General features: G+C 67.2%; 51 protein-coding genes (1 of these 51 only partly in view). 27 read left to right on the top strand and 24 right to left on the bottom strand.

The annotated features are described in order from the left end of the window. The first annotated feature begins 385 nt into the window (after positions 1-385). The 5 genes from Aple_RS34940 to Aple_RS34920 all read left to right on the top strand — a co-directional run bounded on the left by Aple_RS34940 (position 386) and on the right by Aple_RS34920 (position 2886). Positions 386-679 (top strand): hypothetical protein, encoded by a 294-nt coding sequence (locus tag Aple_RS34940; protein ID WP_155349016.1) that lies wholly within the window; start codon positions 386-388, stop codon positions 677-679. Continuing rightward, positions 676-1110 carry a MerR family transcriptional regulator gene (locus Aple_RS34935; RefSeq protein ID WP_155349015.1) on the top strand — a complete coding sequence of 145 codons (435 nt, stop codon included), beginning with the start codon at positions 676-678 and terminating at the stop codon, positions 1108-1110. The genes Aple_RS34940 and Aple_RS34935 overlap by 4 nt, the downstream gene beginning before the upstream one ends. 44 nt (positions 1111-1154) lie before the next feature. Beyond that, positions 1155-1394 carry a mercuric ion transporter MerT gene (gene merT, locus Aple_RS34930; RefSeq protein WP_155349014.1) on the top strand — a complete coding sequence of 80 codons (240 nt, stop codon included), beginning with the start codon at positions 1155-1157 and terminating at the stop codon, positions 1392-1394. Between the two features lie 23 nt (positions 1395-1417). After that, on the top strand, positions 1418-1750 hold the full coding sequence (locus tag Aple_RS34925) for a YnfA family protein (protein ID WP_155349013.1): 333 nt from the start codon (positions 1418-1420) through the stop codon (positions 1748-1750). Between the two features lie 86 nt (positions 1751-1836). Continuing rightward, positions 1837-2886: an acyltransferase family protein gene (locus Aple_RS34920; RefSeq protein ID WP_155349012.1), complete on the top strand. Its 1050-nt coding sequence runs from the start codon at positions 1837-1839 to the stop codon at positions 2884-2886. 4 nt (positions 2887-2890) lie between these two features. On the opposite strand, the gene Aple_RS34915 is transcribed toward Aple_RS34920, so the two are convergent. After that, a complete protein-coding gene (locus Aple_RS34915; RefSeq protein WP_170321804.1) occupies positions 2891-4912 on the bottom strand; it encodes a CHAT domain-containing protein in 2022 nt (673 codons plus the stop codon). Positions 4913-4924: 12 nt separating this feature from the next. Here Aple_RS34915 and Aple_RS52380 point away from each other — a divergent pair, with 12 nt between their 5' ends. After that, on the top strand, positions 4925-5869 hold the full coding sequence (locus tag Aple_RS52380; protein WP_170321803.1) for a hypothetical protein: 945 nt from the start codon (positions 4925-4927) through the stop codon (positions 5867-5869). A gap of 4 nt (positions 5870-5873) precedes the next feature. Here Aple_RS52380 and Aple_RS34910 read toward each other — a convergent pair whose 3' ends face one another. The 7 genes from Aple_RS34910 to dnaK form a co-directional block, all read right to left on the bottom strand. Continuing rightward, positions 5874-6866 (bottom strand): DUF418 domain-containing protein, encoded by a 993-nt coding sequence (locus tag Aple_RS34910; RefSeq protein ID WP_155349010.1) that lies wholly within the window; start codon positions 6864-6866, stop codon positions 5874-5876. A 279-nt stretch (positions 6867-7145) separates the two neighbouring features. Further along, positions 7146-7562 carry a thioredoxin gene (gene trxA, locus Aple_RS34905; protein WP_155349009.1) on the bottom strand — a complete coding sequence of 139 codons (417 nt, stop codon included), beginning with the start codon at positions 7560-7562 and terminating at the stop codon, positions 7146-7148. A 29-nt stretch (positions 7563-7591) separates the two neighbouring features. Further along, a complete protein-coding gene (clpB, locus tag Aple_RS34900; protein WP_155349008.1) occupies positions 7592-10150 on the bottom strand; it encodes an ATP-dependent chaperone ClpB in 2559 nt (852 codons plus the stop codon). After that, complete coding sequence (locus Aple_RS34895; protein WP_155349007.1) at positions 10140-10421, bottom strand: chaperone modulator CbpM; 282 nt, start codon at positions 10419-10421, stop codon at positions 10140-10142. The genes clpB and Aple_RS34895 overlap by 11 nt, the downstream gene beginning before the upstream one ends. Then, on the bottom strand, positions 10418-11206 hold the full coding sequence (locus tag Aple_RS34890; protein WP_155349006.1) for a DnaJ C-terminal domain-containing protein: 789 nt from the start codon (positions 11204-11206) through the stop codon (positions 10418-10420). Before Aple_RS34890 ends, Aple_RS34895 begins: the two co-directional genes overlap by 4 nt. Continuing rightward, entirely contained in the window at positions 11206-11634 is a 429-nt protein-coding gene (locus Aple_RS34885; protein WP_218038653.1) for a nucleotide exchange factor GrpE, read from the bottom strand. The genes Aple_RS34890 and Aple_RS34885 overlap by 1 nt, the downstream gene beginning before the upstream one ends. A gap of 242 nt (positions 11635-11876) precedes the next feature. Further along, positions 11877-13742, bottom strand: a complete 1866-nt coding sequence (gene dnaK, locus Aple_RS34880; protein ID WP_155349004.1) for a molecular chaperone DnaK — start codon at positions 13740-13742, stop codon at positions 11877-11879. A 148-nt stretch (positions 13743-13890) separates the two neighbouring features. Between dnaK and Aple_RS34875 the strand changes: the two genes are divergently transcribed. The 4 genes from Aple_RS34875 (at position 13891) to Aple_RS34860 (ending at position 20300) form a co-directional block, all read left to right on the top strand. Continuing rightward, positions 13891-15843 carry an AAA family ATPase gene (locus tag Aple_RS34875; protein ID WP_155349003.1) on the top strand — a complete coding sequence of 651 codons (1953 nt, stop codon included), beginning with the start codon at positions 13891-13893 and terminating at the stop codon, positions 15841-15843. 447 nt (positions 15844-16290) lie between these two features. Continuing rightward, a complete protein-coding gene (locus Aple_RS34870) occupies positions 16291-17166 on the top strand; it encodes a hypothetical protein (RefSeq protein WP_155349002.1) in 876 nt (291 codons plus the stop codon). Further along, positions 17163-18044 (top strand): P-loop NTPase family protein, encoded by an 882-nt coding sequence (locus tag Aple_RS34865; protein ID WP_155349001.1) that lies wholly within the window; start codon positions 17163-17165, stop codon positions 18042-18044. Before Aple_RS34870 ends, Aple_RS34865 begins: the two co-directional genes overlap by 4 nt. 222 nt (positions 18045-18266) lie before the next feature. Further along, complete coding sequence (locus Aple_RS34860; protein ID WP_155349000.1) at positions 18267-20300, top strand: P-loop NTPase fold protein; 2034 nt, start codon at positions 18267-18269, stop codon at positions 20298-20300. A gap of 67 nt (positions 20301-20367) precedes the next feature. Here the strand turns inward: Aple_RS34860 and Aple_RS34855 are convergent, their stop codons facing one another. Further along, positions 20368-21354, bottom strand: a complete 987-nt coding sequence (locus tag Aple_RS34855) for a hypothetical protein (RefSeq protein ID WP_155348999.1) — start codon at positions 21352-21354, stop codon at positions 20368-20370. Positions 21355-21368: 14 nt separating this feature from the next. After that, positions 21369-25214, bottom strand: a complete 3846-nt coding sequence (gene fxsT, locus Aple_RS34850) for an FxSxx-COOH system tetratricopeptide repeat protein (protein ID WP_155348998.1) — start codon at positions 25212-25214, stop codon at positions 21369-21371. A gap of 337 nt (positions 25215-25551) precedes the next feature. On the opposite strand from fxsT, the gene Aple_RS34845 reads away from it, so the two are divergent. Continuing rightward, positions 25552-26718: an FxsB family cyclophane-forming radical SAM/SPASM peptide maturase gene (locus Aple_RS34845; protein WP_155348997.1), complete on the top strand. Its 1167-nt coding sequence runs from the start codon at positions 25552-25554 to the stop codon at positions 26716-26718. A 49-nt stretch (positions 26719-26767) separates the two neighbouring features. Here Aple_RS34845 and Aple_RS34840 read toward each other — a convergent pair whose 3' ends face one another. Further along, on the bottom strand, positions 26768-27082 hold the full coding sequence (locus Aple_RS34840; RefSeq protein ID WP_155348996.1) for a hypothetical protein: 315 nt from the start codon (positions 27080-27082) through the stop codon (positions 26768-26770). Positions 27083-27336: 254 nt separating this feature from the next. Here Aple_RS34840 and Aple_RS34835 point away from each other — a divergent pair, with 254 nt between their 5' ends. Together Aple_RS34835 and Aple_RS34830 are read left to right on the top strand one after the other, a co-directional pair. Further along, the gene (locus tag Aple_RS34835) at positions 27337-27858 is read left to right on the top strand and encodes a MarR family winged helix-turn-helix transcriptional regulator (protein WP_155348995.1); all 522 of its coding nucleotides are present in this window, start codon (positions 27337-27339) and stop codon (positions 27856-27858) included. Between the two features lie 64 nt (positions 27859-27922). After that, on the top strand, positions 27923-28588 hold the full coding sequence (locus Aple_RS34830) for an SDR family NAD(P)-dependent oxidoreductase (protein WP_155348994.1): 666 nt from the start codon (positions 27923-27925) through the stop codon (positions 28586-28588). Between the two features lie 144 nt (positions 28589-28732). Here the strand turns inward: Aple_RS34830 and Aple_RS34825 are convergent, their stop codons facing one another. Next, entirely contained in the window at positions 28733-29605 is an 873-nt protein-coding gene (locus Aple_RS34825) for an alpha/beta fold hydrolase (protein ID WP_155348993.1), read from the bottom strand. A gap of 176 nt (positions 29606-29781) precedes the next feature. Here Aple_RS34825 and Aple_RS34820 point away from each other — a divergent pair, with 176 nt between their 5' ends. Genes Aple_RS34820 through Aple_RS34800 form a run of 5 tightly spaced genes read left to right on the top strand, consistent with a single transcriptional unit; the run spans position 29782 to position 32005 of the window. After that, positions 29782-30192: a VOC family protein gene (locus Aple_RS34820; protein WP_170321802.1), complete on the top strand. Its 411-nt coding sequence runs from the start codon at positions 29782-29784 to the stop codon at positions 30190-30192. 32 nt (positions 30193-30224) lie between these two features. Beyond that, a complete protein-coding gene (locus Aple_RS34815; protein WP_155348991.1) occupies positions 30225-30806 on the top strand; it encodes a putative glycolipid-binding domain-containing protein in 582 nt (193 codons plus the stop codon). 52 nt (positions 30807-30858) lie between these two features. After that, on the top strand, positions 30859-31197 hold the full coding sequence (locus Aple_RS34810; protein ID WP_155348990.1) for an ArsR/SmtB family transcription factor: 339 nt from the start codon (positions 30859-30861) through the stop codon (positions 31195-31197). Continuing rightward, entirely contained in the window at positions 31194-31652 is a 459-nt protein-coding gene (locus Aple_RS34805; RefSeq protein WP_155348989.1) for an SRPBCC family protein, read from the top strand. Before Aple_RS34810 ends, Aple_RS34805 begins: the two co-directional genes overlap by 4 nt. Further along, positions 31649-32005, top strand: coding sequence for a nuclear transport factor 2 family protein (locus tag Aple_RS34800; protein WP_155348988.1), 357 nt, complete (start codon positions 31649-31651; stop codon positions 32003-32005). Before Aple_RS34805 ends, Aple_RS34800 begins: the two co-directional genes overlap by 4 nt. Before the next feature lie 71 nt (positions 32006-32076). Here Aple_RS34800 and Aple_RS53740 read toward each other — a convergent pair whose 3' ends face one another. Continuing rightward, positions 32077-32298: a hypothetical protein gene (locus tag Aple_RS53740; RefSeq protein WP_218038651.1), complete on the bottom strand. Its 222-nt coding sequence runs from the start codon at positions 32296-32298 to the stop codon at positions 32077-32079. Between the two features lie 29 nt (positions 32299-32327). Further along, positions 32328-32654 (bottom strand): hypothetical protein, encoded by a 327-nt coding sequence (locus tag Aple_RS34795; protein WP_155348987.1) that lies wholly within the window; start codon positions 32652-32654, stop codon positions 32328-32330. Between the two features lie 282 nt (positions 32655-32936). Between Aple_RS34795 and Aple_RS34790 the strand changes: the two genes are divergently transcribed. After that, positions 32937-33314 (top strand): VOC family protein, encoded by a 378-nt coding sequence (locus tag Aple_RS34790; RefSeq protein WP_155348986.1) that lies wholly within the window; start codon positions 32937-32939, stop codon positions 33312-33314. Further along, a complete protein-coding gene (locus Aple_RS34785; RefSeq protein WP_155348985.1) occupies positions 33311-33688 on the top strand; it encodes a NucA/NucB deoxyribonuclease domain-containing protein in 378 nt (125 codons plus the stop codon). The genes Aple_RS34790 and Aple_RS34785 overlap by 4 nt, the downstream gene beginning before the upstream one ends. A 56-nt stretch (positions 33689-33744) precedes the next feature. Here Aple_RS34785 and Aple_RS34780 read toward each other — a convergent pair whose 3' ends face one another. From Aple_RS34780 to Aple_RS34770, 3 genes are all read right to left on the bottom strand, one after another. Continuing rightward, positions 33745-34584, bottom strand: a complete 840-nt coding sequence (locus Aple_RS34780; protein ID WP_155348984.1) for a hypothetical protein — start codon at positions 34582-34584, stop codon at positions 33745-33747. A 70-nt stretch (positions 34585-34654) separates the two neighbouring features. Continuing rightward, the gene (locus Aple_RS34775) at positions 34655-37285 is read right to left on the bottom strand and encodes a glycoside hydrolase family 3 protein (RefSeq protein WP_155348983.1); all 2631 of its coding nucleotides are present in this window, start codon (positions 37283-37285) and stop codon (positions 34655-34657) included. Positions 37286-37493: 208 nt separating this feature from the next. Further along, a complete protein-coding gene (locus Aple_RS34770; RefSeq protein WP_155348982.1) occupies positions 37494-37946 on the bottom strand; it encodes a hypothetical protein in 453 nt (150 codons plus the stop codon). A 45-nt stretch (positions 37947-37991) separates the two neighbouring features. Between Aple_RS34770 and Aple_RS34765 the strand changes: the two genes are divergently transcribed. Continuing rightward, complete coding sequence (locus Aple_RS34765) at positions 37992-38963, top strand: helix-turn-helix transcriptional regulator (RefSeq protein WP_155348981.1); 972 nt, start codon at positions 37992-37994, stop codon at positions 38961-38963. 9 nt (positions 38964-38972) lie between these two features. On the opposite strand, the gene Aple_RS34760 is transcribed toward Aple_RS34765, so the two are convergent. Together Aple_RS34760 and Aple_RS34755 are read right to left on the bottom strand one after the other, a co-directional pair. Continuing rightward, positions 38973-39986 (bottom strand): LacI family DNA-binding transcriptional regulator, encoded by a 1014-nt coding sequence (locus Aple_RS34760; RefSeq protein WP_155348980.1) that lies wholly within the window; start codon positions 39984-39986, stop codon positions 38973-38975. Continuing rightward, entirely contained in the window at positions 39973-42471 is a 2499-nt protein-coding gene (locus Aple_RS34755; protein WP_155348979.1) for a glycoside hydrolase family 3 N-terminal domain-containing protein, read from the bottom strand. Before Aple_RS34755 ends, Aple_RS34760 begins: the two co-directional genes overlap by 14 nt. A 289-nt stretch (positions 42472-42760) precedes the next feature. On the opposite strand from Aple_RS34755, the gene Aple_RS34750 reads away from it, so the two are divergent. From Aple_RS34750 to Aple_RS34730, 5 genes are all read left to right on the top strand, one after another. Further along, entirely contained in the window at positions 42761-44110 is a 1350-nt protein-coding gene (locus Aple_RS34750) for an extracellular solute-binding protein (RefSeq protein WP_246264983.1), read from the top strand. Beyond that, the gene (locus Aple_RS34745) at positions 44107-45003 is read left to right on the top strand and encodes a carbohydrate ABC transporter permease (protein ID WP_155348978.1); all 897 of its coding nucleotides are present in this window, start codon (positions 44107-44109) and stop codon (positions 45001-45003) included. Before Aple_RS34750 ends, Aple_RS34745 begins: the two co-directional genes overlap by 4 nt. A gap of 1 nt (position 45004) precedes the next feature. Then, entirely contained in the window at positions 45005-45898 is an 894-nt protein-coding gene (locus Aple_RS34740) for a carbohydrate ABC transporter permease (protein WP_155348977.1), read from the top strand. Between the two features lie 86 nt (positions 45899-45984). After that, a complete protein-coding gene (asnB, locus tag Aple_RS34735) occupies positions 45985-47832 on the top strand; it encodes an asparagine synthase (glutamine-hydrolyzing) (RefSeq protein ID WP_155348976.1) in 1848 nt (615 codons plus the stop codon). Between the two features lie 41 nt (positions 47833-47873). Further along, positions 47874-48572 carry a YqjF family protein gene (locus tag Aple_RS34730; RefSeq protein WP_155348975.1) on the top strand — a complete coding sequence of 233 codons (699 nt, stop codon included), beginning with the start codon at positions 47874-47876 and terminating at the stop codon, positions 48570-48572. On the opposite strand, the gene Aple_RS34725 is transcribed toward Aple_RS34730, so the two are convergent. The 3 genes from Aple_RS34725 to Aple_RS34715 form a co-directional block, all read right to left on the bottom strand. After that, positions 48569-49813, bottom strand: coding sequence for an RNA polymerase sigma factor (locus tag Aple_RS34725; RefSeq protein ID WP_155348974.1), 1245 nt, complete (start codon positions 49811-49813; stop codon positions 48569-48571). The two genes, Aple_RS34730 and Aple_RS34725, sit on opposite strands and share 4 nt — an antisense overlap. Beyond that, positions 49810-50133, bottom strand: a complete 324-nt coding sequence (locus Aple_RS34720; protein ID WP_155348973.1) for a YciI family protein — start codon at positions 50131-50133, stop codon at positions 49810-49812. Before Aple_RS34720 ends, Aple_RS34725 begins: the two co-directional genes overlap by 4 nt. A gap of 177 nt (positions 50134-50310) precedes the next feature. Next, positions 50311-52377 (bottom strand): heavy metal translocating P-type ATPase, encoded by a 2067-nt coding sequence (locus tag Aple_RS34715; protein ID WP_155348972.1) that lies wholly within the window; start codon positions 52375-52377, stop codon positions 50311-50313. 543 nt (positions 52378-52920) lie between these two features. On the opposite strand from Aple_RS34715, the gene Aple_RS34710 reads away from it, so the two are divergent. Next, positions 52921-53784 carry a class II glutamine amidotransferase gene (locus tag Aple_RS34710; protein WP_155348971.1) on the top strand — a complete coding sequence of 288 codons (864 nt, stop codon included), beginning with the start codon at positions 52921-52923 and terminating at the stop codon, positions 53782-53784. Positions 53785-53792: 8 nt separating this feature from the next. Here Aple_RS34710 and Aple_RS34705 read toward each other — a convergent pair whose 3' ends face one another. Beyond that, a complete protein-coding gene (locus Aple_RS34705; RefSeq protein WP_218038649.1) occupies positions 53793-57062 on the bottom strand; it encodes an aminotransferase family protein in 3270 nt (1089 codons plus the stop codon). A 474-nt stretch (positions 57063-57536) separates the two neighbouring features. Continuing rightward, on the bottom strand, positions 57537-57671 hold the 3' portion of the coding sequence (locus Aple_RS34700) for a P1 family peptidase (RefSeq protein WP_155348969.1). It continues 855 nt past the right edge of the window; 135 of the gene's 990 nt are visible here — the last part of the coding sequence; its start codon lies off the right edge, out of view — the gene reads right to left on this strand; it ends in the stop codon at positions 57537-57539.

Raw genomic sequence — 57671 nt, 5'->3', positions numbered from 1 at the left:
CGACACCGGTGGTGCGGAGAAGTTTGATAGCGGCAAGATCCAGGCGGGGCAGAGCGGAGTTGGCGTGCTTGTCCGGATCGACGTGCGGGCATGGGCGGTGGGCGCATCGGGTGTGATGCAGGTCACATTGGTTGGGCTTGAATTCGGTACCTAGGTACAGGCTTACGGTCGAAGTACGACGGACCACGAAGACTGGAGCCAACGGATGGCGAATCTGATGCAGGACGGCGGTTGCGCCTGCTGCTCACCGGTAGAGCCGCTGTCGATTAGTGACCGGTTTGCCGCTGCGGCGCGACAGCTTGGTCTCGGTGCCGAGTTGGTCGGCGGTGGGGATCCTACGTCGACGAAAGCGCCGGCTCCCGCTTTGGAAGGTGAGCCGGCCATCGTGTGCACCCTGGGAGGCGGTGCCGAGGCCATGCGGGAGCGGCTCAGTGAATGGCAGCAGGTGATCGCTGGGGCCACCGGGCGGGAAGCCGCTGACGGCGGGGTCACCTTGACCTTCGTGCGGGACGGGCGGACGGTGGTGGAGTTGGCGCGGCTGGCCGTGGTCGAGTTCGAATGCTGCTCGTTCTTCACCTTCACCCTGAGTGTCGGCCCGGCCGGGGTGCGTTTCACGGTGACCGCCCCGGATGAGGCGCGCGACGTGGTCACCGCCTTGTTCGGCACAGCGACCTCATGACGTACGAGATCGAACGGCGGCTGCGCACCGGGCAGGTCGCTGAGCGGGCCGGAGTCAATGTCCAGACCCTGCGCTACTACGAGCGCCGCGGGCTGATCGCGAAACCGCAGCGCAGCCCGGGCGGGCACCGGACCTATCCGCCCGACACGGTCACGCTGCTCGTGGTGATCAAAGCCGCGCAGCGGCTCGGGTTCACGCTCGATGAGGTGGCCGAGCTGCTGGAGGCCGGCCGCCGCGGGCATCCCAGCGCCGACCTGCGCGAGCGCGCCAAAGCCAAGCTGGCCGAGATCGAACGCAGGATCGCCGACCTGGCGACCATTCGCGACACGCTCAACCAGGTGGTGGCCGCCCGCTGCGACAGCCTCATCCACTGCACGTGCGCCGACTGCCCCTTGCCGTACGCCGAACTCGCCGAGGAACAGACCCGATGACGCCACATCATGATCGATCAGCCAAACCGGCGTGCCATGGGCGGGTGCCTGATGCTCCCCCGAGAAGCAGCAAGATCACCGCCAGTTTGGCCGCGCTGGCCTGCGCGGCGTGCTGCGCGCTTCCCATCCTGATCGCCGCCGGGGTTCTCACCGGCGCGGGCGCGGCGATCGCGGAACAAGGGCTGCTGGCAGCCGCCGCTCTCCTGCTGACCACCGCTGGCGCGCTGTGGTGGTTGCGACGCCGCCGGGCAGCCCAGGCGAGCGGGTGCGGCTGCGGCTGCTGACCCCGCGCCGGGAACATAGCCCCATGACGATTATTCGCTCGCTGGTCCTGTTCGCCCTCGCCGCGGTGTTTGAGATCGGTGGTGCCTGGCTGGTGTGGCAGGGCTGGCGCGAGAACCGCGGCCTGGCCTGGATCGTGGCCGGAATCCTGGCGCTGGGCGCGTACGGATTTGTGGCCACATTTCAGCCCGACGCCCACTTCGGACGCATTCTGGCCGCCTACGGCGGGGTCTTCGTGGCGGGTTCGCTGGTGTGGGGCATCGTGATGGACGGCTTCCGCCCCGACCGCTGGGACATGATCGGCGCGGCGATCTGCCTGGTCGGCGTGGCCGTCATCATGTACGCCCCACGCGGCTAAATGCGTACTTATCCACACTGAGGATTCCGCCATCCTCATTGTCTCCGTACCAGCACAAAGTTGCCCTACTCACCGAGAAGGGCGTGATGGAGATGGAGAACCCCCGGGCGGTATGGGCGGATGTCGCGAAGGGCGTCTGCATCCTGTTGGTCGTGCTCTGGCACACGGTCAACAAGCACTACCTGCGGGTGGACTGGCAGGCCGGCGGGGCGATCCCGGCCATGTGGGGATTCTTCGGCGACCAGCTGATGACCCTGCGGATGCCGCTGTTCTTCACCATCTCCGGCATGTTCGCCGTCAGCGCCTACCACCGCCCCTGGCGGGTGGTCGTACGCTCCCGCGTCGCCAAGTTCTTCTACCTCTACCTGATCTGGATGCTCATCCACACCGCGATCCTGTGGTTCGCCCCCAGCTTCGACACCCTCAGCGCCCGCAGCCTCGGCCAGTTCGTCGAACAGCTCACGATCACCCCGCCCAACCTGTGGTACCTCTACGCACTCGCGCTCTACTTCGTCGCCGCCAAGGCCCTCCACCGGGTACCGGTGCCGATCCTGCTCGGCGCCGCCGCCCTGCTGGCGGTCGTGGCCGCCGCCGACCTGATCGCCACCCCCGGCAACCGCGGCTCACTCCTCCAGAACTTCGTGTTCTTCCTACTCGGCCTGCACCTGCGCCCGCACATCGAACGCCTGACCCAGACCACCACCTGGCGCCGAGCCGGCGTGACAGGCGCGGTGTACGCGATCGCACTGCTGGCGATGGCCGCCACCGCCACCCAGCAAACCCCCACAATCTGGACCGCAGTCTCCCTGATCGCAACCGTCTTCGGCCTCAGCGCCGCCCCCCTGGTAGCCCGCTGGACCCACATCGGCGCCGCACTGTCCTGGCTCGGCCGCCGCACACTCCCGATCTACGTCATCCACATGCCGATCCTGGCCCTGCTGCACATGGCCGTGGCCGCCCCGCTCTCCCACGCGAGCCCAGCCGCCCAGACCGTACTCGCCGCCACATACCCGCTCATCGTGACAGCACTGCTCGTGGCGACCTGCCTGCTCATCGAGTACGGCCTGAAGGCCGCCCGGGCAACGTGGCTGTTCGACCTGCCCGCCCGCCGCGTCCCCGTCGACTCCCGCAGGTAACCGGTCACGCGCCGGAGTACACGTGGGCGGCCCATTGGGAAGGGTCGTCAGGGGCGTACTCCCGGGCGGCGCGGACAGCGTGGTGGAGAGCGTGCGAAGGTGCGCCTCCCTCGGTCAGGGTGGCATAGAACATATCGGCGATGTCGAATGCGGCCCGGTCGTTGACTTTCCACAGGGTGCCGACCACATGGGGATATCCGGCGAGCTGGAAGGCGGAGGCCAGATGGATGGCTTCGTCGACGAGTTCGGTGTTGCTGGTCAGGGCGGTCTCGCAAGCCGACAGGTACGCCAGCCGCGGCGACCGCAGCCGCACCGGCCCGAGCGAGGCGACGGTGAAGGGATCGCTCGCGTGATCGTGCAGGAGCAGCTTGCTCCGGGAGGGATTCGTGGCATCGCTGGTGCCATGGCAGGCGAAGTGCGCGATCGAGCAGGTCGGCAGCTCATCGAGGACGTTGGCCTTGGTCGGCAGCTTGTCCGACTCGTTCTTCCGCCAGGGGCGGGCCGGCTGAGGTTCGCTGAGCACCACCGCGCCCGGGAGGCGCCTGCGGAGCATCTCGCGTTCCGCGGGCACCTGCCACAATCGTCCGGGCTTGCCCGGAGTGGTGGGCATCGCGACGACCAGCGCCCGCGTCCCCGCGGATCGTCGCGCCTGCTCGCGGGCATAGCGCAGGCCTCGTACGGTCGGCGTGTACGACGAAACGACCCGATCCAGAACGGAGTCGCCCTGGCGGCCCGCGGCATGTAACGGCAGCAGGCCGAGCAGCCCACCCGGCGCCCACCACAGCCGAGGCCAGGCACCGGAATCCCGACGCAGTCCGAGCACGGACAGGACAGGCCCGGCCACCACCTCCCAAAGCCACGCCAGCACCTGAAGCTGCCGTTCCTGGTTGCCGCGCAGGGCACCGTGAAAGTCGTTGATCTGGCGGACCAGGATCTCGGGCGTGAGACCGGGAAGTTCCCGCGCCACGACACCGCCGGTGGTGACGATCAAGGCGTCACTGCGATATGTGCTGACATTCACCACCACCACCGGCCCGTACGCGGCCTCGGCGAGGATCTCATCCGTGGACGGCGGGCTCATGAAACCCGCGAATCCGTCCAGCCGCCGGATCCTGGCGATGAGCGCGCTGAATTCCGCGGCCAGAGCGTGGCGGTCCCGCGTCGTGGAGCCGGGTGGCACGCTGGACGAGATGGTGATGGCGGTCGCGGGCGTCCGGTCCAGCAGGTCACGGAGTTCGGCGAACCGGGTGGCCAGGTCAGGGTGGCTGTCCCGGAGATCGCTGAGGTCGCTGCGGGTGTCCATCGCCTGGCTCAGCAGGATCGTCCGGCCCTGTTCCAGAAGGTGCAGGGCACGGCTCGCGCGTTCGGAGTTCCCGGTGTCAGCCAGGGTGAGCGCGGCGGCGTCGGCGGCCAGTCCGGCGAAGCCGCCGAGCGCGTACTGCTGATCTTCTCGATCGAGTTGGCGTGGCGCCACCTCGGGAAGCAGGTGGACGGCGGTCTCCATGAGCTCCGCCGCCCGTGGTCCGATCCTGGCCGCGGATCGGGCCGCCTCGATCCGTACCGACGGGGCGGCGGAGGCGGTGCGCACGGCCTCCGCGTAGACGGAGAACACCGCGTCGCGGGGGTGTTCTGGCTGGCTCTGCAAGGCCCGGCCCAGGTTGATGAGCCGGGCCGCGCGTTCGGGATGGTCGGCGGGTGTGGCGTCGACCGCCTGGCTGAGCATGTCGACAGCGGCGGCCAGGTCGGACCGGATGAGCAGGGCGTTTCCCAGACCGGCGAGAATGGCCGCGCGATCCTCGTGGTCAGCGGGGCAGGCCTGGACGGCCTCGGCGAACCGGTCGATCGCGGTGTCGAGGTCCGCCTCCGCGCCGGGACGGCTGGAGCGGGCGAGCAACACGTTCCCCAGGTTGAACAACATCGCCGCGCGCAGATCTGGTTCGTTTCTGGCCGTGGATTCCAGCAGCGCGCGCATGATGTCGTTCAGATCCGCCGGCAGGTCCGGCGGCGCAGCCTGATCGAGGGCCAACGCCCGATCGAGATGACGGACCGCCTCGTCGAGATCACCTCCGGAACGGCCGAATCGGGCCAGAAGCGCATTCCCCAGGTTATTGAGATATATCGGCAATTCGATGTCGTCAGGGATGTTCGTGGCTTCCGTGAGCAGCTGGATCGCACTGTTGAGATCCGCGATTTCACCAATGCGTTCGAAACGGCTCTGAAACGCATTGGCGAGATCATTGAGATACTCGCCCCTGTCCTCGGCCAGGCTGGCGTGCAATGCTTCCCGTCCAGCCTCGATCGCGGCATTCAGATCCCCGAGTACGCCGGTGCGCTGAAACCGCGTCCGCAACGCCACCCCGAGTTCGGACAACCACATCGCCCGCCATGCAAGGTCATCCGGCGTGACACGCAGAATACGCTGATAAAGCCGGATGCTATGGGAGATGTCACGCCCAGGATCGTCAAGCGCCTGAGCGCGCCAGTTCATGGCAGTGAGATAGGCCCGCTCGGCCACATCGGGCAGCAGGGGCGTAGGCAACGTCTCGTCACCAGCGACAAAACAGCGAATCAGCATCTCAACCGCCGCGTAACGATCCCGCTCATCGCCGCCCACCTGATAGCGGTACCAATGCAGCCAGCCAAGCAGCCGCCGCGCCTCCAGATTGCCTTCATCCTCGCGCGCCAAATCGCCGAGCCGCACAGCCAGCTCCTCCAGCGACAGATCCCCCGCGGACTCCCCCACCAGCGCCGCAACCGCAGCAAACCATTCCGGATCCACGATTCCTATCATCGGCCGACATGTCTCTGCTGGGACAAGAATCCCGGTCAACCTGGGGTCGGACTTCACCGGTCCAGAGATGGCCCGCTCGTTCCTCGTCCACGAACCAGCGATCATCGCGGCCGCCCTTACGTGATGGCCGTCCACCTCGTCCAGAAATTGAGGCGGATCCCGCTCAGTTACCCGTCAGACATTCGAATCTGACAGTTCAGGGCGCATGACGCAGCGGTTGGCGGTGGGCCCAGGTGGCCCAGCGCCAGAGCCATTCGATCGGGCCCTGGCGGTATCGGCGTAGCCAGAGGGTGGACCATAGCCACTGGATGGTGAGGATGGCACCGGCGATGAGGACGATCGTCGTTGAAGGCCAGGTGTTGGGCAGGCCGCCGATGATGGGGCTGATCGCTAGAACGAGGATTGTGGCGGTTAGGTAGTTGGTCAGGGCCATTTTTCCCAGTGGTGCGAAAATCGCCTGGAGTAGCGATCGGAGCGGGGTTCTGAGCAGGACTAGCAGTCCGCATATGTACGTCCCTGCGAGCAGCAATCCGGCCGCGGGCAAGATGAACCTGAAGGACGGGTCGTCGAACGATAACCCGGACTGCACCCACACGAGAGGCACTGCCGCCGCCGCGAGAAGCAGGCCCAGCATGGCCGGGATCCGGGTTGAGTTCTCCATCCGGCCGATCACCCCGTACCGGGTGAGTGCCGAACCCAGCAGGAACAGCCCGACCACCAGGAGGGGGCCGCCTCCCATGATCAATGACGTCGCGATGAGCACAGCGGCGAGTGCGGCCACGGTCCACCGGGGCAGCCAGGTCGAGGGCAGCAGCACCAGCAGTCCGATGATGGCGTAGGCGGTCAGAATCTCGCCTTGCCACAGCAGGAACAGGTGCGCCAGTCCGATCACGAGCAGTGCCAGCAGCCGGCGCAACAGAATCAGCCGCGGGCTGGTGACGCGTTCCGCCGCGGATTCCAGCAGCAGCGAGAACCCGACACCGAACAGCAGCGAGAAGATCGGCACGAAACGCTGCGCGACGAACAGCCCCAGCCACGAGCCATCGGAACCGCCCATCGAAGGCGCTACGACGAGGTCGCCGGCGTTGGCTATCGGCTGGACATTGGCCAGCAGGATCCCGCACAGCGCGAACCCCCGCACCACATCAAGCGCGGCGATACGCGGCCGCCCGGGAGAGGCCACTGTCATTTCGGCACGAGCGGCCGGGTGCCCGGGAGAGGTCATCCCCCAACCTCCCCAGCGGTCATTTCGGCACGAAAAGCTGGGCATCCGGGAAAGGTCATCGCCGAACCTCTCCGGCAGTTGGCGGCTAGGCGGCCGGTGTCGATTCGGGGGGCTACGGGGAGATCATCAGATGGCATGGGCCCAATTTTGTGGACCCTGATCTGGTGCCCGTATCAGCCCAAAGGAGGGTTCGCGCCGCTGGCGACGTACTTTCGGCCGGTGCCGTACGAGATGGAGGCGCCCCTACACCAGGGCATCATCGATCCAGCCGGCCAGGACGTAGGCGGGGGAGGCTCCGGTCTGTTCCGCGATTATTTTGCCGTCTCGCATCACCATCAGCATGGGGATGCTCTCGACCGCGAATCGTTCGGCTGTTTTGACCGCCTCGTCCACGTTGACCTTGACCAGTTTGAGCTTCCCGGCCCGTTCCTGCGCCAACTGTTCCAGCGCAGGGCCGACCGTGCGGCAGGGGCCGCACCAGGGTGCCCAGAAGTCGACCACGACGGGGATCTGCGCGTCCTCCACGACCTCGGCGAAGGTGTCGTCGCCGGCCTCGGCAAGCCAGGGCAACGGCTGGTGACATACGCCGCAATGGGGTGTGCCGTCCGCGACGGCGGGCACCCGGTTCTTCTTCCCGCACTGGGCACATTGCACGACCATGTCAACCTCCGATCGTCAACCTCCGATCGTCAACCTCCGAACTCGATGACGAGCTCGCCCTCGCTCGCGTCCACGCGGATGATCGTCCCGGGTGGCACGTCCCCGGCGAGGAGCGCTCTGCCGATCCTGGTCTCCACCTCGCGGGCGATGAACCGGCGCAGCGGCCGCGCTCCGTACACAGGATCGAACCCCTGGCGGGCGATGTCGCGGCGGGCCGCTTCGGTGACCTCCAGGGTCAGGTCGCGATCGGCGAGGCGTACCCGGACGTCGTCGAACATCAGGTCCACGATCTGCTCGATCTCGGGTTCCGTCAGCGGCTTGAACAGCACGATGTCGTCGACCCGGTTGAGGAACTCCGGCCGGAAGTGGGAGCGCAGTTCGGCCAGCACCCGGTCGCGCCCTTCCGGCTTGAGCTCGCCGCCGGGCGTGACCCCGTCCAGCAGGTACTGCGACCCGATGTTGGACGTCATGATGATCACCGTGTTGCGGAAGTCGACCGTGCGCCCCTGCGCGTCGGTCAGCCGCCCGTCGTCCAGGACCTGCAGGAGCGTGTTGAACACATCCGCGTGCGCCTTCTCGACTTCGTCGAAAAGCACCACACTGTACGGCTTGCGCCGCACCGCCTCGGTGAGCTGACCCCCCTCCTCGTACCCGATATATCCAGGCGGCGCCCCCACCAGCCGGCTGACCGTGTGCCGCTCCTGATATTCGCTCATATCGATCCTGACCATGTTCTCCTCGGTGTCGAAGAGCGCCGCGGCCAGCGCCTTGGCCAGCTCGGTCTTGCCCACCCCGGTCGGCCCGAGGAAGATGAACGACCCGATCGGCCGGCGCGGATCCTTGATTCCGGATCTGGCTCGGATCACCGCGTCGGCGACCAGCCGTACCGCCTCGTCCTGGCCGATCACCCGCTCGTGCAGGATCTCGTCCAGCCGCAGCAGCTTCTCCCGCTCGCCCTCCCGCAACCGGCTCACCGGGATTCCGGTCCACCGGGACACGATCGCCGAGATCTCGTCCTCGGTCACCACCTCGCGCAGCAGGCGATGTCCGGCCTGCTTGGCGGCCAGCCGCTCCTCCTCCGCCGCCAGCCGCCGCTGGAGCTCCGGCAGCCTGCCGTGGCGGAGTTCGGCCGCGCCGGTGAGGTCGTAGTCGCGCTCGGCCTGCTCGGCCTGGCGGCGTACGTTCTCCATCTCCTGCCGCAGTTCCTGCACCTTGCGCAGCGTCTGCCGCTCGGCCTCCCACTGGGCGCGCATGGCGTCGGCCGCGGTCTTCAGATCGGCCAGCTCCCGGCGCAGCTCGGCCAGCGAGGCGTCATCCTTCTCCTTGGCCAGCGCCGCCTCCTCGATCTCCAACCGCATCACCCGGCGGGTGAGCTGGTCCAGCTCGGCGGGCATGGAGTCGATCTCCGTACGGATCATCGCGCACGCCTCGTCGACCAGGTCGATGGCCTTGTCCGGCAGGAACCGGTCGGAGATGTAGCGGTGGCTGAGCACCACGGCCGACACCAGCGCGCTGTCCTGGATCTTGACGCCGTGGAAGACCTCCAGTCGCTCGCGCAGGCCGCGCAGGATCGACACGGCGTCCTCGACCGACGGCTCGTCCACCATGACGGGCTGGAAGCGGCGTTCCAGCGCGGCGTCCTTCTCCACGTGCTTGCGGTATTCCACGATCGTGGTGGCGCCGATCATGTGCAGTTCGCCCCTGGCCAGCATCGGCTTGAGCATGTTGCCCGCGTCCATGGACCCTTCGGCCGCGCCCGCGCCGACCACCGTGTGCATCTCGTCGACGAACAGCAGGATCCGCCCCTCGGCCGCCTTGACCTCGTTGAGCACGGCCTTCAGGCGTTCCTCGAACTCGCCGCGATACTTGGCGCCCGCGACCAGGGAACCCATGTCGAGGTTGAAGACGGTCTTGTCGCGGAGGCTCTCCGGCACGTCGCCGCGGTGGATGCGCTGGGCCAGGCCCTCCACGATGGCGGTCTTGCCGGCCCCGGGGTCGCCGATCAGGACGGGGTTGTTCTTGGTCTTGCGGGACAGGATCTGGATGACGCGCCGGATCTCGGCGTCCCGGCCGATGACGGGGTCGAGGCGGCCCGCGGCGGCGTCGGCGACCAGGTCGCGGCCGTACTTCTCGAGGGCTTCGTAGGCCACTTCCGGCATCGCCGAGGTGACGCGCTGGTTGCCTCGGATCGAGGTGAGCGCTTTGAGGAAGTCGTCCCGGGTTAGCCCCACCTCGTCCAGCAGGGCGATCAGCAGGTGCTCCACCGAGACGTACTCGTCCTTGAGCCGCTTGGCCTCCTGTTCGGCGGTGTCGAACAGGCGGGACAGGCGCTGGGAGACGAACACCTGGCCGGGCGCGGCGCCTGGTCCGCTGACCCGGGGTCGCCGGGCCAGTTTGGCCTCCAGATCGGTCCGCAGGCGAGGCACGTCCGCGCCCGCCTGGGTGAGCAGCCGCTCCCCCAGTTCCTGGTCAAGCAGGGCCAGCAGCAGATGCTCGGCGTCGACCTCCGTATGCCCGAAGCGCAGGGCTTTGGTCTGAGCGTCGTGCAGGGCCTCCTGGGATTTCTGGGTGAGCCGGTCAGCGTCCACGAGTAGCCTCCTCCAGTTCGGCGATCCGATCGAGCAGGTCCATGACCAGGGCGACGCCCGCGTAGTTGAGGGCGAAGCCCGCGCGCAGCCGCTGGATGCGGCCCACCCTGGCGACCTGGTCGGCGGGCAGCCAGACGGTGCCGGTCACGTCGATCCAGGCGTCCAGCAGGTCCAGGGCGACCAGCCGCCGTACGACATCCGGATGCAGGCACACCACGCGGGCGAACGTGTCGAGGTCCAGCCGCCGGGGCCGGGCCAGAGCCAGCGTCATCGTCGCCTCCTGGGGTCGAAGTCGGAGGTGGCCGCGAGGCGTTCGAACAGCCGGCGCTCCTCGCCGGACAGGGTGGGCGGGACCATGATCCGGGCCTCGGCGTACAGGTCGCCGCCGGACAGGCCGCGGCCGCGCAGGCGCAGCTTCCGGCCGGACGACGTGCCCGGGGGCACCTGGACCTTCGCCTCGCCGCCGGGGGTGTCGAGGGCCACGCTCGCGCCGAGCGCCGCTTCCCAGGGCGTGAGCGGGAGCCGTACGTACAGGTCGCGGCCCTTCACCTGGTAGCGCGGATGCGGGACGATCCGAACCACCAGGAACAGATCGCCGGGCTTCGCGCCGCCGCCGGCCCGGCCGCCCTGACCGGCCAGCCTGATCCGCCGGCCGTCGGCCACGCCCGGCGGGATGGTCACCTCCACCGACCTCCCGTCGATCTTCAAGGGACGGCGGCCGCCGCGATACGCCTCCTCAACCGTGAGCGGAAGCTCGACCTCCTGGTCGGCGCCCGGCATCGGGCCCCAGCGGCGGCCGAAGACGCCGCCGAACAGGTCGTCGAGATCGACGTCCGACGCCCATTCGGGTTGCCGGGCCGCCGGGGTGTCGTACTCGCGGCGCCGCTCGGGATCCGACAGCACCTGGTAGGCCTCGGAGATCTGCTTGAACCGATCCTCGGCCACGGGATCCTTGTTGATGTCCGGGTGGTAGGTGCGGGCCAGCTTGCGGTAGGCGCGCTGGATCTCCTCCGGGGACGCGTCCCTGGACACCCCCAGAATCTCGTAGAAATCCATCACTCGCCCTTCGTGGCCACCACCACCGAGGCAGGCCTGAGCCGTCGGTCGCGCTCGCCGTAACCAGGCCTGACGACCTCGGCGACTGTGCCCGGCCTGGTCGTGGTGGCGGGCACGGTCCCGACCGCGTCGTGGCGCTCCGGGTCGAAGGGCGCGCCCTCGTCGTCCTGGCGCGGGTAGCCGAGGCGGTTCATCACCGCGAGAGCCTGCTCGTGTACGGCCCGGAGCCCGTCAAGCACAGCCTCCGGATCGGCTTTGGCGTGTTTCAGGGCGAGTTCCAGGTTGTCGAGCACGGGCAGCCATTCGGCGGTGGCCCTGGCGCGCTCCCGCTCGACCTCCTTGGCCATACGTTTGCGCAGGTTGTCCATATCGGCCGCCGCCCGAAGCAGCCGATCCTCCAGTTCGGCGACCTTCGGGTCAGGCTCCATCTCGGCCCCCGAGGCACCCCCAGTGCCGGTCCCTGTGTCGGCCCCTTTATTGGCCTTTGCGCTAGCCCCTGAGTCGACCTTCCTGTCGGCCCCCGTGTCGGCCGGACGGTCGTCCCCAGGGCTCGGGGGCTTATTCGGGGGCGGTGAATTCGGCGTCGATGACGTCATCGCCATCCTCCCCCTGTTTCGGACTTTGGATCGGCCCCTGTGTCGGCCAGATGGTCGTCCCCAGGGCTTGGGGCCTATTCCGGGGTGGTGAATTCGGCGTCGATGACGTCATCGCCATCCTCCCCCTGTCCCGGCGCCCGCTGCTGCCCGGCCATGCTGCCCAGGCTGTGGTAGACCTGCTGCAACTCGCCGGTCAGCGAGCGAAGCCGATCCAGCGGCGCCTCCTCCTTGACGGCCTGCCGGGCGTCGCTGACGAGCATGTCCGCCCGCGCCTTCTCATGGGTCGGGACCGCTCCGCCCAGCTCGTTGAGCCTGCGCTCGACCTGGTAGGCGGCCGAGTCGAGCTCGTTGCGCGCGTCGATCTGCTCGCGCAACCGGGCATCCTCGCCGCGATGCTGCTCGGCGTCCTGCACCATGCGCTCGACCTCGGCCGGCTCCAGGTTGGAGCTCTCGCTGATCGTGATGCGCTGCTCGGCCCCGGTGTCCTTGTCCCGCGCGGAGACGCTCAGGATCCCGTTGGCGTCGATGTCGAAGGTGACCTCGATCTGCGGCACGCCCCGGGGCGCCGGGCGGATGGTCTCCAGCCGGAACCGGCCGAGCACCCGGTTGTCGGCGGCCCGCTCGCGCTCCCCCTGAAGCACGACCACGTCCACCGCGCTCTGATTGTCCTCGGCCGTACTGAATACCTCGGTTCGCCGGGCCGGGATGGTGGTGTTGCGCTCGATCACCTTCGTCATCACGCCGCCGAGCGTCTCCAGGCCGAGCGACAGCGGGGTGACGTCGAGCAGCAGCACGTCGCTGACCTCGCCCTTGATGATCGACGCCTGGAGCGCGGCCCCGACCGCCACGACCTCGTCGGGGTTGACGGTCATGTTGGGGTCCATGCCTCCGGTCAGCCGTTTCACCAGGTTCTGCACGGCCGGGATCCGGGTCGAGCCGCCGACCAGGATGACCTCGTCGATGTCGTCGGCGGTGAGTTTGGCGTCGGCGATGGCCTGCCGTACCGGATCGATGCAGCGTTCGACCAGGTCGGAGGTGAGGTCGTCGAACGTGGAGCGCATCAGGGTGGTGTTCAGGTGTTTGGGGCCGTTGGCGTCGGCGGTGACGAACGGCAGGCTGACCGACGTCTGGGTGACCGAGGAGAGCTCGACCTTGGCCTTCTCGGCGGCCTCGAACAGGCGCTGCAGCGCCTGCGGGTCGTTGCGGAGGTCGATGCCCTCCTGGCGCTGGAACTCCACCGCCAGGTGGTCGACGACCCTGCGGTCGAAGTCGTCGCCGCCGAGGTGGCCGTCGCCTGAGGTGGCCCGTACCTCGACGACGCCTTCGCCGATGGCCAGGATGCTCACGTCGAAGGTGCCGCCGCCGAGGTCGAAGACGAGCACGGTCTCGTTGGCCTTCTTGTCGACGCCGTAGGCGAGCGCGGCCGCCGTGGGCTCGTTGATGATCCTCAGCACCTCCAGACCGGCGATCTTGCCGGCGTCCTTGGTGGCCTGGCGCTGGGCGTCGTTGAAGTAGGCGGGCACCGTGATGACCGCCTCGGTGACCCGCTCGCCGAGGAACTTGCCCGCGTCGTCGGCGAGCTTGCGCAGCACCTGCGCGGAGATCTCCTCCGGCGCGTACAACTTGCCGCGCACCTCGAACCGCACGGCCCCGTTCGGCCCTTCCACGACGTCGAAGGAGACCGCGTGCATCTCGGTGGTGACCTCGTCGTACTTGCGGCCGATGAAACGTTTGGAGGAATAGATGGTGCCCTTGGGGTTGAGGATGGCCTGGCGGCGGGCCAGCTGGCCGACCAGACGTTCTCCGTGTTCGGTGAACGCCACCACCGACGGCGTGGTCCGCGCCCCCTCGGAGTTGGGGATCACCGTCGGCTGCCCGCCCTCCGTCGCGGCGATCACCGAATTCGTGGTGCCCAGATCAATGCCTACCGCCTTGGCCATCGCTGCCCCCTCATCCATGGATCGCTTTCCAGCGTGTCCGGCGGCGCAGCGGTCCCACATCCTTAACCTGGGTAGCCACCCGCCCGTCCACTTGGGGGATATACCGCGCTGACCTGGGTATTTGCCGGATTGGAGGGGGGATCGGACCATGCGGGGCCGCCAACGCGAATGGTCCGCCGTCGTCACGCTGCTGGAGACCGCCGACGGCGGAGCCACGCTGCTCCTGGAGGGCCAGGCGGGCATGGGCAAGACCCGGCTCCTCGCCGAAGCGGGGTCCGCCGCCCGGGCACGCGGGCTTTTCGTGGCCGCGAGCGCCGTCGAAGAGCTCGGCCAGCTGATCCCGATGGCCCCGCTGTTCACGGCGATCGCCGAATCTCCCGATCTCACCGAGGGACCCGATCTTCACACCCGGCTGCTCGAACAACTCCGGTCCGCCATGGCGGCCAGAACACCCCTGCTCGTCACCCTCGACGACCTGCAATGGGCCGACACGACGACGCTGATGGCCCTGCGCACCCTCCACGGGCAGCTCTCCGCGCTGCCCGTCACCTGGCTCCTGGCCCGTACGGTAACCGAAGGCCACCACGACATCGACTCCCTGTTCGACATCCTCGAACGACACGGCGCCCGCCGGATAACCCTCCCCCCGCTCCCGCCCGCCGCCACCGCCGAACTGGCCGCCGACGTGCTGGCCGCGGACCCCGACCCCGACCTGCTGGCCCTGGCGGCCACCACGAACGGCAACCCCGCGCTCCTCGTCGAACTCCTGCGCGGCCTCCGCGACGAGAACTGCCTGGACATCACCGCCGGCACCGCCCGCCTCCTGACCGCAGGCGTCCCCGAGCGCCTCCAAGCCTCGGTACGGCAACTCCTGTCCCTGCTGACCCCCGAGGCCAAGCACCTGGTGGAGACGGCGGCCGTGCTCGGCAGGTCCTTCCAGCTCGACGAGGTGGCCGAACTCCTGGGCTCGGCTCCGGCTCTCCTGCTGCCCCCGCTGGAGGAGGCGATCACCGCAGGGGTGCTCGTCTCGGACGCCGAGACCCTGACCTTCCAATACGAAGTGCTCTGGCGAGCCGTCGTCTCCGGCCTGCCTCCGGCTGTACGGCAGTCCCTGCACCGGAACCCATCCCACGACTCCGACGTACTGACCGCGCTCCGCCGGGGCGACCTGGCGGGCGCGGCGGCGCGGGCGGAAGCCGCCTACGCGGCCCTGCCGCATGACACCGCTACAGCCCTCCCGCATGACACCACCGCGGCCTTGCCGCATGACACCACCGCAGCCCTGCCGCATGACACCGCCACGGCTCTGCCGCATAGCACCACCACGGCCCAGCCGCATGACACCACCACGGCCCAGCCTCATGGCGCCACCGAGGCCCGGATCCGCTCCGAGTTCCTGATGGCCCAGGTCGTCGAGGCTCGTGACGGTGCCGGACCCGCGATGGCGCTGGTGCGGCACATCTACGCGGACCCGGCCTCCGCCCGGCGCCTACTCGCTGCGGAGCCGGTCGCCGCCGTCTGGCTGGTCCGGCTGGCCCTCGCCGTCGGGCAGCGCTCGTTCGCCGAACGTGTCGCCGAACTGGCCGCCGAACTCGGTGCCGCGAACCCTGAATCACCCGCTGCGGCGCACGCCCGAGGGCTGCTCTCCTCCGATTCCACGGCGTTGGCTCACGCCGCGCGGAACGCCACCGACCCCTGGTACCGCGCGTCGGCGGCCGAGGACCTGGGCGTGCTCCTGTCCAGAACAGGCGAAAGATCGGACGCCCTCCGCAGCCTCGACGAGGCCCTCGCCGGCTACGGCGACTGCGGCGCGACCCGCGACGAGGCCCGGGTTCGTCGCCGGATGCGCCGCATGGGCGTACGCCACCGGCACTGGACCAACGGGGCACATCCGCCTTCTGGCTGGGACAGCCTCACGGCCACCGAACTCCGGGTGTCCCTCCTGGTCGCGCAGGGCTGGACAAATCGCCAGGTGGCCGAGCAGATGTTCATCAGCGTGCACACGGTCGCTTTCCACCTCCGGCAGGTCTTCCGCAAACTGGAGATCGGCTCCCGGGTCGCCCTCGCCCGGCTCGCGGCCGAACTCGAATCCGACGACTAGCGGCGCGCTGACCGTGGGGTTTGGGAAATGACAGCGGTGTAGCGCTTCAGAACCGCTGGGAACAGGTTTTCCAAAAACAGCAACCCCGCCGAAATTGCTCCGGGGGCAGGTCCATAAACCGGACGCAATCTCGCGGATATACCGGACCCAAGCAATCGGGGAAAGGTTGAGGGCTGTCATGCGCTCATGTCAAGCGGCACTCTGCTCGAATGAACGGCCAGTGCACAGGGGCAGCGGACCACTCCAGGTATGAGTGAACCAACCCTCGGAACGAACATGAATAGTCTTCACGTATAGCCGATATAGAGGGCTAATGCAACAGATCTCGCTGGTTGCTATCCCTTCCAGCCTCCGATCACCCCGATCGTCCAACGTTTCCGAATTACTATCGTCAGCCATCTAAATAGCGTTACTGTCTAGGGATAGAGTTGTATGAAGGGGGCTTGTATGAGATGGGCAGCGGGCGTGGGTGGCCCCGCGCTGGCCATTCTCGTTGTGGCCGCCCTTCTCTTCCCAGGCCCGGCGGCGGCGCGGACGCCCATACCCGACGACACTCTTGTGATCTTTTGCCTGGATCCCGGCAATGCCGAAGATGTGGCGCACGCGGCCGTCACGCTGGGGCTGGTCGCGAAAGCCGACGCGGACGATCAGGTGAGCACCAGCCGCGACCCGAAGTCGCCGACCGGTCGGAATCTGACCATTGAAAAGTGGCGCGCCGCTGATCAGGCCAATTTCCTGAGAGCGTGCCGGGCGGTAGCGGGAGTGAGAGAACTTTCCTCGCAGCCGCCGACAAAAGAGGCAAGCGACGTATGGTCGGTCGTGTGGGGGTTCGTCCAGCCCGTGCTGCTCGCGTTCCTTGGCGCGCTGCTCGCCTGGATCTTCACCGAGCTTCGCATGCGGGGAGACGCGGGAAGCAGAATCGCTTTGGCCACCAACACCGCCGCCCGGGCGTATCACCGCGCGACCACCGCTTACGTGAACGCGTGGTCCGCCGACCCCTTCCTCGGAAAGCCCGAGGCCGTCACCATGGGTGACCGGCTGAACGAACTGGATGTGGAACTCGGGCGCTGCAAGCTCGCCCGTTCTCGCTGGAAGGTCCCCGAGCTGCTCAGAGATGAACTGAATGCCCTGGATTCCGCCATCAACGCCGCCGCGTGGAACATACCCGACCGGCGAGAAACCGAGGCGATCCCCCTACGCCAGCGGCTCGATGACTATCTGAAAAACGTCGTTGTAATGACAAACGATCTTGAGCGCCCATGGCAGCTCCACCGCAGAATGCGGGCGGACCAGCTCCCGCACCCGATGGGGGCGGCGCCATGAACCCTTTCCTTGTCAACGGAGAAGAAGACGCCCCGATCGAGTGCAAGCACGAGCAGATGTGCACGTGTCACGCCGACATCGACAGCGCTCATCACATGTTCCGCAAATTCCAGCACAGCCTGAGCGCACCTCGCGAATTACAGGCTAGAGGCCTGTTCATCGCGCTGGGCGGACCAACCGGAACCGGAAAGACATCCCTGGCCAACCGATGTGCGCATGCGGCGATCCTCGCTCTGCGAGAGGTGGGAATCACCGGGCATCTCATCGATGTCCGACACGCCGCGAGGCAGTTTCTGGCGACCGTGCGAGAGCGGGTCGAGCTCGTTGGTCCAGAAATAAAGTCCGAGGCGTTGCGCAGCGGCGCAATCGACAGGAGCCTGGCGAGCGAGATCAGCGAAAACGATCTGGCCATGACCCTCTCCAAGATCAGCCAAGTCCTCTCCACCAAAGATTCGATTGTCGTCCTGATGCCGAAATCAGAGAAGCTGGAGGAGCTTCAATGGTATTGGACATCAACTCGTCGCAATATGATCATCATCGCGGAATCGATCTACGCCGACGTCAGCGGCGCGCATCAGTCAATGGAAGCGAACGGCGTGGCACGCGCCATATGCCTGGAAACCGGTCTTTTTCGCGACGGTGACGGCGAAAAGCTGAGGATGGCCCGTGTCGACACGATCGACGCGGGAATCAAGTTTCCGCACCTTGCCCCCGGCGCGATCGATGAGCTGACGAACTTCTTTGGCCCCAATAATGCTCGTTTTTATCAACGACTTCTGGCCGGACTCTACGAAGAACGCCTGAGCGAGTCCCCGCCGAACCTGGATTTGGTAACCTTCGAAGATCTCAAGCAATATTTCTATCGGAAAATTTCATAACATTAACGGACAGGGGTGACAGTTGGCATGAGCAGCGAAGATGAGGCCCGAAGGGCCCCAACCAGGTTCAATCCATTTCCGTTTCGTGCCACCGGCGAATTCATCGATCCGTTATCGCATTTCATCACCATCCAGACACCAGCGACCATAGAAACGCTCGGTCTGCTCGATACCTACCTCGAGCCCCCCAGAACCGGATCGGATTCCGGGGATCCGGCCGGTTTGGCCATCGCCGTGGTCGGGGAACATGGGACCGGCAAGACGCACCTGGTCAACTACCTCATCAATCGGTGCGCGGCAGCCGAACCCGGGCCGGTGGGGTATCAATACCTCAGCGCGCAGGCGGGAGATTTCAGGAAACTCTACTTCAAAAACTTCCTCGACAAAGTCGATAAGCCGAGGGTGCTGCGCCGCCTGAACGAATACTACGGGCAGATCGTCGCCGCGTCGTTCGGTGGCAGCGAATTCCCGGAGGAAATAAGAGAACGGCTGCGGAGCAACAAGATTGACCCGCAACGGTTCGTCCGGCAGTTCGGACTGCCCGAGAGCATCTATCTTGAGGAATTACACTCGGAGATCTACAAGGTCACCAAGGATGCCGAGTTGAGCACGGCGCTCACGCTCATGCTGCGCGAGGATCTGAGCGACCATGTCTGGGGGTGGTTGTGCGGTGACCCGCCGGACGAACTGCTCAAGGAACGCGGCATCCTCATCACCATCTCCACCGAGAGCGCCGCGCTCAAAGCAATCGGCATGTTCTCGCGGCTCTTCCGGGGCCAGGATCGTTTCGTCCTGGTCATCGATGAGATGGAGAAAGTGCTTTCCCAGCAGTCCATCCCGACCAGGGAGGTCCTCGACGCATTCCGTGAACTGGTTCAGGTCACCACCCGTTCCGGAATCCTGCTCGTGCTCGCCGGTCTCCCGGAGTTCGTCGACATCCTGGGCGGCAACACCATCGACCGCATGCAGGTGGTGCACACCACTCCCTTCACGGCTGGCCAGGTCGAGGATTACGTCAAAGCGAACATCGTCGGCACCGGTCACCGCTCACCTTTGGGCCCATTTCATCCAAAGGCCTTGACGTACATGACCGCGCTCACCAACGGCAACATCCGGCACATAGTCGGCCTGTGCCGGAAGTGCTACGAGCTGACGAGCGAGGGCGGAGAGATCACGCACGCGACAGTGAAACGGGCCGCGCAAGATCGATTCGAGATCATCAACACGTCCGCGCTGGCGGAGCTCATTCGCGATGAGTTGGCCGGTATCTCCATCCCCTTCGTGGAGAACCACCAACTCGCCGGATCCGACGTCACGGTCGACTACTGGATTCCCGTGGGCACCGGCGGTTCTGGATGCGCGATCTTCCTGACCGACTCGGTGCTGACCGACGAGGACGCGACCAGACTCGCGGACAGAGCGAAGGCGGTCACCGATGCCTCGCCGGGAAGCCGCACGCTACTGATCGTCAACGGATTCCTCCCCGAGTCCGGCGCCAAAGTCCTTCGCGACGCGTTCACCTCAGGTCCCCTCGTCTATGTCAGGGACGGATTCCTAGCGGTGTTCGGCAACACGGTCAACTCGATCGTCCAACAGGTTCAAGCGGCCGAACTGGATCCCGAGACGGGCATTCGCCTCCATGTCGAACGCCTGACCTCGATGCACATCGGGACCCAGCGTTATGTGGAGGCGCTGGCCACCCAGATCGAAGAACTGCGCCGGTCCTCCGAGATGGGCATTGCCGCACTTTCCCAGCAACTCCACGAACCGGAAGCCGAAACAGCCGGAATCCTTCCTTCAGCGATCGAACCGGTCTTCGTCGCGACATTGAGTGAACTGCGCGAGCTGACCGATCTCCGGCAGCTGCTGTCCACGGCGTTCGACCCTGATGACGACAGCGATATCGTGCACACGCTGCTGGTGCGGGAACGTTCGGCTCTGCTCGAACCATTGGGCGTGCTGTTCATGGCCGAAGCGCTGGTTCTCGCGTTCCAGGACGCCGTCACCAACTGGTACATCCTTCCGGACACCCCGCCGTCAACCCGGCTCTACACGCTGCGCCGGCTCTGCCGGATGTTCGAGAATATTTCGGGATACCTTCCCTACTACGTCCTGGATGGTATCCGCGTCACCAGGAGCCGTTCCCAATCCAGCGAGGAACTGGCGAAACTCCCCACCAGGGTGCGTGCGCTGGTCGGCGGCCTGGGATCACGCGTCGAGGTGGCGGCCCTGTCCACCTTGGGCGCACCCGGCTAAACAGAACACCCGGACAGCCTGCCCCCCGAACCAAGGACCTATGAACAAGACGAGCTGAATGAGACGGCTATTGGGCCAGCAGCGAACTCGCCAGGTCCCCCATTTTGTCGTCGCAGATCGCTACCTGCTCCTGGTTGACGGTGACGCCGACGAGGTAATCCCGGGCCCCCAGCCGGTAGTAGTAGATCGCCCCCCGCTCGACGTCGAGCACGATGCGCAGCAACCGCCCCCGAACCGCAGGCCGCGCCAGCTGGCTCAGCACCGCGCAGTGCGCACCGAACTCCTCAGTGATCCGGTCATATCGGGCCCGCGGCTCCGCCGAATCGTTGTGCGCTCCCCAGATCTTCTTCGGAACGGGATGATCGAGCAGATCCGCGCATGCGACGATCTCCCCTTCCCGATATCGAGCCAGGTAACACAGCCCATACGGCTCCAGCACCGCCGCCAGCCGCCCGGACACCTCGGCCACTCCCCGCTCCCTGGTCCGGGTCTCGACCGCGGCCTGCCACTCGGGATCGAGTTTCGGCACCGTCATCAGCTCGCTACGCCACCCGCCCGGATTGAGGGACTCCGTCCCCAGGTCATCCCGCAGCTCGGTGGCCAGCCGCGAGATCTCCGTATCGGCTCCCCGCACCCGTGGCTGCCTCGGCAACGGCTGCTCGCGAAGCTGCCCGAAAACGATCCCCAGGACATAACGCTTCTCCACCACGAACGCGCAGTAGAGCGCCCCGAACTCCGCGTGGAGCACCACCCGGATCAGCCGCCCGGTGTCGGCCTCGGCCAGATATCCGTTCAGCGCCTCGGTCTGGAAGACCAGCTGTTTGCACGCCGCCGCATACTGGCTACGCCGATTGGCCGCCCCGCCCGTCCCGGCTCCGGGATCGTCGAGGTTGTCCATCGCGAACTCGTACCAGCCGTGGTCGTGATGCGCCAGGTAGTCGGGAGAGTTCTGCTTCCGCAGCGCCGGTAAGAAGAAGCGCGCCGAATAGGGATCCTTGTCGGTCAATCCCCGGAACGGATCGCCCAGAGTCATAGTGATTTTTCGATCGTTCATGGGAATCGTCTCTCCTATCGGGAACTCGGAAGGTCCAGGTAGAGCACGGGCCGGCCGGGCAGGTTGTCTCCTCCGGCCAGCCGCGCACGCGTGTCCCGCAGCGATCTCACCGCCGCGGCGGTCACGGGGTGCTCCTCGTCGAGCCCCTCAAGTGCGAGCAGGTAGTCGATGCCCTGAATGATCGGGGCGGGTCCACCGTCCACGGCAATGGGGACGGCGTCGTCGGTGGGCTGTTGCCGCCTGAGCAGCTCGTAGGCGATCTCCGCGGTCTCTTCCTCCAGAGCCGAGGCTTCCTCGAAGACCGCGGACTCCGCCAGAGCCGCCGCTTCCTCCAAGGCCGCAGCTTCCTCGAAAGCCCCCGCTTCTCTCAAGGCCGCCGCTTCCGTCAAGGCCGCGGCCCTCTTCAGAGCTCCGTCCTCGACCATGCACCGCGAAAGGTTCAGCGCGGCCGCGAGCGTCCACGGATGGTTGGGCAGCGCATCGGAAAGCGCGTCGTACGCCTCCCGCGCCAGCTCCAACGCCTCCGCCCACACCCCCGCGCCCGCCAGCAGCGCGCTGAGATTCACCTGGCACAACCGCGCGTACGGATGCGCCTCCCCCAGCGAGCCTGCGAGCCGGACCAGGCAGCTGCGCGCCCGGTCGGCGGTCGCCCGGTAGTTCCCGGTGTTCACCGCCACCTCGACCGCCAGCGCCAGCTCGGTGCCGATGGTGTCCAGGTCGTCGGCCCCGAGCAGCCGCCGGAAGCCCTGCTGAGCCAGCGTGATGTGCTCCTGCCCCGACCGCCCCGTGAGCCGGTCGATGGTGGCGCGGGCCCGGTGGATCTGGATCTCGATCAGCTCGTTCGGCTCCCGCCGCCCAGGCCAGCGTTCCAGGGCATCCCGCAGGTAGTCGTCCGCCTCGACCAGATCCCCCCACGCGGTATGGAAGTCGGCGAGCCGCCTCGCCATGAAGACCGTCACCCGCACGTGCGCGCTCTGCACGTCCAACTGCCGCTCGTACGCCTTCCGCGCGGTCGTCAACGCCTGGAACTGCTTGCCCGCCAGAAAGTACGACATGGCGAGATTGATCTCAGCCAGCAGCGTCTCCCCATGATCGGCACCAAGCATGTCCAGGAACCCGCGATAGACCTGCAGATCGTCCGCCAGGGACTCCTCGAACCGCCCGAGACTGCGCAGGCATCCGGCCCGCCCGCGCCGGGCGTTCAATGCCCAGTGCTGACCAGCGGGCCCATGCGCCCCGAGAATCGCCAGCGCCTGGTCGAACCGGTTGAGCGCGGCGGTCCAGTCCCCCGTCTCGAACTCGATGTTGGCCATCTGGCCGAGCAGCCGTCCGGTGAGCAGATCCTGCCCGTAGCCGGCGGCCTCCCAGCTCCATATCAGCCCATTGGCGAACTTCAACGCGGGCCGCCAGCTCCCTTGGCTACCCATCACGTACATGTACCGAAGCTGGTTGACCAGCCAGCGGCGTACGGCGGGATCGGTGCTGTTCACGGCCCTGCTGGGGCGCAGATGGCGCTGGAGTTCCGCGAAGATCCGGTTGTCGGGGTTGAGCGAGCCGACGACTTCCGGTGGCACGTTCCCGGCCAGTCCGGACAGCGTGTAGGTGCGGCTCACCTCGGCCCGCTCGGGGTCCCGCTGCTTGAGCAGGTCCTGGATCCTGCTGTGCATGCGGATGGTGGCGGGCTGCCGCCAGGTCAGCTCGACCAGGCCGTACCCGGCCGCGACCCGCAGGACGCGGTCCAGCAGCATGCTGTCGGAGGCGAGCAGATCCGCCTTCTTCTCACCTGCGGCGATGCGCAGCTGCGCCAGCATCGGCGCCGAGCCGAGGAGATCGTGCCGCGCACCCTCGGGGGCGAGCCAGGCGCACATGTACAGCAGGTCCGCCGTCAGGCAGCCTTGTTTCGTCTCGCACATCTTGTCGATGTTCAGGTCGAGGCAGACCATGTCCATCGGCTTTCCCTCGTGCTGCGCGAGCAGGTTGAAGTATTCCTCGCCGGCCAGCCAGGGGATGTTCATGCCGGGCACGCCGGTTCGCTCCAGCGACGCGACGTGCTGCTCCAGCCAGGCGGCGGCCAGACGCAGCGAGAGGGGCAGCCCGCCGAGCCGCTCCGCGATGGCGGTCGCCTGCTCGGCCGGGAGTCGGTGGATCCTGCCAGTGAGGTAGGCCGCGCTCTCCTCGGTGGACAGCGGCGGCAACTCCGCCGCGTTTTCCGACGGGACGCGCGTCGTGATCAGGATGTGCCCCGGGCCGCGGGAGGGGATCAGGTCGGCCAGCTCGGCCAGGTCGGTGACGTCGTCGTAGACCAGCAGCCATCGGGAGTAGGGGCCGAGCGCGTTGCTCAGGTGGCGGACCACGGCCGCGGCTCGATTGGCCCCCGCCTTGATGTTCGGCATCTTCTCCACCAGCCCGGCCAGGCTGATGCGCACCAGTCCGGCATTACGGGCGGGGATCCACCAGATGAGGTCGTAGTCGTAGCCGAAACGGTGGATGTACTGGCGGGCGAGTTCGGTCTTCCCGGTGCCGGCGTCGGCCGCGATGACGCACTGGCCGGTCCCGTCCGCGCGGGCGGCGAAGGCGTCGCGGATCGCGTCGAGATCCCCGGCTCGGCCCACGAACCCCTCGGGTTCGCCCTCGTCGATGTTGCGGATCAGCTCGTCGTCGGGCCGGACGCGGTTGGGACCGCGCGGGACCAGCGGGGCGTTCGCCTCGGTCAGTACGCCGAGGGCGCTTTTCAGCCGGATCGACGCCAGATCGATCGCGTTCTCGCCTAACACGATGCGCTGGACCGTGTCCGGCAACCTCGTCTCGTCGAAGGAGGGCACGCAGACGGCCAGCGCGCCCTGGTCGAGCCACGACGCGAAAACGGGAAAGGAGCGGTCCGACACGATCACGACGGCCTCGCGGGACGGCGGGCCGGATTTCACCAGGTCGCACCGGATTCCAGGGGCTTCGGACTGCCCGCGCACCCAGTCGGCCCAGGGCCGGTCCTCCGACAGGTAGGCGATGGAGATCGTGCGCGGGTCGGCGTCGCTGTCGAGCCCGCAGGCGACGCGATAGCTGTGCCGTACCGCCGGCGAGAGGGGTTTCAGGTTCGTGACGGTGCCGGCCGTGATCCGCTCAGTGAGGGTTTCGTAGCTGCTGATCAGTTCGGAGCCCTGGATCGGATCCTCGACGAGGGTGATCAGGGTTCCGCTGCCGAGCATCGGCCGGAACACGATCTCGCAGTCGTCGGCGGAGCTCTCGCCCAGCCGCATGCCCACGCTTCCGCCCTGGCCGCCCTCCCCTCGGGTGCGCGCCAGCAGGGGAACGATCGGAAGGTCCAGGGCCGCCTTCTCCTTGAGGTCCAGGCCGAGCGCGTACGCGTCTTCCGGGTTGAGGCCACCGGGCCGGTAGGCCAGCACGACGGTGTCGGACATCCTGGCGATCGCCTGGGCCACGACTCCTTCAGGGCGGGTGGGCGCGTCCACGAACACCTGGCCGTACCCATCGGTCCTGGTGGCTTCGCTGAGCCGCTGGAACTGGCGTGCGTTCATCGTCCACGGGAGCGGCACGCCAGCCCGATCGTAGGTGAGCACGTCGACCGGGGCGAACTGCTCAGGCGGGTGGAACCTCCGGACCTGCCAGATCGTGTTCCCGGTCAGGTCGTTGAGCGTGGCCGCGATCCGGCTGTCCGCGACCGGGCTGTTGGGGAATCTCAAGAAGTTGGCGACCCTGGATCCCTCCGAGGCCAGGTCGACGATCAGTACGGGGACCTGACGTGAGGCGAGAATGATCGCGCAGTTCACCAGCGTGGCCGTCTTGCCCAACTGCGCGGTGGTGCCAACAAAGGTGATGATTCTGGGCAGCCCTGGCGAGGTCACCGTGGCTCCTTCACTCCCGGCGGGCGGTCAGTACATTCATTCAGGAAACGGGCATAGCACTCGTCGTTGGTCAGAATTTCGCGTTGCGCCCGCCGTAGTACGAAGGCGAGAACAGTCCCGTTCCTTGCCCCATCCTCGCGAATACGGGAAAGATCGATTAGCCCCGTTGTCGCGTCAACGCTGACATCCGTCATGCGCATCCACCCCTGGTCACGACTTAACCTACATAGTAGACTCAACCCTAGCTTTCGGGGATAACAATCGAAGACCTTCACAAAGTAGGCTAATTAGCGCCATCCGATACTTTTTGGCTCTCGGCTGTTGTTAGGGTGCGCCCATGTCGGACTTGCCGGATATCGCCGATCATCGAACCCCGAGGTGGCGACCACATCCGTTCCGGCAGTTCATCATCAAAACGCACAGCCGCTGCAACCTCCGCTGCGACTATTGCTACCTCTACACGATGGCCGATCAGCGCTGGCGCACCCGCCCGCAAACAATGGCCGAACAAACACTCGAATACACCGCCGCGCGAATAGCCGAGCACGCCCGCGCCCACAACCTGCCCGACGTGCACATCGTCCTGCACGGCGGAGAACCGCTGCTCGCGGGCCCGCAGCGGCTGGAACGCACGATCAGGACCATCCAGAAAGCCGCCGGAACGCAAACCTCGTTCTCCATCCAAACGAATGGCGTTCTAATCGACGACGAGATGCTCCGCCTGTTCGCCCGGCTGAATGTGCGGGTGGGCGTCAGCCTGGATGGGAATGCGAGCGCGCACGACCGCTCCCGGCGCGGCCCCAGGGGCGGCAGCCATTCCACCGTCGTCGCGGCCCTGCGGAAATTGTCAGGACCGGAATTCCGCCGCCAGTTCGGCGGCCTGCTGTGCACGATCGACCTCCGCAACGACCCGATCGAAACCTACGAGACGCTGCTGGCGTTCCGGCCGCCCAGCGTTGACTTCCTGCTGCCGCACGGAAACTGGTCGACACCGCCGCCCGGCCTCGATCCCCGGCGCCGCGAGACCCCGTACGCGGAATGGCTGATCGCGATATTCGACCGGTGGTACCGGGCCGCCCGGATGGAAACAACCATTCGATTCTTCGAGGAACTGATGAACGTCCTGCTGGGCGGCGGTTCGCGAATCGAGGGGGTCGGCACCAGCCCCGCGGGAATGATCGTGGTGGAGACCGACGGCGGAATAGAGCAGTCCGATATCCTCTCCTCCACCTATCCGGGCGCGGCCGACCTCGGCCTCAACGTGGCGACCGACACCTTCGACGACGCCATCCGCCATCCCGGCACGGTCGTCCGCCAGCTGCGCGAGGACGGCGTGCCCACCCCCTGCCGCCCCTGCCGCTGGAGCCTGGTCTGCGGAGGCGGCCTCTACCCGCACCGCTATCTCACCGGCCAGGGCTTCGACCGCCCGTCGGTCTACTGCCACGAACTGGACCATCTCATCAGCCATGTCCGCGCCGCGATGCTCGCCGACCTCACCGGCTGACTCAGGATCCTTGTGGGGCAGGCCCGGGAGGGGCCTGCCCCACGCTCGATCAGCCCCGCGTCTCGACCCAGACATTGATGGTCGTGTGAGCGCTGATATTGGCGAAGGATGTGCTACCGGCCGGCACCCAGGGACCCTCGATCGGAATGAGCCCCACCTCCGGCAGGAAGTGCCGCTGCATGACCCTGATCCTGTGCTCGCCGGTCCCGGTGGCGCAGAAGCTGGAAGCCCACCTCTGCTGCGTGTTGAGCTGGTAGCTGCAGTCCGTCGGCGCGGCGACCGCACTCGACGCAGTACTCACGACCAGAGCGGCCGCCAGCACCGCGGCGGCAGAGGCGGCGACGATCTTTCTTCTCGTACCCATGCGTCACTCCTGAAGGGATGGGGGGTGCAACACGCGAGTTCGTCGGCAGATCCCGCCAGCTCAACGAACAGGCAGGCTTTCCTTAAGAAAGTTTCTTAATAGAAACTACGACACCCAGCAAAGACCGTCAATCGACCTACCTTTCGAACTAGTGCCGCCTCACTTCACGCTTGTAGTGAACAAGCACGGAATGACTTCACGCTAAAAGTGATCCAATGCACGGATCGCTACAAGCTTGTAGTAAGTTGATGGTCATGGAGGACCGGACGGAGCCGCGCTGGCTCGATACTGAGGAGCAGCAGAACTGGTATGCGTTCGCCTACGCGCTGATCCGCCTACCGGCCGCGCTGGACGCGCGAATGCAGCGTGACGCGGGCATGAGCCACTTCGAGTACCTGGTGATGTCCGGGCTGTCCATGATGCCCGACCGCACTCAGCGGATGAGCGACCTGGCCACCTACACCGCCAGCACGCTGTCCCGGCTGTCCAACGTCGTCAGCAGGCTGGAGAAACGCGGCTGGGTGCGCCGTACAGCGGATCCGACCGACGGCCGCTACACCCTCGCCACCCTCACCGAGGACGGCTGGGCCACGGTCGCCGCCAACGCACCCGCACACGTCAACGAGATCCGCCGCCTTGTGTTCGACCCTCTGACCAAAGCCCAGCAACAACAGCTGGGCCGCATCGCCCAGCGCATCCTGAAAGCCATCGACCCGGACACGCCCCGCATCGAGGACTGCTTCCCGCAGGCCGCTCCCCCGCTCAACGGCGAGTAGACACCCCTGCGGCGCACACCATCCGCCCTCAGGCACGTTCCCCCAGCACAGAAGGAGTTGACGCATGCCCACCATCGCCATCGTCGGAGCCGGCCCAGCCCTGGGCCTCTCGATCGCCAAGCTCTTCGGCGCCCACGGCTTCGAGGTCGCCCTGATCTCCCGGAACAAGGACAAGCTCGACACGCTCGTGGCACAACTGGCTGAGGCCGGCATCACCGCCGCGGCCTTCCCCGCCGACGTCTCCGACCGCCCGGCGCTGACCGCGGCACTGGAACAAGCCGCGGCGCGCCTCGGCGCCATCGACGTCCTGGAGTACTCCCCCTACAGCGGCCTGGAGATGGTCAGTCCCCAGGAAGTGACGGTGGACAACCTCCAGCCCGAGATCGAGCACCTTCTCTACGGCGCCGTCACCGCCACCCAGACAGTGCTGCCCGCCATGCTGGAGGCCGGATCCGGAACCCTGCTGTTCACCACCGGCGGCGGCGCCATCAACCCCTATCCGATGCTCGCCACCACGAACATGGCGCAAGCGGCCCTGCGCAACTGGGTCCACAACCTCCACAACACCCTCGCCGACAAGGGCGTCCACGCCGCGACCGTGGCCATCAACCTCTTCATCGGCGCGACCGCCCCCGAAGGCGTCCCGCACGCCGCCCCGGACGACATCGCCCAGCACTACTGGGACCTCTACACCCGCCGCGACCGCCCCGAACGCCTGGTCACCGCCTGATACGAGGCGCTAAGGCGCTGACCAAGGATCACCACACCATTCACCGCAGCCGAGGTGGTCACCGGCATCGGTAAGACGAAACAAGCATGACCTGCAACGAACGTTCCGCCTTTTCTCGTACGTATGCGTCGCCCCTCGAAGTCGTCAGCCACCGAAATTAACTTGATCGAGAAAGACCCTGATCAGTTCGGTGACCTCGTCGAGTGCGCTCTCCAGTAGGAAGTGACCACCGTCGAGAAGGTGGATCTGAGCGTCGGGCAGGTCGTCGACGAAAGCGCGGGCCCCGGCTGGTCCGAAGATTTCGTCGCCCTTGCCCCACACGGCGAGCAGGGGCGTCTGGTGGGCGCGCAGGTATTCGTGTAGGCGGGGATAGAGCGGGAGGTTGGTGGCGTAGTCCAGGAACAGGGCCAGCTGGACGCGGTCGTTGCCGGGCCGGGAGAGCAGCGCGAAATCGTGGTGCCAGGTGTCCGGGCTGACGAGCGTCTCGTCGGACACCCCGGTGACGTACTGCCATTTGATCGCCTCAAGCGTGAAGGCCTGCCGCACGGCCTTCTCGGTTTCCGGGTTCTGTTCACGCTGGTATGCCCAGACGGTTTCCCAGAAGCTCTGCACGAACCCGGTCTCGTAGCCGTTGCCGTTCTGGGTGATGATCGCCGTGATCGCGTCCGGCTGGTTCAGCGCGAGCCGCCAGCCGATTGGGGCGCCGTAATCCTGCACGTACATGGCGTACCGGGAGATTCCGAGGTGGTTCAGCAGCCCCGCCGTGTGCTCGGTCAGCGCGTCGAAGGTGTAGTCGAACTCTCCGACCGGCGGCGCGTCGGACAGTCCGAAGCCCAGGTGATCCGGCGCGATGACGTGATACCGATCCGCCAGCGCCGGTATCAGGTGCCGGAACATAAACGAACTGGTCGGAAATCCATGCAACAGGAGAAGCACCGGCGCGTCCGCCGGGCCGGCCTCCCGGTAGAACATCTTCCGGCCATGCACCGTGGCGTAACGGTGGTGAACGTTGACCATGCCCAACCCCCTGATCGATGAGTTCGACCGAATCAGGTCGGCACGTAACCGATCAAGCGCGCAGACCCCTTCACGGCGGCATCAAGGCCAGAAGAAGACCCTTCGTTTGGCTCGGCGGAGATCCCTCGAGAAAACCCGACATAAGGCTGTCGCCAACCCGCGAGAAGGTAACCCGCGTGCCCGTCACCGAGGCGGGCCTCTCTCAGGAGTTGATCATGACTGTTCCCGCGTACGGATCCCTTGCCTGGTTCGAAATCGCCACCGACGACCCGGACACCGCCGAGCGCTTCTATGGCGAGCTGTTCGGCTGGCAGATCACGTCCGACGACGCCGGCATGGACTACCGGCTGATCACGACAACCGACGGCGGCGCCCCCACCGGCGGCATCATGGCCACCGAAGGCCGCAAACACGCGGTGTTCTCCATCGCCGTCCAGGACGTCGCCGCGGCCTGCACGACGGTCGAGAAACTCGGCGGCACCGTGGTAGAACAGCATGCCGCCTCCGAAAGCGGCCCTGCGAACGCCTACCTGCTCGACCCGGCCGGCAACCTATTCGGCGTGTTCGCTCCCCCGTCCTCGTCATGAATTGACGCCGACCGCCCAAGGGACCATGGACTATGTCTTTCTTACCCACGCCCCCAAGCGCCGCCTGGCTGCATCAGGACGCCCGGTCGGGTTTCGAGGTGGCCTACTTCGCGGCATTCGAAGGCGGGTGGCGAGCCGAAGGGTGGACCACCGCCGTGGAGGAAGGCGAAACCTGGGTCGTGCGGTACGACATTCGCCTCGACGCGGCTTGGACCACTCGCCGTGCGGAGGTGTGGGGGCGGTCGGTGTCCGGGGAGAGGTCGACCGTTGTCGAGGCGGACGGCGCGGGGCGCTGGCTGGTCGACGGGCGGGCCGCGCCGCAGCTGGACGGCTGCTTTGACGTGGATCTGGAGTCGTCGGCCATGACCAATGCGTTTCCCGTCCACCGGATGGCCCTGCCAGTGGGCGCCAGGGCTGAGGCTCCCGCCGCTTACGTTCGTGCGGTCGGGCTCGGCGTGGAGCGGTTGGAGCAGAGCTACGAACGACTCGCCAACGAGGACACCCGTCAGCGCTACGACTACGCCGCACCCGTCTTCGACTTCGCCTGCCACCTGGTCTACGACGAGTCGGGACTCGTCCTCGACTACCCAGGAATCGCCACCCGCGCCCACTAGCCATTTGAAAACGATGGCTTGTGCAAACGACCATTTGCACTAGGGTGAACCCATGCTCCCTTCACCCGGGCCAGACCTCGACTCGGCCTTCGCTGCTCTCGGAGATCCCGTCCGTCGCGCCTTGGTGGCTCGTCTCGCGCGGGGTGACGCCACGGTGGGAGAACTCGCCGAACCGTTCGACCTGACCCCACAGGCGATCTCCCACCACGTTGGTGTCCTGCGGCGATGCGGTCTGGTCGAGCAGCGGCGCGAAGGCACCAGGCGCCCCTGCCGGCTTAAGGTCGATCAGCTGTCTCTGCTCGGCACGTGGATCGACGACCAGCGCCGCGCCTGGAACGACCGGCTCGACACCCTTGAGCAGCACCTCACCGATGACGGAGCGGGCCGTTGACCGCCAACTCAGAGCTCCGCGGCGACGAACTGATCGCTAAGCGCCACCTCCCGGCGGAACCCGAACGCGTCTGGGCCGCCTTCACCTCGCCGGCAAGCATCGCGGCGTTCTGGGGCGGTTCGCACGCCACCGTGCCGCCCGAGTCCGTGATCGTCGACCTGCGTCCCGGCGGCGAGTTCGCGCTCGACACCCGCGCGCCGGACGGCGCGACCCGCCGGCTCCGGTTCGTCTACGTGAGCGTCGCCGCACCGCGCGAACTCGTGTTCGACGAGCCCGTCACCGGCCTCCGCACAACCATCACCATCCGCTCCGCCAGCGGCGGCACGGATCTCACGGTCCACCAGCGTCAGCTTCCCCCCGAGCTTCGAACGGCCCAAGCAGCCGACGGGCTCGCCTCGATCCTCGACGCCCTCGCCGTACACCTGCACGCCACACCAGGACGGAGAGCACCATGACCCCAAAAACCCAGCGCGACCTCGTCGCGGAGTACTTCGAAGGATTCCGGACGAGCGACCACCCACGAATCCTCGCGACCCTCACCGACGACGTCGAGTGGGTCATCCACGGCCACCGGACCACCTGCGGCAAGGCGGAGTTCGATGGCGAGATCGAGAATCCGGCGTTCACCGGCAGCCCCGAACTCGACGTCCAGCGTACCCACGAGGACGGCCCGGTCGTCGTCACCACAGGCGAGGGCCACGGCACCAGCGTCGACCACGGCCGGTTCCAGTTCGCCTTCAACGACCTGTTCACGTTCCGCGACGGGCTCATCGCCCGCGTCGATTCCTACGTCGTCCCGCTACCCTGAGGCGACCCTGCCGGTGGACGGGAGCGACCCGCAGGCCAGGTCGTGGCGGGCACGACCGGCCTGGGCTGGGGTTATGTCAGTCGGAGCAGACGCAGTGCACGCTGATCACTGTCCGCGCCGCCGGAGGTTGATGGACGATCGTGTCGAATCACGACAACCGAAGACGGTGCCCCACCGCTGGCATCATGGCCACCGGCGGCGGGAAACATGCGGTGTTCTCCATCGCCGTCCAAGACGTCGCCGCGGCCTGCACGACGGCCGAGAAACTCGGCAGCACCGTAGTAGAGCAGCATGCCGCCTCCGACGTCAGCCCCGCGAACGCCTACCTGCTCGACCCAGCCGGCACCGGTCGTCCGGGGGGACCCGGCCGCCGCGCCGGCTCTGGACCGTTCGGCGATATTGTCGAAGTCTCCGTTACGCCCACCACCTCCAGGCCGACTTGTTCAACCTGTTCAATCGCGGAGGCGATTGCGGTGGCAGCGTCTTCGGCCTCTCGGGAAAACTCGATCTCACCCCCACGCTCATCACCGGCTATGAGCGCGTCTACGCCGCCGCTCTCCTCCAGAAGGCCGTAAAACTCGTCGGAGATGCTGACGAGTTGCCCCTCAGGGAAGCCGGTGATCTTGATGGTGAACCAGTAGGTGTCCATGGGCCTTTCCTCCTCTCTAGCGGGTGGAATGACTACTGGGTTCTTATACACGTAGATCGGGTGGGAAGCCGGTCCATTGGAATTCGGGCCACAAGTGGCTCATGTCGTTGAAGAGGAGTACGGATGATGGGCGGCCTGGTGCGTAGCGACTGCTCATCCCGCCGCCAGCACTGCAGACCACGTCCTGACGGTCGCTCCTACCATGGAGATGAGGAGGCGAAAGACATCGCGGCCCCTGTCGCATCCCCCCGCGGTCGGGGACCCTCTGGGAAGGAGATCGACATGTCAGTGCGGTTGAACCACACGATCGTGGCAGCCCGTGACCGCGAGGAGACCGCCGCGTTTCTGGTGGAGATTCTCGGTCTGCCGCCCGCGACGGCCTTCGGGCCGTTCCTCGTCGTCGACCTCGGCAACGAGGTGTCCCTCGACGTCGCCGGGGCCGACGGTCCTGTGCATCCCCAGCACTATGCCTTCCTCGTCACCGAGGAGGAGTTCGACCAGATCTGGGGCCGGATCAAGGACCGCGGACTCACCTTCTGGGCCGACGCGTTCCACCAGCGGCCGGGTCAGATCAACACCAACGACGGCGGTCGCGGCCTGTACTGGTCCGACCCCAACGACCACAACCTGGAGATCATCACTCGCCCGTACGGAGGGTGAGCACGGAATCCACGCGTGATCTTTACGACTACCTGTCGTACATCGTAAGCGGCCATGCGGGCCGCGGCGCTCCGCTGCACAGGATCTGGGCTCGCGAGGAGCAGGACTCCCCTCTCGCCAGGGAGAAGAACAGGGCGTGCGCGCTGCTCACGAAGCTCGCCGGGTACGACAAGTATCCCTTCGCCAGCGCCTACGAAGGAGCCGGAAGGAACGACGCCGGGGAGCTCACGGCGAATACCAGCTACAAGTACGTGCCGCAGCACGACAACGGCAGAGCGGGCACGGCCTTGAGATGGTTCTGCCAGCGATACAGGGTTTTGATAGAAGACCCTTTCTGGGTTCTCATCTCCCCAGGTCCGGAGCCTACGTCGTAGGCTGACGCTTTTCCAGGAGGGCCGTCGCCGGTTCCATCGGAGCCGGCGACGCGTGCTCAATTCTGCGCCGGGCCCATGAAATGGGCGAATTCGGCCGTGCTCATGGCTGGCAGTGGGCTGGCGATGGTGAATCCCGCATCGAGCGAATCCGGCCTTGCCGCATCCGCCGGAAAGGTGGCTCCCGAGATGCGTTCCAGCATGGTGACGCAGGCGTTCGTGTGCTGGTAGATGGTGAGGTTCCCCGGCCTCGGGTTCCTCCCGCCCACCATTCCCGCGACTGTGACAGGGCTGAAGTCCAGGTCGTGCAGGTAGGCGTCGACCGCCCCGGTATTCCAGCCGCAGCGGACGGACGGGTCCGTTCTGTCGAACTCACAGGGGTCGAACCCGACCTCCAGTCTCCCGTTCGCGGCATAGGCGAAGTAGGCCATCGACGCGCCCGCCTCAGACCACGGAACCATGTTGCCGCTGGTCTTCGCCCACGGGAGGCAGGCGATTCCCCACACCGCGCAGACGGCCACGTGGCCGTGGCGCGACAGGGCGCTCAGGACCTCCTGGCCAGCGCATTCGTAGCCGTAGTAGGGCTGGTTGATCAGGATGCCGTCGCCCCAGCGGATGATGGTGGCAGTGCTCGCTTCGAGAGCCTCCAAACGGTAGTCCACCTTCAAAGGGAGTGCGCCGATCAGCGACGCGACAGTCCCGATGTCGTCGTGGGTGGTGAACGTGGTGCAGAAATCCTCAACCACGGAAAGATCCAATGTCACGCAGACACGTCCCTTCCTGACGGTCTGGCCAATCTCCGAGCCCGCCGGTGCCTGACGGGCTCGGAAGCCGGTCAGATGACCATGGGCCCAAGTACCCAGACCACCCCAGCGGTGAACGTGGGCGTGATGGTCCATCCTCCGTGCCTGAGGTAGCACGTCGCAGGCCGGTCGTGGCGGGCACGACCGGCCTGGGTTGGGGGTTAGGTCAGGTGAGGTCGGAGCATTGCAGGGCGTCGGGGTCCTTGGCGGCTTGGGGGACCCAGCGGACGTTGGCGAAGGAAGCGGAGAACGCGCCCTCGGTGTAGACGAGGAAGGTGGTGTTGACGTTCTCCATGTCGAGGCCGGTGGCCGCGAAGCAGGCGATCGGGATCTTGACCGTTGCCTTGGTGCCCACGGGGAAGCCTTGGAACAGCGACGTCGCGACGACCTCGGAGAAGCACGGGTAGACGCAGTGCACGCTGATCACTGTCCGCGCCGCCGGAGGTTGGTGGACGATCGTGTCGAAGACCAGGGCGGACTCGGCGTTGAGGTAGCTGCGCAGGTCGGTGCCGCCGGCCGGATTCTGCAGGTAGATCTGTCCGGGTCCGATGCCGGTCCAGGTCGACTTGAGCGCGTCGCCCTGCACGTTCACGTCGGACGGCACCACGTTGATCTCGGCGTGGGACGCCGTGGCGTCGGGGCCGATCTCGGTGCCGCCCCAGTTTTCCGGCGACCCGATGAAGCTCCGGTACGGCGCGATGTCGGTCCGGTTGAAGAGTTCCAGGTCCTCGGTGGCGGTGCCGCCGCCGCCCGTCTGGCCGCACGCGAACTCGGGCGAGGTTTCGTCCAGCTGCCCGACATTTCCGGATTGGCCGAACCGCAGGCCGTACCCCAGCGGGAAGAGCGGGTCGTAGTCGGCTTGCCCGGGGTTGAGCGGAGTCTGGCAGGCGCTCTTCGGCCAGGAATAGGACAGTTTGCCGGTGTACCCATGGTGGTACCGGGACCCGACGAGCAGGTCGGCGACGCCGCCGCCCTCGGTGCCGGGGAGCCAGGCGACCACGAACGCGTCGGAGCGGTTGAGTTCCTTGTTGACGTAGAGCGGACGGCCGGTGACGTACACGGTGACCACAGGGGCGCCCTTGCCGGTGACCTTGTCCAGGACGGCTAGGTCGCCAGGGTAGAGCTTGGCCGCCTCAAGGGTTCGCCGGGACAGGTCGCCGACACCTTCCGCGTACGGCGTCTCGCCGATCACGGCGATGACCGCGTCGTACGCGGCGGGGTCGACGCCGTCGCCGGTCTCGCTGAAGGTGACGTCGGAAGCGCCCAGGGCCTCGCGCAGACCACCCAGGATGGTGGTTCCGTTGGGGAAGTCGGCGTTGGTGTTGCCGGTGCCCTGCCAGGTCAGCGACCAGCCTCCGGTCTGGTTCTGCATGCTGTCCGCGCTCTTGCCCACCACCAGCACCTTCGCCCGGGAGTCAAGCGGCAGCACCTTGCCCTTGTTCTTGAGCAGCACCTGCGACTCGCGGACCGCCTCGCGGGCCAGCCGCTTCGCGTCGAGGGCGTCGGGCGACCCGGCCAGGGGACGGGCGGACGGCTTCGGCGCGCTGAACAGGCCCGCGCGCAGCTTCACGCGCAGGATGCGCGTCACCGCGTCGTCGATGCGGGCCATCGGGATCTCGCCGGACTCCACCTGGGCGATGGTGTTGGCGATGAACGCCTTCCAGTCGTTGGGCACCATGATGACGTCGATGCCGGCGTTGACGGCCCGCGCGCAGCTGGCGTTGGTGCAGCCGGCGACCTGGCCGATGCCGTTCCAGTCGGAGACGACGACGCCGTCGAAGCCCATCTTCTTCTTGAGGATCTGGTTCAGGGCGAGGTCGCTGCCGTGGAGTTTGCCCTCGTCGATGCCGAGGTCGGCGTTGGTCCAGCTGTTGAAGGAGACCATCACGGTCTGGGCGCCGGCCGCGAGCGCGCCGTAGTAGCCCTGGCCGTGGATGTTGATCATCTCGGCTTCGGAGGAGGGGTTCACGCCCTGGTCGGTGCCCTTGAGCGTGCCTCCGTCGCCGATGAAGTGTTTGGCGGTGGCGAGGACGCCCTTGCTGCCGAGCCGGTGGGAGTTGCCGCCCTGGAGTCCCCGGACGGCTTCGTAGCCGTACGCGCGGGTGATCCGGGGGTCCTCGGAGAAGCCTTCGTAGGTACGGCCCCAGCGGTCGTCCCGTACCACCGCGAGGGTTGGCGCGAAGGCCCAGTCCTGGCCGGTGGCGCGGATCTGCTCGGCGGTGGCTTCGGCGATGTCGCGGATCAGGCAGGGGTCCTGGGCGGCGCCGAGGCCGATGTTGTGGGGGAAGATCGTCGCGCCGTAGACGTTGTTGTTGCCGTGCACGGCGTCGATGCCCCAGATGACCGGGATCTTGGTACGGGTGCCGACGGACGCTTCCCAGTACGCGTCGGCGAGGCTGAGCCACGCCTGCGGGGTGGCGTGTTTGTCCCGGTTGGGCCAGGAGCCGCCGCCGTTCAGCACCGAGCCGATGCCATACTGCTTGACTTCGTCGGGGGTGATGGCGGCGATCTCCGGCTGGGTCATCTGGCCGACCTTCTCGGCGAGCGTCATCCCGGCGAGGATCTTCGCGATCCGCTTCTCGTCGGAGGAGTCGCGGTTGATCCGGCTCTTGACCTTCGGCCATTCGGAGAGTGTGGGCAGGCGTTTCTCGATTCGGGCGCAGCCGTGGTCCATGGCGGGCTGCCCGATCTCCGGTTGCCTGCCGGGTCTGCCACTGTCGGCGTTCGCGCTCGGGACGATCCCTCCGGTCAGGAGGGCCAACCCGGCCAAGATCGCACACACGCGGGGTCTGGTCATAGAGAGTCCGTTCTCGGTCGCAAACGGCTGCCGACACGCCGAATCCTGACCGGGTTACGGTTCTGAGTCAATAACTTCACAAGAGCGCTCTCCCGCAACAGGAAACAACGTTTCCCAAACCACTTTCCCAGGCTTGTGGCTTATTTTGCGTGTTAGTGCATGTCAGAGGGCCAGTAGCCGTGGAACCGAGAGAGCGCTCTACATGACGTCAGCCGGTCCTGGTGAAGTCCATGATCCAGTTGATCTCCCAGGTCTGCTCGCCGTCGTAGGAGAAGGCCTGCTCCCAGCGGCAGGACGTCGGCGTGATCGCGGACCAGATGAACCGCACCCGGATCGGGCGCCCCTCCCACGTGTCGTCGGCGTAGAACCGGCCCACCCCGTCGTCGCCGAACCGCCCCACGCACGGGACCGGGTCCATGCCCACCCTGCTGTCGATCCAGTGCAACGACCACAGGTCGGTCTTCGCGTCGTAGAGCCGCACGGTCGCGCCGCTGTAACCCCCGAAGGTGATCTCGTCGAAGTTGCCCGCACCGCCGAAGAAGCTCCGCACGACCGTGGTGGCCGGGATATCCTCCCAGTCCTCACAACCGACGCCGCGCTTGAGCAGCTTGCGGTTGGCCACGTCCCAGGTGCCGATGAGGAAATCGAAGTTGTTTGCCATGCCGTGGACCATATGAGCCCTCCACTGACACGTATTGTCAGTGGAATGCGAGCTTCTCGGCTTTTGTCCGTCCTTCTCCTGCTGCAGGCCCGGGGCCGCATGACCGCGCAGCAACTCGCCGACGAACTCGAAGTCAGCGTACGAACCATCTACCGCGACGTGGATTCCCTCCACACCGCCGGAATCCCCCTGTACGGCGAAGCAGGGCACCAGGGCGGCTACCAGCTGCTCGACGGCTTCCGCACCCGGCTCACCGGCCTGACCGAGCAGGAGGCCCAGGCGCTCTTCCTCGCCGGACTGCCCGGCCCCGCCGCCGAACTCGGCCTGGGCGCCCTCGCCGCCACCGCCGAACTCAAGATCGAGGCCGCGCTCCCGCCAGACCTGCGCGAAGGCTCCCGCCGCATCCGCGAGCACTTCCACCTCGACGCCCCCGGCTGGTACCACGACGGCGACCAGGTCCCCCACCTTCCGGCCGTCGCTGGCGCGCTCTGGAACAAGCGCGTCATCCACGTGCTCTACCACCGCTGGCGCGAGCCATCCGAGGTCAAGCGCACCCTGGAGCCGTACGGGCTGGTTCTCAAAGCGGGCAAGTGGTATCTCGTCGCCCGCTGCGAGGAAACCCTGCGCACCTACCGCGTCAGCCAGATCCTCGACCTCCAGGTCACGGACGAGACGTTCACCCGACCCGCCGGCTTCGACCTCGCCACGTACTGGCGAGACCACCTGATCGACTTCCGGACCCGCCTCATCCAAGGCCACGCCGTGGTACGGCTCTCGCCCCCCGGACGCGAACGCCTCACCGAAACCATGAGCGCCCAAGTGATCAACGCGGTGAACGAAACAGCCTCACCCCCCGATGACCTGGGCTGGATCACCGCGACCATCCCGATCGAGTCGCTCATCCACGCCCACGGCGAGCTCCTCAGACTCGGCGCCGAATGCGAGGTCCTCGACCCTCCCGCCCTCCGCGAGAAGCTGGCGACCACGGCGAAGGCACTCGCATCGCGCTACGCGTGATGACCGCTGTTACCGGGCCACGGCGGTCGATCTCCGGACAACCAGTGATGTGGCGAGCTCGACGTGATGGGAGTCGATCTTCTCGCCCGCCGCCAGGCGGAGGCCGGTGCGCAGGGCAACGGCGCCCATCTCCCGGAGCGGCTGGCGAATGGTGGTCAGCGGGGGTGAGGCCATCGGGGCGATCTGGGTGTCGTCGAAGCCGACGATGCTGAGGTCATCGGGGATGCGCAGGCCCCGCGCCCTGGCGGCCTCGATGATGCCGAGGGCGGTCTCGTCGTTGCCCGCGAAGATCGCGGTTGGGGGTTCCGGCAGGTCGAGCAGCGTCGCTCCGCCCACCACACCGTCGTGATACTTGAAATGACCTGTCTGCACGTAATGCGGAAGCACGACCGCGCCCTCGGCCTCCATGGCGGCCCGATATCCATGCATCCGCGCCTGATGGCAGGCCGCCGTCGCGTGGCCGCCGATGTAGGCGATCCGCCGATGCCCGAGCGAGAGCAGATGCTGCGTCGCCGCCAGCCCGCCGGCGAAGTTCGTCGACCCGATGCTGGTCACCCGCGCCCGCGGCAGGTTCAGCGGATCGATCATGACGAGCGGCAGGCGCGCCCGCGACAGCGCGCTCAGATGCCTGGTGGTCAGCTCGCTGGTCACCGCGATCAGCGCCCGCCGCCCGGCGTCGGCCAGATCGCGAGCCCACGCGCCCGGCCGCTCGGCCCGCTGCCGCACGCTGACGACGACCCCGACGCCGACATCCGCCCCCGCCTCCACCGCCCCCTGAAGGATCTCGGTGGAGTACGCGTTGAGCTCCTTGTCGAGCTGCACCTCGACCGTGTCCTGCCCCGCGCTCTCCCCCCGGCGCGGCGCGGACGCGACGTAGTCGTGCTGCACCAGCAGCGACTGCACCAGCGAACGCGTCGCGGGCGCCACGTCGCTGCGCCCGTTGAGCACCTTGGACACGGTCGCGACCGACACGCCCGCGGAGGCGGCGACGGTGGCCAGCGTGGCACGTCTAGGACTCGGCATCTGTTCCCCTCGGCGGGCCGACGTCTACCGGTGTCACCAGCCGCCGGCCACGCCCGACGACCCGCACCGGACCGGTCAGCCGGACCGCGCCCTGGCAGGGCAGGTCGGCGGCGGAGGTGCCGACGAGCACCTCGACGTCTCCGGGTTCGACGATGCGTCGCAGGTCACGGCCGGTGAAGGCGGTCCGGTCGGCGTGCACGCGGAACCGCACCTCCCGGCTCGTGCCAGGATCCACCGCCACCCTCACGAAGCCCACCAGCTGCCGCACCGGCCGGGTGACCTGGGCGAGAACGTCGTGCAGGTACAGCTGCACGACCTCCTCACCCGCTCGCGCGCCGGTGTTGCGAACCCGGACGGACACGGTGAACTCGCCGTCCGTGGGAATCTCGGCGTCGCTGATCTGAAGATCGCCGACCTCGAAACTGGTGTACGAAGCGCCATAGCCGAACGAGAACAGCGGCGTCGGGTCGAGGTTGCTGATGCCCTGGCTGTCGGTGCCCAGGGGCGGCTGCAGGTACGTGCCCGGCTGCCCGCCCGGCCAGCGCGGAATCTGTACGGGCAGCTTGCCTCCGGGCTGGACACGACCCGAGATTATACGGGCAATCGCCCCGCCACCCTCCACCCCGGGCATGAACGCCTGCACCAGCCCGGCGGCCTTCCCGTGCACTTCTCCCAGCGCGTACGGCCGCCCGGACACGACGACCACCACGACCGGAGTCCCGGTGGCGGCGAGCTCGGTCACCAGTTCTTCCTGCATTCCGGGCAGCCGCAAATCCTCGGCGTCGCAGCCCTCCCCGGAGGTCCCCTCCCCGAACATGCCCGCCCGATCCCCCACGACGGCGACGCACAGATCCGCCGCCCGGACACGGGACACCGCCGCCGCGAAGCCCGACCTGTCGGTGCCCCGGATCTCGCAGCCCCGCTCGTGGACGATCTCGGCGTCCGGGAATTCGACCCGCAGCGCGTCGAGCACGCTGGGCGCGTCGAGGCCGAGCCCGAGGCCCGGATGGCGGGGCAGGACATGGTTGGGGAAGGCGTAACAGCCCATGAAGACGCGCGGATCGTCCGCCCCGGGCCCGACCACGGCAATCCGTCGCGGGCCGTCCCCGGTCAGGGGCAGCGCGGTTCCCGCGTCGAGCAGGACGATCGACCGCTCGGCCATCTCACGAGCCAGCGAACGGTTGGTCGGAGAATCCAGGTCGACCGGCGGGTCGGCCATCTCAGCAGGCGCGCGGTTGGCGGGCGAACCCAGGTCGGCCGGCGAGGAGGGCTCCCAGTCGGTGGGGTTGGCGGGCGAGCCCAGATCGACCGGCCCTCCGGCCATCTCGCGGGCCGGAGAGTCCGGCTCGCAGTCCTCATCGAGCAGCCCGAGTTGCACCTTCTGGGTGAGCAGCCGACGCGCCGCCCGATCCACCAGGGATTCCGGCAGTTCGCCCCGGGCGATCCGCTCGACCAGGTGCGGCCCGAAGCCCTGGGTGTCAGGGAGTTCGACATCGATGCCCGCCGCAAGCGCCAGCACCCCCGCCTCGCCCGTGTCGGCGACCACCTGATGCATCATGGCAAGGAACGGAATGGCCCAGTAATCCGAAACCACCGTCCCGGTGAACCCCCACTCCCCCCGCAGCAGGTCCGTCAGCAGCCAGGAGTCGGCCGCGGCCGGAACCCCGTCCACGTCGGAGTAGGAGTTCATCACCGAACGCGCCCCACCCAGCGTGACCGCCATCTCGAACGGCGGCAGGATCACGTCCATCATCTCGCGACGCCCCATCGAGACCGGACCGTGGTTACGGGCCGCCCGCGACGCCGAGTACCCCGCGAAATGTTTGAGCGTGGCGATGACCCCAGCGCCCTCCAGCCCGCGCACATAAGCGCTACCCAGCATCGCGACCAGGTACGGATCCTCCCCGATCGTCTCCTCGACCCTCCCCCAGCGATAGTCGCGAACCACATCAAGCACCGGCGACAACCCCTGATGCACACCCACGGCACGCATATCCCGCCCGATAGCCGCAGCCATCCGCTCCACCAATTCAGGATCGAACGTCGCCCCCCAGGCAATGGCAGCCGGATATACGGTCGCACCATAAGTCGTGAATCCCGTGAGGCATTCTTCGTGCACGAGCGCCGGGATCCCCAGCCGCGAATGCTCGATGACCGCACGCTGGAGCCGTACCACCTCCCCAGCACCCTCCGCCGCCGTCACCGGCTCGCTGCCGAACACGCGCGTCAGGTGCCCGATCCCGTGCCGTACGGCCTCCTCGAACGGAACGGTCCCCGCGGCCAGCACGTCCTGCAGCGGCGCGACGTTCATCGTCCCCGCGGCGTCGTGCTCGTGGGTGATGAGCTTCTCGTTGCCGACCCACTGGCTGCCGAGCTGGGCCACCTTCTCCTCGACGGTCATCTCCGCGAGGAGCGCGTCGACCCGGTCGGCCACGGGAAGCGTCGGGTCCTGCCACCGGCGGGTGACCCGGTCTGGAGCGGTCATCTGCTGCTCTCCTCACGATCAACTTGCCGAGAACTTTCGAAACATTTCGAGACAGTGGCGTGACCTGCCCGCCAGACAATATCCGCATTAAAACCCCAGTTCAATGCCTATTTCCAGACACAATCTCCACAGCCGCCCTAAGCACCTCTTGACAGGCAAACAGGGGAAACTTAGATTCCAACCCGCGCGGTTATGTCGCAAATGTTTCGGTAGACCGGCTCAACGGCGTACGGCATGGGAGTGCTGACCACGACGGCCGATCAACCAGCTCTCGAGTACGGAGATCAGCGTGGAGCCCAGGACAACATCTCGCCGCACCTTCCTCAGCCTCGCCATGGGCGTGCCCGTGGGAGCCGCGCTCGCCGCCTGCGGCAGTTCGGGCCCCACCCCCACCGGCGGCGGCGCGAGCGGGGGCGGCGCCGCCGCCGGTAAGGCCACCTACTGGTATCTGAGCACCCAGCCGCAGGAGGGCATCCGCACCGGCTCCGTGGACAGGTTCAACAAGGCCAACCCCAACGCTCAGATCGCCGCGACGACGTTCCAGAACGACGCGTACAAGACGAAGATCAAGACAGCGCTGGGGGCCGGGCAGGCGCCCACCATCATCTGGGGCTGGGGCGGTGGCACGCTGCGCACCTACGTGCAGGCGGGCCAGGTCGACGACCTCACCCCGTGGTTCGACCAGAACCCCGCCATCAAGGACCGGCTGTTCCCGTCCTCGTTCGGCGCCGCCACGATCGACGGCAAGATCTACGCGATGCCCGCCGAGGCGGTCCAGCCGATCGTCCTGTTCTACAACAAGAAGGTCTTCGACCAGGTCGGCGTCCAGCCGCCGGAGTCCTGGGGCGACATCATGGAGCTGGTGCCCAAGTTCAACGCCGCGGGCATCGCGCCGTTCTCGCTCGGCGGGCAGTCCCGCTGGACGAACATGATGTGGCTGGAGTTCCTCTTCGACCGCGTCGGCGGTCCCGAGCTGTTCGGGGCCGTGTTCGACGCCCAGAAGGACGCCTGGTCCAACCCGGCCGCGCTGGACGCCCTGACCAAGGTGCAGGACCTGGTCAAGGCCGACGGGTTCATCAAGGGCTTCTCCTCGATCACCGCGGACTCCAACGCCGACCAGGCGCTGCTGTACACGGGTAAGGCCGCGATGATGCTGCACGGCACCTGGACCTACGGGAGCATGGCCCTGGACGGTGGCGACTTCGTCTCCGGCGGCCACCTCGGCTACATGAACTTCCCGCCGGTCGAGGGCGGCAAGGGCGACCCCAGCAACACCGTCGGCAACCCCGGGCAGTACCTGTCGATCTACTCCAAGGCGACCCCTGAGCAGAAGGAGACCGCCAAGAAGTTCTTCGCCACCCAGGTCCTGTCCCCCGACGAGGTCAAGCAGTGGATCGACACCGGCTCGGTGCCGATCGCCATGGGCTCCGAGAGCGCGCTGGCCTCCTCCAAGGACGCCGAGTGGCTGCAGTTCGTGTACGGCGTGGCCAGCAACGCCAAGACGTTCGGCCAGTCCTGGGACCAGGCACTCAGCCCGACCGCGGCGGAGACCCTGCTGGACAACATCTCCCAGCTGTTCCAGCTGTCGATCACCCCGGAAGAGTTCGCCGCCAACATGAACGCGGTCATCGGCAAGTGAGCGCTACCCCGGCCGCCACGCGAGGCCGGCCCGGCTCCCTCGCGTGGCTGGCCGTGCCGGCCCTGGTGTTCTTCGTCGGCTTCGCCGTGATCCCGCTGGTCGGGGTGCTCGCGCTCAGCTTCACCTCGTGGGACGGGATCGGCGACATCAGCCTGTCGGGCTTCACCAGCTGGCACGCGGTGCTGACCGACCCGGGTCTGCCGCACGCGCTGTGGGTGACGTTCCTGGTGATGGCCCTGTCCTGGGCGGTCCAGACCCCGGCCAGCCTGCTGCTCGGGGTGTTCCTGGCCGGTCGGCAGCGCTACCGGGCGGTGCTGGCCGTGCTGTACTTCGTGCCGCTGCTGCTCAGCTCGGCGGCCATCGCCATCACGTACAAGGCGCTGCTGGACCCGAACTTCGGGCTCGGCGCCGGGCTCGGCATCGAGCTGCTCGCCCAGGACTGGCTCGGCGAGGCCCACCTCGCCTTCGGCATCGTGATCTTCGTCGTGTCCTGGCAGTTCATCCCGTTCCACTCGCTGATCTACCAGGCCGGGGTACGGCAGATCCCGCGATCGATGTACGAGGCCGCGGAGCTGGACGGCGCGGGACGGGTCCGCCGGTTCTTCAGCATCACCCTGCCGCAGCTCAAATACACGATCATCACCTCCTCGACCCTCATGGTCGTCGGGTCGCTGACCTTCTTCGACCTCATCTTCGTGCTGACCGAGGGCGGCCCGGGCGACGCCACCCGGGTGCTCGCCCTGGACATGTACAAGCGCGGCTGGCAGGCCAACCTGATGGGGCCGGCCAGCGCGATCGCCGCCATCCTCGTGCTGGTGGGCCTGGCGCTGGCGCTGCTGTTGCGCAGGCTCGGCGGCCGGGATCCCTCCGCCAGCCAGATGGAAGGGGCCTGATATGGCGACGACCCTGACCCAGGAACAGCAGCAGTCCGCCGCGCCGCCCCGGCCCACCACCCGCCAGGGCGCGGTCGGCGGCCACCGGAACTGGCTGGCCGGTGTGGCCAGTTGGCTCTGGCTGGCGGTCGTGGTGATCCCCATCTACTGGATCGTCATCACCAGCTTCAAGCTGCAGAGCAGCTACTACGCGACCAACCCGCTGGCGCCGCCGACCGAACCGACCCTGCGGAACTACCAGATGGTCATCGAGGCCGACTTCGCGCAGTACTTCATCAACAGCCTCGTCGTCACCCTCGGCGCGGTGATCCCCGCGGTCATCATGTCCTTCATGGCGTCCTACGCGATCGTGCGGAGCGCGTCCAGCCGGGTCCTGCGCGTCGTGAACTCGCTGTTCCTCATGGGTCTGGCCATCCCGCTGCAAGCCACCATCATCCCGATTTATCTGATCATCATTAGGTTGCACCTGTACGACAGCCTGCTGGGGATGATCCTGCCGTCGATCGCCTTCGCGATCCCGCTGTCCGTGCTCGTCCTGTCCAACTTCATCCGTGACGTGCCCAGGGAACTGTTCGAGTCGATGCGGATCGACGGCGCCACCGAATGGGCGACGCTCTGGCGTCTGGCGTTCCCGCTCACCCGCCCCGCCGTGGTGACGGTGGCGATTTACAACGCGCTGACCATCTGGAACGGCTTCCTGCTGCCGCTGATCCTCACCCAGAGCCCCGACAAGCGCACGCTGCCGCTCGCGCTCTGGGCCTTCCAAGGGCAGTACAGCGTGAACGTCCCCGCCATCCTCGCCTCCGTCGTGCTCACCACCCTCCCGATCCTCATCCTGTACGTCGTCGGCCGCCGCCAGCTCCTCAGCGGCCTGACCGCGGGCTTCAGCCGGTGATTCCCCTGCTGCTGTCAAAGCTTGCTTGACCTGGGCATATCGATTTCTGATCACGGTGTTGACACTGATGATTGGAGGTCGTGCGCATGTGCGGAATCACGGGGTGGGTGGACTATGAGCGGGACCTGACCAGGTCCGGGGAGATCGCTCAGGCGATGGTGGACACGATGGCCTGCCGCGGGCCGGACGACGAGGGGCTCTGGACGGCGGCGCACGCGGCGATCGGGCATCGCCGGCTGGCCATCATCGACCTAGCGGGCGGCCTACAGCCGATGGTCGCCGAGGAGGACGGGCGGGAGGTGGCCGTACTCACCTACAGCGGGGAGGTCTACAACTTCCTGGAGCTGCGGCGGGAGCTCGAAGGGCGGGGGCACCGGTTCAGGACGCGCAGCGACACCGAGGTCGTGCTGCGCGCCTATCTCGAATGGGGTCAGGAGCTCGCCGGGCATCTCAACGGCATGTTCGCCTTCGCGGTCTGGGATGTCAGGCGGGAGGAGCTGCTGCTGGTGCGGGATCGGATGGGCATCAAGCCGCTCTACTACTACCCGACCGCGCACGGAGTGCTGTTCGGCTCGGAGCCCAAGGCGATCCTGGCCAACCCGCTCGCCGAGCGCGTCGTCGACGCGGACGGGCTGCGCGAGATGCTGGCGTTCGTCAAGACACCGGAACACGCGATCTTCCGGGGCATGTACGAGGTTCGCCCCGGCCAAACCGTCACAATCCGCCGGGACGGCATCACCAAGCGCCGCTACTGGCAGCTGGAGTCCTACGAGCATCCCGACGACGTCGAGACCACCGTGGCCACGGTGCGGGGGCTGCTGGACGACATCATCGCCCGCCAGCTGATCAGCGACGTTCCCCTGTGCACGCTGCTGTCCGGCGGCCTGGACTCCAGCGCGGTCACCGCGCTCGCCGCCAAGGATCTGCGCGAACAGGGGCTGGGCAAGGTCCGCTCGTTCTCCGTCGACTTCGTCGGCTACACCGAGAACTTCAAGCCCGACGCCGCGCGCGCGACCCCCGACACGCCGTACGTGCACGATCTGGTGCGCCACGTCGGCTCCGAGCATGCCGACATCGTGCTCGACTCAGGTGAGCTGATGGACCCGGCGGTCCGTGCGAGAGTGCTGCACGCGCGCGACCTGCCGGTCGGCATGGGCGACATGGACACCTCGCTCTACCTGCTGTTCAAGGCCATCCGCGGGCACTCCACCGTGGCTCTGTCCGGCGAGTCGGCCGACGAGGTGTTCGGCGGCTACCAGTGGTTCCACGACCCGGTGGCGGTCAACGCCGACATGTTCCCGTGGCTGACGTGGGGCGACATCAGCGGCAACGCGAACCTGGACCTGCTGGACGAGGACCTGCGGGAGGCGCTGGACATTCCCGCCTATCGGGCCGACAGCTACCACCAAGCGCTCGCCGAGGTGCCCCGGCTGCCCGGGGAGACCGGTCACGAACGGCGCATGCGGGAGATCAGCTACCTGAACCTGACCAGGTTCGTGCAGCTCCTCCTGGATCGTAAGGATCGCATGAGCATGGCCGTCGGCCTGGAAGTCCGCGTCCCGTTCTGCGACCACCGCCTGGTGCAGTACGTCTTCAACGCCCCCTGGGCCATGAAGACCTTCGACGGCCGCGAGAAGAGCCTGCTCCGCGCCGCCTGCGCGGACGTCCTCCCCGAGTCGGTCCTGCAACGAGTCAAGAGTCCGTACCCGTCGACCCAGGACCCCGGCTACGAGCAGGCCCTGCGCGCGGCGGTGGGCGATCTCCTGCGCGACGACGCCCTGCCCAGCAGGCAGATCATGGACATCGCCGCGATGCGTACCCTGATCGGCAAGCCCGTGGACGAGACAAGTTCCATGGGGAGCAGGGCTCCCCTGGAACGTATCCTCCAGCTCGACGCCTGGCTCAGGGACTACCAGGTCAAATTGGACGTCTAGCCGGCTGGGGGATCGGGCCGCTTCCCGGGTAGGAGGCTGTTATGCGCGCCCCGCCGTCCCCCACCGTGTCCAGACCGGTCATGCACCAGCGCTGGTCGGAGCTGACCTTCGTGCACTGGCGCTATCCTGCCGACGTCGTCGCCCCGCTGCTGCCGCCCGGCCTCACGGTGGAGACCTTCGACGGCAGCGCCTGGGTAGGCTTGGTCCCGTTCCTCATGAAAGGGGTACGGCTGTCCGGCACCCCTCCCCTGCCCTGGCTGTCCCGTTTCCCCGAGACGAACGTCCGCACCTACGTCCACGACGAGTCCGGCCGTTCCGGCGTCTGGTTCTTCTCGCTGGACGCCGCCCGCCTCCCCGCCGTCCTGGGCGGCCGGGCCGGTTTCCGACTTCCCTACTTCTGGTCGGACATGTCGGTCACCAGAAACGCCACCCACTGGACCTACCGTTGCCAGCGCCGCCACACCGGCGTCCGGGCCGACCTGGACGTCAACGTCGGCTCCCACCTCGACCGCCCCGACGAGCTGGCCCACTTCCTGACCGCCCGCTATCACCTCTTCACCCTGGTCTCGGGCCGCCTCGCCGTCGCGACGGTCGAACATCCCCCGTGGCCTCTCAACAAAGCCACCCTCACCCATCTGGACGAAACCATCCTCCAAGCCACCAACCTCCCCGCCCCCGACAACCCGCCGCTGCTGCATGCTTCCCTCGGCGTCCCCGTACGCGTGGGAATGTGGCACTAGGCCAGGTCACTACCCAGCTGGTCGCGGCGGCGGGTCAGATAGGCGGTCTCGGCGGTGTTGCCCGCAAGCTCGATGGCCTTGTCGTAGGCCTCGCGTGACTTGTGACTGTGGCCCAGCCGACGCAGTAGGTCGGCGCGGGTCGCGTGGTAGGCGTGATAGCCGGCCAATCTGTCCTCAAGACGGTCGACGGCTGCCAGTGCCACCTCCGGACCGTCGAGCTCGGCGACCGCGATGGCCCGGTTGAGGGCGATGATCGGCGAGGGGTCGAGGTGGACGAGCTGGTCGTAGAGGGCGACGACTTGCGACCAGTCGGTGTCGCGTACGTCGCGGGCGGAGGTGTGCACGGCGTTGATCGCCGCCAGGATCTGGTAGCGACCCGGGGCCACTCTGGCGGCCAGGCGCTCGCGTACCAGCTGGTGGCCCTCGGCGATCAGCGCCGCGTCCCAGGACCCACGGTCCTGCTCGTCGAGGGTGACCAGTTCGCCGCTGCCCGAAACCCGGGTGGTGCGGCGGGCCTCGATGAGGAGCATCAGCGCCAGCAGCCCGGCCACCTCGCCGTCTGCCGGCATGAGGGCACGGATCAGGCGAGTGAGCCGGATCGCCTCGGCGGTCAGGTCGTGACGTACGGGATCGGTGTCGGGGCCGGTCGCCAGGTAGCCCTCGTTGAAGACGAGGAAGACAACGGCGAGTACGCCGCGGACGCGGTCCGGGAGATCCTCCGCGGACGGCACCCGATACGGGATGCGAGCAGCCTTGATCTTGGCCTTCGCGCGGGTGATCCGCTGCTCCATGGCGCTCGCCCGCACCAGGAAGGCACGGGCGATCTCGGGCACGGTCAGACCGGCGACCATGCGCAGCGTCAGCGCCACGCGGGTCTCCATCGCCAGCGCCGGGTGACAGCAGGTGAAGATCAGCCGGAGCCGCTCGTCTTCGATGGCGCCCAGCGGCCCGGGTGGGGTGTTGTCCTGCAGCATCTGAGCCTCCTTGTGCTTGTCGTCGCGTTTGTTCTCGCGCCGGATCCGGTCGATGGCCTTGCGGTTGGCGGTCATGGTCAGCCAGGCGCCGGGGTTGGGGGGCACACCGTCGGCCGGCCACCGCTGGACGGCGGTCGCGAACGCCTCGGCCGCCGCCTCCTCGGCGATGTCGAGATCACCGAAACGCCTGGTCAGGGAGGCGATCACCCGAGCCCATTCCGCATGGTGCGCCTGGGTGATCGCCTCCTGGACGTCGATCCTGCTCACAGGAACGGCCGCACCTCGACCTTGCGATTGCAGGCCTTCGACCCTTCGGCGGCGAGCTTGAGCGCCACGTCGAGGTCCGTGGCCTCGGTGATCCAGAAGCCGGCGAGATACTCCTTGGACTCCAGGAAGGGCCCGTCGGTGAACATCGCCTCCCCACCCCGGTTGTCGATCACTGTGGCCGAACTGGGCGCCCCGAGGCCACCGGCGAAGACCCAGTAGCCCTCGGCCACGAGTCGGTCGTTGAACACGTCGATCGCTGCCTGCTCGTCCTCAGTGGCCAAGCTATCCTTGTCAAAGATCACGGAAACCAGGTACTGCATCTCGGATCATCTCCTGTGCTTTTGGGGGCGCTCCTCGTGGGCGGCCATTCACCCCTCCAACGAACACCTCCCCTCCAATCCGACACCGCCTCCCGGACTTCTTTCAAGGAACCTTCGGCGGACCGTACGCTCCTGCCAAGTAACCCTCAGGACCGCCGAGAACTTTGCCGACACGGCCTAGCGGAACCGGCGCAGGCGCAGGCTGTTGGCGACCACGAGGATGCCCGACAGGGCCATCGTGGCGGCGGCGACCACAGGGGAGAGCAGGCCTGTCGCGGCCAGAGGGAGAGCTACCAGGTTGTAGGCGAATGCCCAGAAGAGGTTGCCTCTGATGGTCGTCAGGATGCGCCTGGAGAGGCGGATCGCGTCGGAAGCCACCCGGAGGTCGCCGCGGACCAGGGTGAGGTCTGATGCCTCGATCGCCCTGTCGGTGCTCGTCGCGATGCCCAGGTCGGCCTGAGCGAGGGCCGCCGCGTCGTTGACGCCGTCGCCGACCATCGCGACCACGCGTCCCTGCCGCTGCAACGCCCGAATCGCCTCAACTTTCCCTTCGGGCAGCAGCCCGGCCAGCACGAAATTGACGCCGACCTCGGCGGCCACCCGGGTGGCCACGGACGCCCGATCTCCGGTAAGCAACAGCGGGGACAATCCCAGCGCCTTCAGATTCCGGATGGCTCGCGCTGACGTGGGTTTCACCGAGTCCGCGATCACCAGCACGCCGCGCGCGAGCCCGTCCCACCCGACGACGATCACCGTTCCCACCGCCTCGGCCAGCGCCTTCTCCAGGGAGTCCGGCAGCTCCCCCCACCGTTCGACCAGCAGCTCCCGGCGCCCGGCCAGCACCCACTTCCCGGCCACCCAGCCCTCGACGCCGCGACCGGGCAACGCGGCGAACTCCTCGACCGGCAGGACCGAACCGCCGGCCTCGTCGATCGCACGGGCGATGGGATGTTCTGAGGCACGCTCCACCGCGCCCGCCAACGCGAGGATCTCCTCCCGGGACTCACCTTCGGCGGCGATCACGGAGGCCAGCCGCATCCGGCCCTCGGTCACCGTGCCGGTCTTGTTCAGCACGATCGTGTCGATCCGGCGGGCACGCTCCAACGTGTCCGCGCCTTTGACCAGGATGCCGAGCTGAGCGCCACGTCCGGTGCCGGCCCGAAGCGCCGTCGGCACGGCCAGCCCGAGCGCGGCCGGGCAGGCGATGATCAGGACGGCGATGGCCGCGCCGATCCCGTCCGGCGCGGGCGCGCCCAGGCCGAGCCAGGCCACCAGGGTGGCGGCGGCGATCGAGAGGACCACGGGGACGGCGATCGCGGACACCCGGTCGGCCAGGCGCTGGACTTCGGTCTTGCCGGACTGGGCGGCTTCGGCCAGGCGGGTGATCTGGGCGAGCCGGCTGTCATGGCCGACCCGGGTCGCGCGCACCATCAGCCGCCCGCCCGCGTTGACCGTCGCCCCGACGACCCGGTCGCCCGCGCCGACCTCCATCGGGATGGATTCGCCGGTCAGCCCGCTGGCGTCGACGGCGGAGTGGCCTTCGATCACGACGCCGTCGGTGGCGATCTTCTCGCCGGGGTGGACGAGGAAGGCGTCGCCCACGGTGACGCGGTCGGCCGGGACGTGGATCACTTCGCCGTTGCGGAGGAGGGTGGCGTCTTTGGGGCCGAGATCGTATAGGGCGCGCAGGGCCGTACCGGTGTGGCGTTTGGCTCGGGCCTCCAGGTAGGCGCCGGTGAGGGCGATGAGGGTGATTGCGGCGGTCACCGCGAAGGAGAGGTTCCACAGCGACCAGCCGAACGAGGCCAGGATGCCCAGCGACACGAGGGTGCGCGCACGGTGGAAGGGCCACGCGCCGTAGGCGACGATGGGGAGGGTGAGCGCCAGCGCGACCCACTCCCAGCCGGGCACTCCCAGCGCCGGGATCACCGCCGGGGCGAACACGCCGGCCGCGCAGGACGCGGAAATGATCAGGCGCTCCTCCAGCCCCCGGAGCGGCTCCTCCTCGCAACGCGTCGCGTGGCGCAGTTCGGCCGTGTAGCCCGCGCGCTCGACCTCCGCCACCAGGGTCGCCGGGTCCAGATGGGCCGGATGGGTGACGGTCGCCTGCTCGGTCGCATAATTGACCGTCACCGTCACCCCGTCGAAGCTTCGCAGCGAGCGCTCGATCTGGGCCGCGCAGGCGGCGCAGGTCATTCCCCCGATGACGAGCTCTGTGGTGAGCACTTCCAACGACTTGTTCATCACCACTCCGTTGATCGAGCAACTAACAACCCCATCCCCACCAGCTACGGCGGGCAGGCTGGCACGGTTCATTCCCCTGTAACAGAGGCATCGGTCAACCGGCGAAACAGGGGGTGGGGAGGGTCCAGGAGGAGCACGCGGCCGGAGGGCGGCGCCTCGCTGAGGGCGAGGGTGTTCAGGCCGACGCGGGCGGTGGTGATCGCCAGCGTCGTCTGGTCAGGGCCGACGAAGGCGCATGTGGTCGGGCGTGGGACGGGGACCCGGGCTGGGGCGACGAAGATCCAAGGCGACATAGCAGTGTTCCGCTCGCGAGAACGCTCTCTTTCGGTGAACCGCGTATCAATGTCGCTGCAATACCATTCAATACTCAGGCCAGAACGGCCCATATCACGACTCAATTAAGACTAGTTCATTCAAAACGCGGGAAATCTGGGTAGGCCTCAGAGGGAAACGTCGTCGGGAGATCGCGATGTGCCATCTGTTCGGACCGAGCCGTCGGGGCAATCGCGATCTGCCAGCTGTCGAGTCGTCGGGGGAATCAGGATGTGCCGTCTGTTCGGGCTGAGTGGGGCGCCGCGGCGAACCAGCGCCACCTTCTGGCTGCTGTGCGCGCCGGACAGCCTGTCGGCGCAGAGCCATCGTGACCCCGACGGGGCGGGTCTCGGGTATTTCGCCGCGGATGGCACTCCGCAGGTCTACAAGGCGCCCATCGCCGCGTACGAGGATCGGTGTTTCGCCGAGGAGGCGATGGACGCGGAATCGACCACGTTCATCGCGCACGTGCGTTTCGCCTCCGTCGGCGGCTTGGAGGACCGCAACACCCACCCGTTCGAACAGGACGGCCGACTGTTCGCGCACAACGGTGTCGTCGAGGGAATGGATCTGCTCGACGACCACCTGGGTCCGGATCTCGCCCTGGTGAAAGGCGACACCGACTCCGAGCGCGTCTTCGCCCTGATCACCCGGGAGACCCGCGCCCACGGCGGCGACGTCGGAGCGGGCATCACCAGCGCGGTCCGCTGGATCGCCGCCCACCTCCCCCTCTACGCCCTCAACCTCATCCTGGTCACCCCCGACGACCTGTGGGCCCTCCGCTACCCCGACACCCACGAGCTCTACCTACTCAAACGCCACCCCACCAGCCACGACCTCCAACACTGCGGCACCCACGGCCGAATCCGCGTCCACTCCACCGAACTCGCCACGGCCCCCTCCCTCGTCATAGCCAGCGAGCCCATGGACGAGGACCCAAACTGGCGCCTGATGAAGCCCGGCGAACTCATCCACGCCGCCCCCGACCTCACCATCACCCACCACCTGATCCTCCCCGACCCCCCAACCCACATGCTCACCCTCACCGACCTCCGCCCCGAGGCCGCAGCCTCCCAGAAAGCAGGCGTCCGCTGAGGTTTCCGTCACCAGCCGTCGTGGAGGGTGCGGGTGAGGGTGTCGATGAAGAAGTTGGCGCTTTCTGGGGTGAGGCACATGGGGGGTTTGATTTTTAGGACGTTGAGGTGGTCGCCGGTGGGTTGGACTATTACGCCGAGGTCGAGGAGGCGTTCGCAGATGGCGGCGGTTTCGTCGGGGGCGGGTTCCAGGGTGGATTGGTCTCGGACTAGTTCTACGCCCATGTAGAGGCCCATTCCGTGGACTGCGCCGATTATAGGGTGGTCGTGGGCGAGGGATTCGAGGCGGGTGCGGAGGTGGGTGCCGATTGTGGCGGCGTTCTGTTGGAGGGATTCGTCGGCGATGATGTCGAGGACGGTCATTCCTACGGCGCAGCTGACTGGGCTTCCGCCGGCGGAGGAGAAGAAGTAGCCGTTTCGGGAGAACGCTTCCGCGATGTCGCGGCGGGTGATTACCGCGCCCAGGGGGTGGCCGTTGCCCATGGCTTTGGCGACGGTGACGATGTCGGGGGTTACGTGCTGCTGTTCGAAGCCCCAGAAGTGGTGGCCTAGTCGGCCGTATCCGACTTGCACCTCGTCGGCGATGCACAGGCCGCCTGCCGCGCGGACGGCTGCGTAGACGTCCTGCAGGTATCCGTCGGGGAGGGGCACGCCACCGGCGTTTCCGTAGAAGGCTTCGCAGATGAACGCGGCGGGAGGCTGCCCGGAGGTCGCGGCTGTCTCGATGACCTGGAGGGCGTTCTCGACGTATCGGGCACCGGCGTCCGGTCCGCGGAATTGTCCACGGAACATGTTCGGTGCGAATACCGGATGCACCCATGAGGGCCGCGTGGTGAGCGCGTTGGGGTTGTCGGCGGTCGAGGTGGAGATCGCGTCGGAGCCTATCGTCCACCCGTGATACGCCTCTGCCACGCAGACGATGTCCTGCCGCTGGGTGAACGTCTGAGCCAGCCGAAGCGCCAGGTCCACCGCTTCGGAGCCGCTGTTCACCAGAAAGACGGTGTCGAGCGGGTCGGGCAGCAGATCGGCCAAGCGCTTCGAAAAGTCGGCGACGGCCCGGTAATTGAAGCGAGAGTTCGTGTTGAGCAGGTTCCATTGGCGGCTGACCGCCGCGTTCAACCGGGGATGCGCATGGCCGACGGCGGCGACGTTGTTCACCATGTCGAGATAAGTCCGGCCATCTAGGTCGCTCAAGTGTTGCCGCCAACCACGCTCGATCCTGGGCGGATCCTCGTAGTAGTTCTCCTGCACCTCGGCGAAAGCCTTCCGCCGCAGCTCAAGCACATCCCCACTGGTCGGCTCAGCGGGCACCGCACAGTCCAGTCCGATCAGCGGCGAAGGATCGGGACAGACGCTCCCCCACGCAGCTGCCATCTCAGCCGTGACAAACGCGGGAGGCATCGAACCGCGAACCGTGCACAGCTGAACGAAAAGCCTCCCCATGCCGTCACCAGGCACCGGGTCCGGGACTACCCCCTCCAGCAGGTCGCTACGCCTTTCTAGCCCTCGCTGCTGAGTTTCCCGGTGAGGGGCGAGCCCCCCGGGTAGTTCAGCACGCCCTTGTGCCCCTTGCGTCTGAGCCTCCACCTTCCCCAGCAGGTCGCTACGCCTTTGTAGCTCTCGCTGCTGAGTTTCCCGGTGTGGGGCGAACTCCCCGGGTGCTTCCGCACGCCCTTGTGGCCCTTGCGTCTGAGCCTCCACCTTCCCCAGCAGGTCGCTACGCCTTTGTAGCTCTCGCTGCTGAGCTTCCCGGTGTGGGGCGAACTCCCCGGGTGCTTCCGCACGCCCTTGTGGCCCTTGCGTCTGAGCCTCCACCTCCCCCAGCAGGTCACCCGCCTTGACGTGTTCGCCGGGGGCCCTGGACGGCGAGACGCCCTGGAGATGCAGGTCGGCGTCGACGCCTGCGAGAACTACGGAACCGGTTACCGAGCACAGAACCCCGTCGAAGGGAGCTGCCACCGGAGTTCCGGAAGGGCAGAAGATTTCCACGCCCAGGGAGACGCTTTCGGGGGCGTGGTCGCTGTGTATTGAAGTGCGGGTCAGGCGTGCCTCGCCGTACCGGAAAATGGCGGTGGTTGATCGGCGGGCGAGCTGAATTTCGGCGTCGGGGTTCAGCCAGGTTCCGTCCCGGAGTGTCTCGCTTTGTGCTGTCAGGTCGACGATGGCCGTGTCGGATTCGGGGAGTCCGGGGAGGAGGAGCGAGCCGCGGGATGCCGTTCGTTTCGGGGATTTTTTGGTCAATGCGTCGCGGAATGCGGTGTGTGCGACCTCGGCCGGGAGGTTCATCGCGGCCTCGAAGGACTGCCATTCGTTGTCCATGCGTTGAATGGCGTACTCATTGTCGGGGTCGATGAGTTCCTGGTGTTCGCCGCTGACCACCAGGACGCCGGTGCGGGCGACGATCGCGGGCCAGAGTGCCGCGATTTCGGCGTCGGTGAGTGGCACGATCCGGTGGAACGCTCTGACGGCGGGTAGCAGCGCGAGCGGGCGCTCGGGTGAGTGAAGCAGAATGGCGGCGCATGTCGTCGCCAGTTCGCCCACGATCCAGCCGCTGCCCAGATCACCGAAATCGATGAGCCCTGTCGGGACGGGACGCCCATTCCGTTCCCGCTCGCAGACGACATTGTCATCCGTGACGTCCCCGTGAATGGCCTGCACCCGCAACTCGGGCGAGAGCGCGTCAAGCCGATCACACGCCGCCTCGACCGCGCCGCGCACAACCTCGGCCCGCCCCGCATCGCCCATGAACCCGGCCAGCGCCTCGCAGACCCGCCGAGCGTTCCGCAGATCCCACTGACTCACCCGCTCAAGCCCCGGATGCTGGAAATCCGCGAGCCCCGCCACCACCTGGCCTGCCATCGCCCCCAGCCGCCCGACGACCACCGGAGCCAGATACCGCGAATCGAACAACGAGAACCCAGGCACAAAACTCAGCAACCGAGCCCGCAGCACAGCGCCATCTTCACCGAACCGCGCGATGTACTCTCCATCCCGGCTCAGCTCCGGCCGCGGCACCCGCATATCCGGTACGGCTCCCGCCAACCGCACCAGCGCCTGATCCTGAGCATCCAGCTCCAGATCGGAAAACACCGGATTCGCGATCTTCAACAAGAACCGCCCCCGAGGCGAGTCGATGCGGAAGTTACGATCCTGATTGCTCCCCAGCTCCTCAACGACCCCCTCCACCCCGAAATAATGCGCTGCCACAGCCCTGGCCTGATCGACATCCACATCAGGCCGCACCAAATTCGGCTGCGCGAAGAAATCGTGTCCAGTCATGGCGGGGGTCCCATCGAGATCGTTTGGGGTCATCGGATTCGTCTACGTCAGAGTCGGGCCAGACGTTGTCGCATTCAGGTCGAAACCTTCGGGCGCCCACCAGAATGAGCAGCCCGCCAGGTCGCTCGCCGTTATCCGGCGCCGATCACGCAGGGTGGTGGTTCTCACCGCCCCGGCGCCAAGAGGAGTAGCACGACGTTTTGTCATTAGCGCATCTGGCCCTGGTTGTTCAGCACGCTGTCTAGACACCTGGTATCGACATCCTGACCTGCGCGAACGGCCTCATGGCCCCGCCGGCGCGTTCGCGCCGGCCGGGCCGCCCGGGACCGACCCCGGATCGCCGGCCTGTGATCCGGCGGGCTGTCGGCGCGCAGCCTGGCGGGCGACGCGGGGAGGCGGGCTGCCCGGTGAGATAGGCGTTTTCGCAGGCCGGATGGGTGAAGTATCAAGATCGCGAACCATTGGGGCTGGTGTTTAGTCGAGGGCGGCCAGGATGGCGTCCCACGCGGTGTCGGATGCCAAGGTGCCAAAGCCGGCCGTACTGATTCCGGTCAGGTCCACCTCGTCGGTGGTGAGGGTGAACAGGGTGTCGCCGTCGCTTTCGGTGTG

Source organism: Acrocarpospora pleiomorpha, from assembly GCF_009687885.1.
Classification (GTDB): Bacteria; Actinomycetota; Actinomycetes; order Streptosporangiales; family Streptosporangiaceae; genus Acrocarpospora; species Acrocarpospora pleiomorpha.
The sequence above is the reverse complement of the archived record's forward strand: the minus strand, read 5'-3'. Positions and strand labels throughout refer to the sequence as shown.

Coding starts and splice junctions, on each gene's coding strand:
- Aple_RS34855 (WP_155348999.1), bottom strand. CDS start 21,354: ATGAACGATCGAAAAATCACTATGACTCTGGGCGATCCGTTCCGGGGA.
- Aple_RS34895 (WP_155349007.1), bottom strand. CDS start 10,421: ATGACGCTGGCTCTGGCCCGGCCCCGGCGGCTGGACCTCGACACGTTC.
- Aple_RS34775 (WP_155348983.1), bottom strand. CDS start 37,285: ATGACCAGACCCCGCGTGTGTGCGATCTTGGCCGGGTTGGCCCTCCTG.
- Aple_RS34920 (WP_155349012.1), top strand. CDS start 1,837: ATGGAGATGGAGAACCCCCGGGCGGTATGGGCGGATGTCGCGAAGGGC.
- Aple_RS34780 (WP_155348984.1), bottom strand. CDS start 34,584: ATGGACCATCACGCCCACGTTCACCGCTGGGGTGGTCTGGGTACTTGG.
- Aple_RS34825 (WP_155348993.1), bottom strand. CDS start 29,605: ATGGTCAACGTTCACCACCGTTACGCCACGGTGCATGGCCGGAAGATG.
- Aple_RS34925 (WP_155349013.1), top strand. CDS start 1,418: ATGACGATTATTCGCTCGCTGGTCCTGTTCGCCCTCGCCGCGGTGTTT.
- Aple_RS34890 (WP_155349006.1), bottom strand. CDS start 11,206: ATGGATTTCTACGAGATTCTGGGGGTGTCCAGGGACGCGTCCCCGGAG.
- Aple_RS53740 (WP_218038651.1), bottom strand. CDS start 32,298: ATGCTGCTCTACTACGGTGCTGCCGAGTTTCTCGGCCGTCGTGCAGGC.
- Aple_RS34835 (WP_155348995.1), top strand. CDS start 27,337: ATGGAGGACCGGACGGAGCCGCGCTGGCTCGATACTGAGGAGCAGCAG.
- Aple_RS52380 (WP_170321803.1), top strand. CDS start 4,925: ATGACGGACCGCCTCGTCGAGATCACCTCCGGAACGGCCGAATCGGGC.
- Aple_RS34710 (WP_155348971.1), top strand. CDS start 52,921: ATGTGCCGTCTGTTCGGGCTGAGTGGGGCGCCGCGGCGAACCAGCGCC.
- Aple_RS34845 (WP_155348997.1), top strand. CDS start 25,552: ATGTCGGACTTGCCGGATATCGCCGATCATCGAACCCCGAGGTGGCGA.
- Aple_RS34720 (WP_155348973.1), bottom strand. CDS start 50,133: ATGCAGTACCTGGTTTCCGTGATCTTTGACAAGGATAGCTTGGCCACT.
- dnaK (WP_155349004.1), bottom strand. CDS start 13,742: ATGGCCAAGGCGGTAGGCATTGATCTGGGCACCACGAATTCGGTGATC.
- Aple_RS34875 (WP_155349003.1), top strand. CDS start 13,891: ATGCGGGGCCGCCAACGCGAATGGTCCGCCGTCGTCACGCTGCTGGAG.
- Aple_RS34715 (WP_155348972.1), bottom strand. CDS start 52,377: ATGAACAAGTCGTTGGAAGTGCTCACCACAGAGCTCGTCATCGGGGGA.
- Aple_RS34815 (WP_155348991.1), top strand. CDS start 30,225: ATGTCTTTCTTACCCACGCCCCCAAGCGCCGCCTGGCTGCATCAGGAC.
- Aple_RS34810 (WP_155348990.1), top strand. CDS start 30,859: ATGCTCCCTTCACCCGGGCCAGACCTCGACTCGGCCTTCGCTGCTCTC.
- Aple_RS34800 (WP_155348988.1), top strand. CDS start 31,649: ATGACCCCAAAAACCCAGCGCGACCTCGTCGCGGAGTACTTCGAAGGA.
- trxA (WP_155349009.1), bottom strand. CDS start 7,562: ATGGTCGTGCAATGTGCCCAGTGCGGGAAGAAGAACCGGGTGCCCGCC.
- Aple_RS34730 (WP_155348975.1), top strand. CDS start 47,874: ATGCGCGCCCCGCCGTCCCCCACCGTGTCCAGACCGGTCATGCACCAG.
- Aple_RS34755 (WP_155348979.1), bottom strand. CDS start 42,471: ATGACCGCTCCAGACCGGGTCACCCGCCGGTGGCAGGACCCGACGCTT.
- Aple_RS34705 (WP_218038649.1), bottom strand. CDS start 57,062: ATGACTGGACACGATTTCTTCGCGCAGCCGAATTTGGTGCGGCCTGAT.
- Aple_RS34765 (WP_155348981.1), top strand. CDS start 37,992: ATGCGAGCTTCTCGGCTTTTGTCCGTCCTTCTCCTGCTGCAGGCCCGG.
- Aple_RS34840 (WP_155348996.1), bottom strand. CDS start 27,082: ATGGGTACGAGAAGAAAGATCGTCGCCGCCTCTGCCGCCGCGGTGCTG.
- Aple_RS34935 (WP_155349015.1), top strand. CDS start 676: ATGACGTACGAGATCGAACGGCGGCTGCGCACCGGGCAGGTCGCTGAG.
- asnB (WP_155348976.1), top strand. CDS start 45,985: ATGTGCGGAATCACGGGGTGGGTGGACTATGAGCGGGACCTGACCAGG.
- Aple_RS34795 (WP_155348987.1), bottom strand. CDS start 32,654: ATGGACACCTACTGGTTCACCATCAAGATCACCGGCTTCCCTGAGGGG.
- Aple_RS34790 (WP_155348986.1), top strand. CDS start 32,937: ATGTCAGTGCGGTTGAACCACACGATCGTGGCAGCCCGTGACCGCGAG.
- Aple_RS34830 (WP_155348994.1), top strand. CDS start 27,923: ATGCCCACCATCGCCATCGTCGGAGCCGGCCCAGCCCTGGGCCTCTCG.
- Aple_RS34770 (WP_155348982.1), bottom strand. CDS start 37,946: ATGGCAAACAACTTCGATTTCCTCATCGGCACCTGGGACGTGGCCAAC.
- Aple_RS34865 (WP_155349001.1), top strand. CDS start 17,163: ATGAACCCTTTCCTTGTCAACGGAGAAGAAGACGCCCCGATCGAGTGC.
- Aple_RS34870 (WP_155349002.1), top strand. CDS start 16,291: ATGAGATGGGCAGCGGGCGTGGGTGGCCCCGCGCTGGCCATTCTCGTT.
- Aple_RS34910 (WP_155349010.1), bottom strand. CDS start 6,866: ATGACAGTGGCCTCTCCCGGGCGGCCGCGTATCGCCGCGCTTGATGTG.
- Aple_RS34885 (WP_218038653.1), bottom strand. CDS start 11,634: ATGGAGCCTGACCCGAAGGTCGCCGAACTGGAGGATCGGCTGCTTCGG.
- Aple_RS34760 (WP_155348980.1), bottom strand. CDS start 39,986: ATGCCGAGTCCTAGACGTGCCACGCTGGCCACCGTCGCCGCCTCCGCG.
- Aple_RS34740 (WP_155348977.1), top strand. CDS start 45,005: ATGGCGACGACCCTGACCCAGGAACAGCAGCAGTCCGCCGCGCCGCCC.